Annotated in this window: 55 protein-coding genes and 2 pseudogenes (1 of these 57 only partly in view); 29 read left to right on the top strand and 28 right to left on the bottom strand. The window is 71.2% G+C overall.

What is annotated here, in order from left to right; all coding sequences use genetic code 11:
* The 4 genes and pseudogenes from ABCR83_RS09725 to ABCR83_RS09710 all read left to right on the top strand — a co-directional run.
* Positions 1-344: the 3' portion of a response regulator gene (locus ABCR83_RS09725; protein ID WP_462694475.1), read on the top strand. 307 nt of this gene lie to the left of the window's left edge; 344 of the gene's 651 nt are visible here — the last part of the coding sequence; its start codon lies beyond the left edge, outside the window; it ends in the stop codon at positions 342-344.
* 206 nt (positions 345-550) lie between these two features.
* Positions 551-1,492 carry a TIGR01777 family oxidoreductase gene (locus ABCR83_RS09720; protein WP_462694474.1) on the top strand — a complete coding sequence of 314 codons (942 nt, stop codon included), beginning with the start codon at positions 551-553 and terminating at the stop codon, positions 1,490-1,492.
* Between the two features lie 53 nt (positions 1,493-1,545).
* Positions 1,546-1,632, top strand: a pseudogene (locus tag ABCR83_RS09715) (integrase/recombinase); the annotation flags it as partial.
* 142 nt (positions 1,633-1,774) lie between these two features.
* Complete coding sequence (locus ABCR83_RS09710; protein WP_462694473.1) at positions 1,775-2,209, top strand: VOC family protein; 435 nt, start codon at positions 1,775-1,777, stop codon at positions 2,207-2,209.
* Between the two features lie 179 nt (positions 2,210-2,388).
* On the opposite strand, the gene ABCR83_RS09705 is transcribed toward ABCR83_RS09710, so the two are convergent.
* From ABCR83_RS09705 to ABCR83_RS09695, 3 genes are all read right to left on the bottom strand, one after another.
* The gene (locus tag ABCR83_RS09705; RefSeq protein ID WP_462694472.1) at positions 2,389-2,766 is read right to left on the bottom strand and encodes a hypothetical protein; all 378 of its coding nucleotides are present in this window, start codon (positions 2,764-2,766) and stop codon (positions 2,389-2,391) included.
* Positions 2,767-2,812: 46 nt separating this feature from the next.
* A complete protein-coding gene (locus tag ABCR83_RS09700) occupies positions 2,813-3,376 on the bottom strand; it encodes a hypothetical protein (protein ID WP_462694471.1) in 564 nt (187 codons plus the stop codon).
* Positions 3,377-3,584: 208 nt separating this feature from the next.
* The gene (locus tag ABCR83_RS09695; protein WP_462694470.1) at positions 3,585-3,890 is read right to left on the bottom strand and encodes a DUF192 domain-containing protein; all 306 of its coding nucleotides are present in this window, start codon (positions 3,888-3,890) and stop codon (positions 3,585-3,587) included.
* A gap of 264 nt (positions 3,891-4,154) precedes the next feature.
* Here ABCR83_RS09695 and ABCR83_RS09690 point away from each other — a divergent pair, with 264 nt between their 5' ends.
* Together ABCR83_RS09690 and ABCR83_RS09685 are read left to right on the top strand one after the other, a co-directional pair.
* Positions 4,155-5,672, top strand: coding sequence for an MFS transporter (locus tag ABCR83_RS09690; protein ID WP_462694469.1), 1,518 nt, complete (start codon positions 4,155-4,157; stop codon positions 5,670-5,672).
* An 84-nt stretch (positions 5,673-5,756) separates the two neighbouring features.
* A complete protein-coding gene (locus tag ABCR83_RS09685; protein ID WP_462694468.1) occupies positions 5,757-6,617 on the top strand; it encodes a sulfurtransferase in 861 nt (286 codons plus the stop codon).
* Positions 6,618-6,623: 6 nt separating this feature from the next.
* Here ABCR83_RS09685 and ABCR83_RS09680 read toward each other — a convergent pair whose 3' ends face one another.
* Positions 6,624-7,580, bottom strand: a complete 957-nt coding sequence (locus tag ABCR83_RS09680) for a hypothetical protein (protein ID WP_462694467.1) — start codon at positions 7,578-7,580, stop codon at positions 6,624-6,626.
* 105 nt (positions 7,581-7,685) lie between these two features.
* Entirely contained in the window at positions 7,686-9,125 is a 1,440-nt protein-coding gene (locus ABCR83_RS09675) for an FAD/NAD(P)-binding protein (RefSeq protein ID WP_462694466.1), read from the bottom strand.
* Between the two features lie 169 nt (positions 9,126-9,294).
* Here ABCR83_RS09675 and ABCR83_RS09670 point away from each other — a divergent pair, with 169 nt between their 5' ends.
* On the top strand, positions 9,295-9,693 hold the full coding sequence (locus ABCR83_RS09670) for a cupin domain-containing protein (protein ID WP_462694465.1): 399 nt from the start codon (positions 9,295-9,297) through the stop codon (positions 9,691-9,693).
* A 52-nt stretch (positions 9,694-9,745) separates the two neighbouring features.
* On the opposite strand, the gene ABCR83_RS09665 is transcribed toward ABCR83_RS09670, so the two are convergent.
* From ABCR83_RS09665 to ABCR83_RS09655, 3 genes are all read right to left on the bottom strand, one after another.
* Positions 9,746-10,222: a MarR family winged helix-turn-helix transcriptional regulator gene (locus tag ABCR83_RS09665; protein ID WP_462694464.1), complete on the bottom strand. Its 477-nt coding sequence runs from the start codon at positions 10,220-10,222 to the stop codon at positions 9,746-9,748.
* Between the two features lie 44 nt (positions 10,223-10,266).
* Entirely contained in the window at positions 10,267-11,676 is a 1,410-nt protein-coding gene (locus tag ABCR83_RS09660; protein WP_462694463.1) for an MFS transporter, read from the bottom strand.
* Positions 11,677-11,819: 143 nt separating this feature from the next.
* Positions 11,820-12,917, bottom strand: a complete 1,098-nt coding sequence (locus tag ABCR83_RS09655; RefSeq protein ID WP_462694462.1) for a PP2C family protein-serine/threonine phosphatase — start codon at positions 12,915-12,917, stop codon at positions 11,820-11,822.
* A gap of 130 nt (positions 12,918-13,047) precedes the next feature.
* Between ABCR83_RS09655 and ABCR83_RS09650 the strand changes: the two genes are divergently transcribed.
* Positions 13,048-13,626 (top strand): anthrone oxygenase family protein, encoded by a 579-nt coding sequence (locus ABCR83_RS09650; RefSeq protein WP_462694461.1) that lies wholly within the window; start codon positions 13,048-13,050, stop codon positions 13,624-13,626.
* Complete coding sequence (locus ABCR83_RS09645; protein WP_462694460.1) at positions 13,614-14,567, top strand: AraC family transcriptional regulator; 954 nt, start codon at positions 13,614-13,616, stop codon at positions 14,565-14,567. Before ABCR83_RS09650 ends, ABCR83_RS09645 begins: the two co-directional genes overlap by 13 nt.
* Before the next feature lie 19 nt (positions 14,568-14,586).
* On the opposite strand, the gene ABCR83_RS09640 is transcribed toward ABCR83_RS09645, so the two are convergent.
* Positions 14,587-15,258 carry a helix-turn-helix domain-containing protein gene (locus tag ABCR83_RS09640; RefSeq protein WP_462694459.1) on the bottom strand — a complete coding sequence of 224 codons (672 nt, stop codon included), beginning with the start codon at positions 15,256-15,258 and terminating at the stop codon, positions 14,587-14,589.
* Between the two features lie 149 nt (positions 15,259-15,407).
* Complete coding sequence (locus ABCR83_RS09635) at positions 15,408-15,947, bottom strand: hypothetical protein (RefSeq protein WP_462694458.1); 540 nt, start codon at positions 15,945-15,947, stop codon at positions 15,408-15,410.
* A 210-nt stretch (positions 15,948-16,157) separates the two neighbouring features.
* Between ABCR83_RS09635 and ABCR83_RS09630 the strand changes: the two genes are divergently transcribed.
* The 3 genes from ABCR83_RS09630 (at position 16,158) to tatA (ending at position 17,314) form a co-directional block, all read left to right on the top strand.
* A complete protein-coding gene (locus tag ABCR83_RS09630; RefSeq protein ID WP_462694457.1) occupies positions 16,158-16,433 on the top strand; it encodes a hypothetical protein in 276 nt (91 codons plus the stop codon).
* A gap of 109 nt (positions 16,434-16,542) precedes the next feature.
* Positions 16,543-16,917, top strand: a complete 375-nt coding sequence (locus tag ABCR83_RS09625; RefSeq protein WP_462694456.1) for an RNA-binding S4 domain-containing protein — start codon at positions 16,543-16,545, stop codon at positions 16,915-16,917.
* Positions 16,918-17,029: 112 nt separating this feature from the next.
* Positions 17,030-17,314 (top strand): Sec-independent protein translocase subunit TatA, encoded by a 285-nt coding sequence (gene tatA / locus ABCR83_RS09620; RefSeq protein ID WP_462694455.1) that lies wholly within the window; start codon positions 17,030-17,032, stop codon positions 17,312-17,314.
* A gap of 143 nt (positions 17,315-17,457) precedes the next feature.
* Here tatA and ABCR83_RS09615 read toward each other — a convergent pair whose 3' ends face one another.
* Positions 17,458-17,934 (bottom strand): sec-independent translocase, encoded by a 477-nt coding sequence (locus tag ABCR83_RS09615; protein WP_462694454.1) that lies wholly within the window; start codon positions 17,932-17,934, stop codon positions 17,458-17,460.
* A 321-nt stretch (positions 17,935-18,255) separates the two neighbouring features.
* Here ABCR83_RS09615 and ABCR83_RS09610 point away from each other — a divergent pair, with 321 nt between their 5' ends.
* On the top strand, positions 18,256-18,759 hold the full coding sequence (locus tag ABCR83_RS09610; protein ID WP_462694453.1) for a DUF6542 domain-containing protein: 504 nt from the start codon (positions 18,256-18,258) through the stop codon (positions 18,757-18,759).
* Positions 18,752-20,344 carry an LCP family protein gene (locus ABCR83_RS09605; RefSeq protein WP_462694452.1) on the top strand — a complete coding sequence of 531 codons (1,593 nt, stop codon included), beginning with the start codon at positions 18,752-18,754 and terminating at the stop codon, positions 20,342-20,344. The genes ABCR83_RS09610 and ABCR83_RS09605 overlap by 8 nt, the downstream gene beginning before the upstream one ends.
* A gap of 70 nt (positions 20,345-20,414) precedes the next feature.
* Here ABCR83_RS09605 and ABCR83_RS09600 read toward each other — a convergent pair whose 3' ends face one another.
* The 4 genes from ABCR83_RS09600 to ABCR83_RS09585 form a co-directional block, all read right to left on the bottom strand.
* Positions 20,415-20,945, bottom strand: coding sequence for a DUF4142 domain-containing protein (locus ABCR83_RS09600; RefSeq protein ID WP_462694451.1), 531 nt, complete (start codon positions 20,943-20,945; stop codon positions 20,415-20,417).
* 199 nt (positions 20,946-21,144) lie between these two features.
* Positions 21,145-21,726, bottom strand: a complete 582-nt coding sequence (locus ABCR83_RS09595; protein WP_462694450.1) for a hypothetical protein — start codon at positions 21,724-21,726, stop codon at positions 21,145-21,147.
* A 520-nt stretch (positions 21,727-22,246) separates the two neighbouring features.
* Complete coding sequence (locus ABCR83_RS09590) at positions 22,247-22,900, bottom strand: LuxR C-terminal-related transcriptional regulator (RefSeq protein WP_462694449.1); 654 nt, start codon at positions 22,898-22,900, stop codon at positions 22,247-22,249.
* Positions 22,888-24,171, bottom strand: coding sequence for a sensor histidine kinase (locus ABCR83_RS09585; RefSeq protein WP_462694448.1), 1,284 nt, complete (start codon positions 24,169-24,171; stop codon positions 22,888-22,890). Before ABCR83_RS09585 ends, ABCR83_RS09590 begins: the two co-directional genes overlap by 13 nt.
* 170 nt (positions 24,172-24,341) lie before the next feature.
* Between ABCR83_RS09585 and ABCR83_RS09580 the strand changes: the two genes are divergently transcribed.
* Both ABCR83_RS09580 and ABCR83_RS09575 read left to right on the top strand, forming a co-directional pair.
* On the top strand, positions 24,342-25,094 hold the full coding sequence (locus ABCR83_RS09580) for an ABC transporter ATP-binding protein (protein ID WP_462694447.1): 753 nt from the start codon (positions 24,342-24,344) through the stop codon (positions 25,092-25,094).
* Between the two features lie 3 nt (positions 25,095-25,097).
* Positions 25,098-27,644, top strand: a complete 2,547-nt coding sequence (locus tag ABCR83_RS09575) for an ABC transporter permease (protein WP_462694446.1) — start codon at positions 25,098-25,100, stop codon at positions 27,642-27,644.
* A gap of 80 nt (positions 27,645-27,724) precedes the next feature.
* Here the strand turns inward: ABCR83_RS09575 and ABCR83_RS09570 are convergent, their stop codons facing one another.
* The 5 genes from ABCR83_RS09570 to ABCR83_RS09550 all read right to left on the bottom strand — a co-directional run bounded on the left by ABCR83_RS09570 (position 27,725) and on the right by ABCR83_RS09550 (position 33,041).
* Positions 27,725-28,534 carry a Tellurium resistance gene (locus ABCR83_RS09570; protein WP_462694445.1) on the bottom strand — a complete coding sequence of 270 codons (810 nt, stop codon included), beginning with the start codon at positions 28,532-28,534 and terminating at the stop codon, positions 27,725-27,727.
* Positions 28,535-28,558: 24 nt separating this feature from the next.
* Positions 28,559-30,208: an NRAMP family divalent metal transporter gene (locus ABCR83_RS09565; RefSeq protein ID WP_462694444.1), complete on the bottom strand. Its 1,650-nt coding sequence runs from the start codon at positions 30,206-30,208 to the stop codon at positions 28,559-28,561.
* Positions 30,209-30,587: 379 nt separating this feature from the next.
* Complete coding sequence (locus tag ABCR83_RS09560; protein WP_462694443.1) at positions 30,588-31,250, bottom strand: transglycosylase SLT domain-containing protein; 663 nt, start codon at positions 31,248-31,250, stop codon at positions 30,588-30,590.
* Between the two features lie 74 nt (positions 31,251-31,324).
* A complete protein-coding gene (locus tag ABCR83_RS09555) occupies positions 31,325-32,608 on the bottom strand; it encodes an LCP family protein (protein ID WP_462694442.1) in 1,284 nt (427 codons plus the stop codon).
* A complete protein-coding gene (locus tag ABCR83_RS09550) occupies positions 32,601-33,041 on the bottom strand; it encodes a DUF6542 domain-containing protein (RefSeq protein WP_462694441.1) in 441 nt (146 codons plus the stop codon). Before ABCR83_RS09550 ends, ABCR83_RS09555 begins: the two co-directional genes overlap by 8 nt.
* 220 nt (positions 33,042-33,261) lie before the next feature.
* Between ABCR83_RS09550 and ABCR83_RS09545 the strand changes: the two genes are divergently transcribed.
* A complete protein-coding gene (locus ABCR83_RS09545) occupies positions 33,262-33,468 on the top strand; it encodes a cold-shock protein (RefSeq protein WP_462694440.1) in 207 nt (68 codons plus the stop codon).
* Between the two features lie 74 nt (positions 33,469-33,542).
* Positions 33,543-34,277, top strand: coding sequence for a Mut7-C RNAse domain-containing protein (locus ABCR83_RS09540; protein ID WP_462694439.1), 735 nt, complete (start codon positions 33,543-33,545; stop codon positions 34,275-34,277).
* Between the two features lie 21 nt (positions 34,278-34,298).
* On the opposite strand, the gene map is transcribed toward ABCR83_RS09540, so the two are convergent.
* Positions 34,299-35,066, bottom strand: a complete 768-nt coding sequence (gene map, locus ABCR83_RS09535) for a type I methionyl aminopeptidase (protein WP_462694438.1) — start codon at positions 35,064-35,066, stop codon at positions 34,299-34,301.
* A gap of 52 nt (positions 35,067-35,118) precedes the next feature.
* On the opposite strand from map, the gene ABCR83_RS09530 reads away from it, so the two are divergent.
* On the top strand, positions 35,119-35,394 hold the full coding sequence (locus ABCR83_RS09530; protein WP_462694437.1) for a helix-turn-helix domain-containing protein: 276 nt from the start codon (positions 35,119-35,121) through the stop codon (positions 35,392-35,394).
* A gap of 43 nt (positions 35,395-35,437) precedes the next feature.
* On the opposite strand, the gene ABCR83_RS09525 is transcribed toward ABCR83_RS09530, so the two are convergent.
* The 3 genes from ABCR83_RS09525 to gndA all read right to left on the bottom strand — a co-directional run bounded on the left by ABCR83_RS09525 (position 35,438) and on the right by gndA (position 38,871).
* Positions 35,438-36,064 (bottom strand): 50S ribosomal protein L25/general stress protein Ctc, encoded by a 627-nt coding sequence (locus tag ABCR83_RS09525; protein WP_462694436.1) that lies wholly within the window; start codon positions 36,062-36,064, stop codon positions 35,438-35,440.
* A gap of 122 nt (positions 36,065-36,186) precedes the next feature.
* A complete protein-coding gene (locus ABCR83_RS09520) occupies positions 36,187-37,371 on the bottom strand; it encodes a MalY/PatB family protein (protein ID WP_462694435.1) in 1,185 nt (394 codons plus the stop codon).
* Between the two features lie 39 nt (positions 37,372-37,410).
* On the bottom strand, positions 37,411-38,871 hold the full coding sequence (gndA, locus tag ABCR83_RS09515; RefSeq protein ID WP_462694434.1) for an NADP-dependent phosphogluconate dehydrogenase: 1,461 nt from the start codon (positions 38,869-38,871) through the stop codon (positions 37,411-37,413).
* Between the two features lie 818 nt (positions 38,872-39,689).
* Here gndA and ABCR83_RS09510 point away from each other — a divergent pair.
* Both ABCR83_RS09510 and ABCR83_RS09505 read left to right on the top strand, forming a co-directional pair.
* Entirely contained in the window at positions 39,690-39,881 is a 192-nt protein-coding gene (locus ABCR83_RS09510) for a hypothetical protein (RefSeq protein WP_462694433.1), read from the top strand.
* Positions 39,882-40,373: 492 nt separating this feature from the next.
* Entirely contained in the window at positions 40,374-40,826 is a 453-nt protein-coding gene (locus ABCR83_RS09505) for an SRPBCC family protein (protein WP_462694432.1), read from the top strand.
* Between the two features lie 111 nt (positions 40,827-40,937).
* Here ABCR83_RS09505 and ABCR83_RS09500 read toward each other — a convergent pair whose 3' ends face one another.
* Positions 40,938-41,882 (bottom strand): hypothetical protein, encoded by a 945-nt coding sequence (locus ABCR83_RS09500; RefSeq protein ID WP_462694431.1) that lies wholly within the window; start codon positions 41,880-41,882, stop codon positions 40,938-40,940.
* Positions 41,883-42,107: 225 nt separating this feature from the next.
* On the opposite strand from ABCR83_RS09500, the gene ABCR83_RS09495 reads away from it, so the two are divergent.
* A complete protein-coding gene (locus ABCR83_RS09495) occupies positions 42,108-42,965 on the top strand; it encodes a helix-turn-helix domain-containing protein (RefSeq protein WP_462694430.1) in 858 nt (285 codons plus the stop codon).
* On the top strand, positions 42,952-43,812 hold the full coding sequence (locus tag ABCR83_RS09490; protein ID WP_462694429.1) for an oxidoreductase: 861 nt from the start codon (positions 42,952-42,954) through the stop codon (positions 43,810-43,812). The genes ABCR83_RS09495 and ABCR83_RS09490 overlap by 14 nt, the downstream gene beginning before the upstream one ends.
* A gap of 393 nt (positions 43,813-44,205) precedes the next feature.
* Here ABCR83_RS09490 and ABCR83_RS09485 read toward each other — a convergent pair whose 3' ends face one another.
* Positions 44,206-45,330: a class II histone deacetylase gene (locus ABCR83_RS09485; RefSeq protein WP_462694428.1), complete on the bottom strand. Its 1,125-nt coding sequence runs from the start codon at positions 45,328-45,330 to the stop codon at positions 44,206-44,208.
* Positions 45,331-45,693: 363 nt separating this feature from the next.
* On the opposite strand from ABCR83_RS09485, the gene ABCR83_RS09480 reads away from it, so the two are divergent.
* Together ABCR83_RS09480 and ABCR83_RS09475 are read left to right on the top strand one after the other, a co-directional pair.
* Positions 45,694-45,831, top strand: a complete 138-nt coding sequence (locus tag ABCR83_RS09480; RefSeq protein WP_462694427.1) for a hypothetical protein — start codon at positions 45,694-45,696, stop codon at positions 45,829-45,831.
* Between the two features lie 85 nt (positions 45,832-45,916).
* Positions 45,917-46,627: a cupin domain-containing protein gene (locus ABCR83_RS09475; protein WP_462694426.1), complete on the top strand. Its 711-nt coding sequence runs from the start codon at positions 45,917-45,919 to the stop codon at positions 46,625-46,627.
* Between the two features lie 198 nt (positions 46,628-46,825).
* Here ABCR83_RS09475 and ABCR83_RS09470 read toward each other — a convergent pair.
* Positions 46,826-47,076, bottom strand: a pseudogene (locus ABCR83_RS09470) (NAD(P)-binding domain-containing protein); the annotation flags it as partial.
* Between the two features lie 122 nt (positions 47,077-47,198).
* Here ABCR83_RS09470 and mdlC point away from each other — a divergent pair.
* The gene (gene mdlC / locus ABCR83_RS09465; RefSeq protein ID WP_462694425.1) at positions 47,199-48,875 is read left to right on the top strand and encodes a benzoylformate decarboxylase; all 1,677 of its coding nucleotides are present in this window, start codon (positions 47,199-47,201) and stop codon (positions 48,873-48,875) included.
* 147 nt (positions 48,876-49,022) lie between these two features.
* On the opposite strand, the gene ABCR83_RS09460 is transcribed toward mdlC, so the two are convergent.
* On the bottom strand, positions 49,023-49,661 hold the full coding sequence (locus tag ABCR83_RS09460) for an HD domain-containing protein (RefSeq protein ID WP_462694424.1): 639 nt from the start codon (positions 49,659-49,661) through the stop codon (positions 49,023-49,025).
* Between the two features lie 533 nt (positions 49,662-50,194).
* On the opposite strand from ABCR83_RS09460, the gene argS reads away from it, so the two are divergent.
* From argS to ABCR83_RS09445, 3 genes are all read left to right on the top strand, one after another.
* Positions 50,195-51,856, top strand: a complete 1,662-nt coding sequence (gene argS / locus ABCR83_RS09455) for an arginine--tRNA ligase (protein ID WP_462694423.1) — start codon at positions 50,195-50,197, stop codon at positions 51,854-51,856.
* 89 nt (positions 51,857-51,945) lie between these two features.
* On the top strand, positions 51,946-54,414 hold the full coding sequence (locus ABCR83_RS09450) for a type I polyketide synthase (protein WP_462694422.1): 2,469 nt from the start codon (positions 51,946-51,948) through the stop codon (positions 54,412-54,414).
* A gap of 101 nt (positions 54,415-54,515) precedes the next feature.
* Positions 54,516-54,857, top strand: a complete 342-nt coding sequence (locus ABCR83_RS09445) for an acyl carrier protein (RefSeq protein WP_462694421.1) — start codon at positions 54,516-54,518, stop codon at positions 54,855-54,857.
* The last annotated feature ends 211 nt before the right edge of the window (positions 54,858-55,068 follow it).

Below are 55,068 nucleotides of genomic sequence, written 5' to 3'. Positions count from 1 at the left end.
AAGGGGCCGCGGGCTATCTGGCGAAGGACGCCAGGCGATCCGAAATCGTGAGCGCGGTCATGAAGGTCGCCGCCGGAAAGCAGGTGGTCTCGGAGGACCTCTCCGACGGGCTGGTGGACGAGATCCGCCTGCGGGCCGACCGGGACGCGGCGGTGCTGTCCGAGCGCGAACAGCAGGTGCTGCGCGGCTTCGCCGAGGGCAAGAGCATCCCGCAGCTGGCCGGTGAGCTGTACCTGGGAGCCAGCACGGTCAAGACCCACACCCAGCGGCTGTACGAGAAGCTCGGGGTATCCGACCGTGCGGCCGCCGTCGCGGAGGCGATGCGGCGCGGCCTGCTGGAGTGAGCGGCTCCCGGTAGCTCACCCCGAACTCCCCCTTCGCGGCGGCGGCCGCGCTCAGTTCGGCCCCCGGCCGCGTGGCATTACCGGCCGGGCGCGCTCCGGCCCTGGCCGGTGTCGTCCCGGCAGGGGGTGAACCTCGGGTCGGCCGCTCGGTGAAAGGATCCGGTTCATAGCCGGGTTCGCCGGCAGATCCGGGATGGAGGCAAGGGATGAAGATCGTGATACCGGGCGGGACCGGCCAGGTGGGAAAAATTCTGCGCCGCGCTCTGACCGCCGCCGGTCATGATGTCGTGGTCCTCACCCGGCATCCGGCGCGCGCCGGCGACGTCCGCTGGGACGGCCGGAAACCGGGCCCCTGGACGGAGGAGCTCGACAGCAGTGATGCCGTGATCAACCTGACCGGGCGCAGTGTCAGTTGCCGCTATACGGAGGACAACCTGCGGGAGATGATGGACTCTCGGGTGGAGTCGGCCCGTGTCGTCGGTGAGGCCATCGCGGTGGCCCGCCGACCGCCGCGGGTGTGGCTCCAGATGAGCACCGCCACCATCTACGCCCACCGCTACGAGGCGCCCCACGACGAGCACACCGGCATCATCGGTGGTAACGAATCCGGTGTTCCGGACTACTGGGCCTTCAGCGTCGACATCGCCCGGCGCTGGGAGCAGGCGCAACAGGAGGCCGCGACCCCGGACACCCGGAAGGTCGCCCTGCGCTCCGCCATGGTGATGAGCCCGGACCGCGGCGGCGTCTTCGACGTCCTGCTGTGGCTGGCCAGGCTCGGTTTGGGCGGGCCCGTGGCGGGCGGTGCCCAGTACATCTCCTGGATCCACGACCGGGACTTCGTCCGCGCGGTCGAGTTCCTCATCGAGCGGGAAGACCTCACGGGTGCGGTCAACCTCGCCGCGCCCGGCCCCCTTCCGCAGCGCGCGTTCATGCGTATCCTGCGCAGGGCCTGGGGTATGCCGGTGGGCCTGCCGGCCACGAAGTGGATGGCCGAGATCGGCGCCTTCGCCCTGCGCACCGACACCGAACTCCTCCTCAAGAGCCGCCGCGTCATCCCGGGACGCCTCAGGGAATCCGGCTTCGCCTTCGACCACGACCAGTGGCAGCAGGCCGCCCCTGACCTGGTACGTCGCACACGGCAACGCTGAAGGCCCACCCATCGGGCGTAACACCGCGCTGCCGCCGTCCGTCGCCGGGGGCCGTGCTGTGGGGCAGCTCCATGGTGAACACCTGGAACGCCCGGCGTGCGTCGGTGCTCTCGTGGCCGGGCCGGTGCGGTGAGCACGGGCGGGCTGCCTCCCGCACGCTCCTTCGTCGTACCGGGGCGTGCCTACAACTCAGCTGCGCGCATGCGACGTTCCCGAAGTCCGCCAGGACCTCCTCCAGTACCCCCCTCCACCTCCTCCAGTACCCCCCTCTACGATGGGCCGATGGCGTCAATCAAGCAGATCCAAATCACTTTCGACTGCGCAGAACCTGAGCGCGTGGCTCGTTTCTGGCGCCAGGTGTTGGGCTATGCCGTACCGCCGCCACCGGAGGGGTTTGCCACGTGGGACGATTTCGATCGCTCGCTGCCACCTGAGCATCAGGGTCCAGCGTTCGCATGGATTGATCCCTCGGATGGGAGCCCGCGACTGTTCTTCCAGCGCGTTCCCGAAGGCAAGGTCGTCAAGAATCGGCTGCATCTTGACGTGCGGTTCGGCACCGGGCTCGTGGGTGAAGAGCGCCTGGCCGCACTTGAGGCCGAATGCGCACGACTGGTTGCGCTCGGCGCGGTACGCGTGCGACTACTGCTTGCCGATGGCGACGACGAGTCGTGCCTCGTGATGCAGGACATCGAGGGCAACGAGTTCTGTCTCGACTGAGTGGCCGCGAACGTGGCACCTTCGCGAGTCGACTGGTGCAGCTCGCCACCACGAGGGTCGCCGTCCCGCGGTGCGCCAACGGTCCTGATCCGGAACCACCCTTCGGGTCCTCGGGGTGAGCCGGAACCGGCCGCCCGCCTCGCGGAACGGGGCGGGCGGCCGGTGCGCGGCGGGGGGTTTCAGGCCGCGATGCCGGACAGGCCGGCCAGTACGCCGTAGGCGACGGGCACCAACAGGGCGGTCTGGCCAGTGGACTTGCGTCCCCCGGACTTGTTGCGCAGAACGCCCATGAGACCGGCGGTGACGATGCCGATGCAGGCCGCGTACACAGGGAGGTCCGTCATGCCGATGCCGTCCCAGCCGTGGGCGGCCAGGCCGGTGATCACGGTTGTTCCGCCGAACACCACGGCGGCGGAGATGACGTCCGAGCCGGTGAGGACCGGGGGACGTACGCGGCCGTCGCGCCGTTGCCGCAGGGCCCGGACCACCAGCAGGGCGATGAGGACGATCTGGGCTGCCGCGGCGAGCATGAAGGCCACTTTGAACGCGGTTTCCATCCTGCCTCCTTGCCGTACCGATCGATGTGGGCTCTTGCGGACTTGCTCAGGGCTTGCAGGCGGACACGATCTGGTTCACGCCGGTGAAGTCACCGAAGGCCGCAATCGCGACCTTGAGCCGCTGCTCCCGTGTGCCCTTCTTGCCGAAGACCTTCCTGAGCGCCTTGATTACGCCGCCGGACCTCTTGGCCTTGGTGATCACCAGCCAGTTCCCGGCGATCACTGCGCTCGCGGTCGCCACACACTTGGCCCAATGCCAGCCCTTGCTCCACCAGCTCCTGATCTGGATCGCCTTGGCCTGGGCGGTCTCCGGGTCGTCGGATCCGTTATCGTCCGCCGTCTGCTGGAGGAAGTCGAGCACCTGGCCCTGGGCGGTCTGGTCGCCCGGGTACATCGCGTCGACGACCTGTTCCGTGGTGGCTTCTTCCGGCAGGTCGGCGATCCGGTCGTCGAGGCCCTCCTCGACGACCGGCGGGGGGTCGTAGGGCAGTGTGCCGAAGGGCGCGGCGGTGACGGCGTGGTGGGCTGCCCGGCTGTGGTGGGACTCGGTCGCTTCGGCGAGCGGGGCGGTGACGCCGAGGCAGAGCCCTGCCAGGGCGACGACGGCCACGCGGCGCCAGCCTCTGCCGCGGCGGGAATCGGACGGTTGGGTGGACGGGGACGAAGCCGTTTCGTCCGTGGAGTACATTGAGGACATGAGTGTTTCCCTTTGATCGTCGGAGATCGCGGAACACTTGCCACCGCCTCGGAGCCACTGCCAAGTAAGGCTCCGAGGCGGTTCTTTTTATCGCGGTTGTGATAGTGGTCTCATCTTCCAGTTAACTCAAGGGAGTTGAGCGAAAACTGAGGTCCGGTGCGCAAGGGAGCACCACGACTCGCACTCGCGGTCGCAGGCCCCATCGCGCCATGTTCCCGGCCACCGCTTCCAGCACATGGCGGCTGCGGAGGCGGGTCGCGCCGAGCCGCCCCGGCGGCATGGTGCGTACCCCCAGGACGGTCAAGTCGCGGGACAGGCAGGCGACATCGACGGTGCAGCGCATGCGGAAGGTGTGGATGCTGCTCGCCGGGGTGAGCAGGGGGCGCCGTCGTTGCCTGGCCTGGGTGCGCGGACACTGCGTGGTCATCGGCGTGCCCGGTCACCTGATAGGCGAGCGAGTCGTCACCGGCGTTGGCCGACGGCATTTCCTTGACGGCCGAGTACTTCGAGGGTCCGTCGTCACCGTCATGCGTGGTGAACCCTCCCACACAGCTCTTGATTGCCGCGCGCAGATCGGCCGGCACCCTCGGTGCGTCCTTAGGGGTAAAGGGGCCCTCTCTCGCGGCTCCCGGTTGCGTGCCGGATGCCCCTCCGGTCAACTGGACCAACCGGGACCAGAGGGGTGAAATCCATGGTGTCGACCCGTTCGCCCGCCGCTCCGAGCCGCTGGGCGATGCTCGCCGTGCTCTGCGCCAGCCTGCTGCTGGTGGCCATGGACGCCACCATCCTCAATGTGGCACTGCCCTCGCTGATCAAGGAGTTGAGGCCCGGGCCGCTGGAGCAGCTGTGGATCATCGACATCTACGGTCTGGTGCTCGGCGGCCTGCTGGTCACCAGCGGGGCGCTCAGCGACCGGCTCGGCCGCAAGCTGCTGTTCCTGGGCGGCTTTGTGCTCTTCGGGGTCGCGTCGGTGGTCGCCGCCACCGCCCACAGCTCGGCACAGCTGATCACCGGGCGGGTGCTGCTGGGCATCGGCGGCGCCATGGTGATGCCGTCCACGCTCTCCCTGATCCGCAATATCTTCACCGACGCCAGGGAACGCGCGCTGGCCATCGGCCTCTGGGCCGCCGTCGCGGGCGCCGGAGCCTGTGTGGGCCCACTGGTCGGCGGGGTGCTCGTCGAGCGCTTCGGCTGGGCGGCGGCGTTCTGGGTGAATGTGCCGGTCGTGGTGGTCACCGTGGCGGTCGGCAGTCGGCTGCTGCCCGAATACCGCGCCCCGCAGACCGGCCGCCTCGACTGGCTGGGCGCCGCCGTGTCGATCGTCGGCATCGTCGCCCTGGCCTGGGGCATCAAGCATGTCGCCAAGGGTGGTCCGGCCGCCCTGGACTGGGCCGCCCTGATCCTCGGCGTACTGCTGCTGGCCTTCTTCGCCAAACGCCAATTGGGCCTGGACGACCCGCTGTTGGACGTAAGGCTGTTCAGGAACGGACCGTTCCTGGCGGCCGCGCTGGCCACCCTGCTCGCGATGCTCGGGATCGGCGCCGCCCTGTTCCTGCTCTCGTTGTGGCTGCAGTACGTCCACGGCTACTCGCCCTCGCAGGCCGGTCTGCGCACCCTGCCCTCCGCCCTGGCCATGCTGGCCGGTGCACTGTCCTCGCCCTGGGTGATGCACCGCATCGGGGTACGGGCCGTGCTGGCCCTCGGCCTGGGCGCGCTGGCGGCGGGGTTCGTGCTGCTCGCCGTGGCGCCCCAGCCGACCGGCTACCCCCTGGTCGCGGTCGTCCTCGCCCTGCTCGGCCTCGGCGACGGCCTGGCGATCACCGCCGCCGCCTCGGTGCTGGTCTCCTCGGTGCCGCCGCAACGGGCCGGACAGGCCGGTGCCGTGTCCGAGACCTGCTATGAGCTCGGGGTCGGACTGGGCGTGGCCCTGCTGGGCAGCATCCATGGCGCCGTCTTCACCGACCACATGACCGAACTGCCAGTGCACGGCCCGGACTTGAGCACGGCCCGGGGCTCGGTGGGCGGCGCCGCCGAGGTCGCCGAGCGGGTCGGCGGACCGGTCGGCCGTCAGGTGCTCGACATCGCCCGGCGCGCCTTCGACGACGCCCTCACCACCACCTCGTATGTCTCGGCGGCGATCGTGGTGTCGGTGGCCGTGCTGGCCGTATGGCTGGTGCCGCGCGGATTCCGGGCGACCGGCGGCCACTGAGGGCCATGGTGTGATCGTCGGGGGCGGGGTAGGGTGTCGACGCCTTCGCCGGAAGGGCTGGAAAGGCTGAAAAGGCGGTCTGACGTGCCATATTCCCTGGATTCGCTGGATTCCCTGGATTCCCTGATCACGGTCCCCGAACTGCGGGCACTTCGCTCGACCGGTGCGCCGATGACCCTGATCGACGCCCGCTGGTGCCCCCAGGCCCCGCCCGCTGCGGAGCGATACCTCGCCGGCCACCTGCCGGGCGCGGTCCGCGCGGACCTGGACGCGGACCTCGCCGCACCGGCCGGCGCGGGCGGCAGGCACCCGCTGCCCGGCACGGAGGAATTCCAGGCCACCATGCGCCGGCTGGGCGTCCACCAGAGCCGGCCGGTCATCGTCTACGACCAGCGTGACGCCATGGTCTCGGCCCGGCTCTGGTGGATGCTGCGCTACTTCGGGCACCCGGACGTCCGAGTGCTGGACGGCGGGTACGAGGCCTGGACGCGCGCCGGGCAGCCGGTCACCGAGGGCCCCGCCGAGCCCGTGGCACCGGGCGACTTCACCGCTGTCCCCGGCTCCATGCCCCGGCTGACCGTGGCGGAGATTCCCCCGTTCACCACGGACGGCTTCCTGCTGGACTCCCGGCACGCCGAGCGTTTCCGGGGCGAGGTGGAGCCGCTGGACCCGGTCGCCGGTCACATCCCGGGCGCGGTCTGCGCCCCCACCTTCGACAACAACGACTCCGACGGCCGCTTCCTGCCGCCCGAGCGGCTCCAGGACCGCTATCGGAAACTGGGCATCGCCCCGGGCGCGGCGGTGGCCGCCTACTGCGGCTCCGGAGTGACGGCCGCCAACCAGGTACTGGCGCTGCGGCTGGCCGGGTTCGAGGCCGCCCTGTACGTCGGCTCATGGAGCGAGTGGATCACGGACCCGGCCAGGGGCGTGGCGGTGGGCCCGTAGGGTCCACTACCGCAGATCCTCCCAGGTGATCACCGGGCTCCCGGCCCGCAGGCTGAAGTCCATGGCCGCGTCCCGCACCGGCCACTTCAGCCGCAGCCAGTTGGGGACGGTGGCCGGAATCCCGTCGTCGCCCGCGAGATGCCAGAACGTATTGGAGTCCCGCCGCGCGAAGTACGGGCAGAAGAGAGAGACGACCAGGGTCACCCGACGGCCCTTGGTGACCGGAGTGACCGCGTGGAAGATGCGGCTCCCATGCAGGAACAGCGTCGCTCCGCGGTCACCACAGTCCGCTTCCCGAATGCGCGGATCGTCCTCCGTCACATCCTCGAACTCCCCGGTGCGCCCCTGGAAATAGGTGAAGCGCCCGCCCTCGTACTCGTCGAAGCCGCTGAGCTGGATCGTGAACACATAGTCCATGCCGTCGTGGTGCCAGCGCACGATCTCCGGCCGCCCGCTGCCCTCGAAGTAGTTGATCTGTGCGGTGGGGATGCGCAGGGGATGCGGAATCAGCGGCACGCCCACCAGCCGGGAACAGGCCAGCAGAAAACCGCGGTCACGAATCATGTTGTTGATGAACGGCGACATGAGGTCGGCGCTGCGTACCCGCCGGGTCGCGATGAACCGGCTTTCACCGGCCGCCGGTTCCAGCCGGTCGCACACCTCGGTCAGGCACTCCAGCCCCTCCGCGGTGAGAATCCGCAGCGGGCCGACGAGTGCCGTGTCGTCGACCTTCCCGAAACCACGGTTGAGTTCACGGGACGCATAGCCGAATTCCTGGAGGGTCATCCGCGGCCCGCCGACATCCGGTGCGACATAGTCCCCGCGCCAGCGTGGTTCACCGGGCAGTTCGGGACCACGCGGTGGCTTCCTCGCCCGCAACGCGTGGAAGACCTGGTCGAAACCGGTGGCTGTCCGGGGAAGGTTGAGGACACCCCCGCCGCGTCGGGTCAGGACCATCGTCATCAGCCTCCTGTCGAGGGGAGCCGCTTCCCTGGTGTGGTACCCGCCCGGCCCCCGCCCCCACAAGGACCGGATCCCGCCAGACCCGGCCACTGCCCCGGAACTCGGTCACAACCGGGCGATCTGCTCGGCGACTTGGCGCGCCTGACGCGTCACATTGCGCAGATGGTTGGCGAAGGGGATGCGCACCTGGGTGCCGACCCCCACCATCCAGACGCGCTCCGGCGGCGCCCCGGCCCCGCGGCGCACCCGGAGGTCGGCCTCCAGCCGGTCCACCGGTGTGGCACGGCCGGGCGGGCGGGACAGGTGCAGGGCCGTGCCGTCCTCGTCCCAGTGCAGCTCGGGCGGATGGAAGCCGGTGGCATTGACGACATGGTCGAAGGCGACGGGTGCGGCCCCGGGCCACTCCACCCGCCAGGCGCCCGCGTCGAAGGTGACGGACCGGGGGTAGGGACGGGCCAGGCGCAGAGCACCGGACCGGAAGTGCCCCAGCAGCCGACGGGCGTTGACCACCGTCAGCGCGGTGAGGTAGCGGCCGATGAACCAGTCGAAGCGCTTGAGCAGCGCACGGCGGTGCTGCACGGGCAGGGTGGCGGCGAGGGTGATCAGCGTCTCCAGTACCGGCACGACCACTCCGGGCCATAGACAGGCGCCCTCCTCCACCAGGGCGGTCTCCTCCGCCAGCCGCCGGACGGGATCTTCGGCCCGCGAGGTCTGCCGGCGCAGGGGGAGCCGGCCCAGCAGCCGGATCGCCTCCACCACACACCGGGTGAGTTTCTCCGCCAGCAGGGGGTCGGCGGGATCGAGGCGGGCCATTCGGTCGAGCGGCGGGAAGTCCCGTACGGGCGCGGCGAGCGACACCCGCACCGCCGGCAGCAGCCCGGACGGTGAGGTCATGGTCGTCCGGTGGCCGTCCCGGCACAGCAACAGGGCGGCGTCCACGCCCGATTGCCGGGTGCCGAGCACCAGCACCCGGCGCTCCGGTGCCAGGCCCTCCCTGATCCGGACGGCCGGATAGGGGCTGTCCAGATAGCGCGGGTGGTCCGTGAACTCCGCGAAGCCGTCCGGGGTTCGCGGCCGGTGTACGCCCGTGGCCACCACGACGGCATCGGCCGTGAGCTCCCGGCCGGTGCTCAGTGACACCCGTCGGCCGCCCCCGCTGATCGACAGTGCGGTGGCGCGCACCTGACCCGTTTCGATGCCATGGGCGGCGGCGAGTCCACGGGCCCGGGCGTAGCGGTCGTGGCAGTACTCGGCCATCCGGATCCGGGGGACACAGTCCTGCGGCCGGCCCGTCCAGCCGCGGCCGCGCAGATGGTCGACGAAGTCGCCGGGCCGGTCCGCCGACAGCGAGTTGATCTCGGCGGCGCTGTTGCACAGCAGCAGCGGGTCGTCGTCCCCGAAGGCCAGCCCCCGGCCGACCGGCCGGGGGTCCACCAGCCGGATCGAGCGGACCGCGCGGCCGGTGGCCAGCACGGCTTCCACCAACTGCAGAAAGACGCTGGTCCCGGCGACCCCGGCGCCCACGATCAGCACATCACCCGTCACCGGCCAGGCCTCCCGCCCGTCAACCGCCCCGCTCTCGCACCGTCCCCGCTTTCCGCTCGGAGCATGCGCTTTCCGCCGAGAGCGGCCCGATCCTGGATTGCGAGGATTCTTGCGACATATGCGATTCCTGGCGCTCGTCGATGACGCGCGTCACTGGTGAGATGGCTGTATGAACCAACAGCCCATTGATCTGCAGACCGCGCTGAACAGCTTCGACAGCTACTGGGACCCGCGCATCGTCACGCAGGTGAACGACTACGACGTCCGGATCGCCAAGGTGGTCGGCGAATTCATCTGGCACGTCCATGAGGACACCGACGAGTTCTTCATGGTGCTCGACGGTGAACTGAGCCTCGGCCTGCGGGACGGGGAGCCGGGCACCGAGCGCGCTGTCACGCTGTCCAAGGGGGCGGTCTTCGTGGTGCCCCGCGGTGTGGAGCACCGGCCGTCCTCGGCCGCCGGGGCTGCCATTCTGATGTTCGAGCCGACCGGCACCGTCAACACCGGTGAGCGGACCGGCGAGGTTCCCGACCACATCGTCGCGAGCACCGGGCGCCCGCTCGGCTGACCCGCACCGCAGGCGCGGGGCCGGCCCTGTGTGGGGACAGGGCCGGCCCCGCTCAGGCGTCGTCCGTCAGCCGGCCGAGCAGGTCGATCGCCTCGAGGACCACGGCCCGCTCCCGGTCGTCCAGCCGTTCGCTCAGGGCCTGGACGATCCAGCCCTCCCGGGTGCGGCGGCCCTCGGCGATCTGCCGCCGCCCCTCGGGGGTGAGCGAAATGATCGTCTGGCGGCGGTCGCTCGGGTGGGGCGAGCGTGCCACCAGCCCGGCTTCCTCCAGGGTGCTCAGCGTCGCGCCCATCGACTGGGGCCGCACCCGCTCGGCGCGGGCGAGCTCCACCGTGGTGGCGGGCCCCCGGCGGTCGAGTCGGCTGAGGACGAACGCCTGGGACATCGTCACGCCCTCCCCTCCGGAGGCCGCGCGCAGACGTCGGGTCAACTGACCGGCCAGGGTGCGCAGTTTGGCAGCCGCCTCGGGCAGATCCATCGGCGGCGTCAGGGCGGTCGAGGAGGGGGGGTGCTGCTCAGGGTCGATCACAAAGCAAGGGTACCTTTCAAATCCTGGCCGCCGCCCACGCCCGTTCACCTCATTCCGTCCCTTCCCCGCGACAGGCCGCGGTCCGCGAGCGTGGCGAGGAAGAGCACGGCACCCAGTGCGCTCAGCGCGATCGCGATGGTGTGCAGGCCGCCGGTGCCGGCCCGCTCCCCGTACAGCAGGCCGATCAGGCCGGCCGAGGCGATGGCGCCGATGTACTGCGCGGTGCGGAAGAGCCCGGCGGCGGTGCCCGTCTGCTCGGCGGGAGCCTGGAGGTACATCGCGGTCTGGTTGCCGACGGAGTTGAGCCCGTTGGGCAGCCCGAAGACCGCGCCGATCACGATCAGCAGGATCACCGGACTGCCCGGTCCGGTGAACACCAGCGTCACCGAGCCCGCCACCATGGCGGCGGTGCCGATGAGAAGCGGTGCGCGCACCCGCATGCGCCGTGCCGCGAACCAGGAACACAGCGCCGCCACCGCGCCCATGGGCAGCACCAGCACCCCGGTGACCGACGCGGAGTACCCGCGGGCCGCCTCCAGCCACTGGGTGTAGCCGTTCAGCACACAGTAGATGGCCAGATAGGACGCCCCGCCGCGGCAATAGGTGCGCAGCAGCGGACGGTTGGCGGCGAGCATCCGCACATCGATGAACGGCCGCCGCGCCCTCAGCTCCCAGCCCGCCAGCGCCCCGGCCGCGATTGCGCCGAGGGCGAGCAACGGCCAGTCGGGATGCCGGAGATCCATCAGGAAGAACAGCACGGGCAGCATCGCCGCGGTGAACCACAGCACGCCCAGGGGGTCGAGGGCCGTCCAGGCGCTCTCCCGGTCCGGACTCCGGCGCGTCGGCTCGTCCTTGGGCAGCCAGGCCAGGGTGAGGACGAGCCCGAGCACGGCGAGCGGCACATTGACCAGGAAGATCGCCCGCCAGCCGGCCAGCCCGACCAACAGGCCGCCCAGGGCCGGTCCGAGCGCCGCGCTGGCGAGGGCGGCGACGGTCAGCGCCCCGAGCACATGGCCCGGGGTCTCCTGCCGCAGCCGGACGGACTGGGCACGGATCATGGCCATCGCGGCGGGATAGGCCGCCGAGGTGCCGATGCCTATGAGGACGCGGACCCCGATCAGGGCGCCCAGCGAGTCGGCCCAGAGCCCGGCCAGCCCGGCCAGCCCCACCAGGACCAGACCCGCCGCGTACACCCGCCGGGCACCCAGCCGGTCGGCCACCCGGCCCATGGCCGGCTGCGCCACGGAACTGGCCATATACAGCCCCGCGATCAGCCAGGCGGTGGCCGAGGCGCCGGCCTGGAACGCATGGCCGATGGGGACGAGCGCTGTGGCGATCATCGTGGAGTTGACCGGGTTGAGCATGGAGCCGATCACGACCGGCGCCACAAACCGGGCGCCGAATCCGGCCTCTCTGCCGCCCGCTGCGGCGGCGAGGGTCGCGCTGCTGGTCATCGGGCCTTCCTTCATCCGTCGTGGACTGCCTTCATCCGTCGTGGACTGCGTCGCACGAATGCCATAAAGGAAGGCTATCTTTTAAGCAGGAAAACTTCCAAGCTTTCCTGTCTTTCTGGTCCGGCGGTTGTCCGCGACGGCCGTCAATGCTCCCGGCGGACGGCCAGCAGCGCCGCATCGTCCGACAGTGCCCCACCCGCATGCACCAGCAGATCCGCGACCAGCCGGTCGACCAGCGAGTCCGGAGTGCTCTCCGGCAGCCGGGCCAGCCGCCGCTCCAGCGGGTAGAAGCGACCGGCCTCGTCCCGCGCCTCCGTCACGCCATCCGTGTAGAGCAGCAGCAGATCGCCCTTCCCGAAGACGAACCGCCCGATGTGGTACGGCCCGTCGGCCAGGTTCCGCAGGGCCAGCGGAGGGTCGGCGGCGGGCACCCGCACCCGGACCTCGGTCACCTTTCCGTCCCGCTTGACCAGCGGCGGCAGATGGCCGCAGTTCACCAGCTCACCCGGACCCCCCGACTCCGGTACGCCCAGCAGGACGGCGGTCACAAACTCCTCGCCGACCCCGCGCCGCAGCACCGTCGCGTCGAGCCGCCGCGCCACCGTGCGCAGATCGGCCTCGACCTGCGCCGCCTCGCGGAACGTGCCGAGCACATCGGCCGCGGTCTCGACGGCGGACAGCCCCTTGCCCCGCACATCGCCCATGAGCAGCCGGGTCCCGTACGGGGTCACCAGCACCTCGTACAGATCCCCGCCCACCCGGGCGTCGGTGGCCGCCGCCAGATACCGCACCGCCACCCGCAGCCCGCCGATCCGCTCCGGCACCGGCCGCAGCAGCGCCAGCTGCGCCGCCTCGGCCACGGAGCGCGAGTGCAGCAGCTCGCGCTCGCGCGTCGACACCAGGACGACGTTCGCGGTGCTGATGCAGGTGACGGCCAGCACGGCGAATCCCGAGGTCAGATGGACGGCCAGCGGGACGATGCGGTCGGCCGCGGCCAGCGCGGGAACGATCGCGATGGCGAGCAGGCCGACCGCCAGCGGGACGCGGGCGCGGCGGGTGCCGATACTGGCGAGCACCGGCGCCGTGGTGAGCACGGGGGAGAGGGTCCAGCGGGGGTTGGTCGCCAGATCGGTCAGGATGGCGATGCCGAGCAGCCCATAGGCGGCCATCACGAGCAGCCGCGCGTGGTGCGGGAGGGCCGGTGTCCCGGGCGGTCTGTCGCGGCCTGGGTCTCGCTTCATGACTGCTCCCCACCCTAGGAGCCCCGGACCCGGCCGCAACCGGACCGGACCCGTCCGCCCGGACGCACGCGTATGCGGATGAGCGGGGCAACCATGGCCCGGGCCGCCGGTCGGGACGTTGACTGAAGCCATGACCGACACACACCTTTCCCGCACCGGAGCGGCCGGCCCGGTGCTCATGACGGCCACGATCGGCATGGGGCTGATGGCGGGCCTCTTCTTCGCCTTCGACGTGTCCGTGCTGCCCGGCCTGGAGCGCGGTGACGACCGTACGTTCACCGCGGTGCTGCGTGAGATCAACGCGGCCATCGAGAACGGCCTGTTCGCCCTGGTCTTCTGTGGCGCCTTCGTGGCCACGGTGCTCGCCGCCGTGCTCCAGCACCGACTCGGCCGTCGCGTCGCGGCCCGTTGGGCGGTGGCCGCGGCCGCGCTCTACGGAGCCACCCTGGCCATCACCTTCGGCGTCAACCTCCCCCTCAACGACGAGCTGGCCCGCCTCGGCGAACACGCCACAGCCGGTCAACTCGCCGCGATGCGCGACAAGTTCACCGGAACCTGGCAGACGGCCAATGTGCTGCGGACGCTGACCTGCACAGCGGCGCTCGGCTGTCTGGCCCGGGCCCTGGTGCTGCACGGGCGTGGACGGGCCGGGGCGCTGCCCGGGGCCGCCCGCCGCCCACTGGCTACACTTGCCAAGTGGACACCCTGACCGGCCTGTTGGACGGACCCAAGGCGCGCGGCGCATTTCTGCTCAAATCGGTCTTCAGTCCGCCCTGGGCGCTGCGGATCGAGGACCGGGCACCGCTCTGCCTGGTGACCGTGGTCCGCGGGCACGCCTGGGTGATGCCGGACCGGGGGAGTCCGGTGCGGCTGGAGCCCGGTGATGTCGCGATCGTCCGGGGCCCCGACCCCTACACCGTCGCCGATGACCCGGCGACTGAGGCCCGGATCGTCATCGGCCCGGGGCAGGTCTGCTCGACCGGTGCCGGCCACGATCTGGCCGAGGAGATGGCGCTGGGCGTACGCACCTGGGGCGACGACCCGGACGGCCCCGTGGTCCTGCTCACCGGCACCTACCAGCTGCGCCATGAGATCGGCCGCCGGCTGCTGGACGCGCTGCCGCCGCTCCTGGTCCAGCCGGCACACGCGGGGGACGACGCGCTTGTGCGACTGCTGGCCGCCGAGGTCGGCAGGGCCGAGCCGGGGCAGGAGGCCGTGCTCGACCGGATTCTCGACCTCCTGCTGGTCAGTGTGGTGCGCACCTGGCTCGCCAACGCCGAGGCCGGTGCCCCCGCCTGGGTCCTGGCCCAGCGCGACCCGGTGGTCGGCCCCGCCCTGACCCTGCTGCACGGTCACCCGGCGCGGCCCTGGACGGTGGCGGGGCTGGCCGCCGAAGTGGGGGTCTCCCGCGCCTCGTTGGCGCGCCGGTTCACCGAGCTCGTCGGCGAACCCCCGATGTCCTATCTGACCCACTGGCGGCTGGCGCTCGCCGCGGACCTGCTGCGCGAGGCGGATGCCACGATCGGCGCGGTCGCCCGGCAAGTGGGCTACGGCAGCCCGTTCGCGCTGAGCGCCGCGTTCAAGCGGGTGCGGGGGGTGAGCCCCCAGGAGCACCGGGAGGGTGTGCTCCTGGGCGGTGGCCCGGAATAGTGCGCCCGGCCGGTGCCGGTCAGCGGGCCGGAGCCAGGGCCAGGGTCGAGGAGATCGCCCGTGCGGCCTCCCGCAGCAGCCCCTCGTAGCGCCCCGCCTGCCCGCCCGCCGGGTCCAGGGAGGAGCGCGGCCCGGTCAGGCCCAGGGCGGCGGCGCAGCCGTCCGCGCACGGGCAGGGCACGGCGACGGCCAGCGAGGCGGTCTCCCGGCAGCCGGTGTCGGCCGCATGGACGCACCGCTCGCCGTCCGGGACGGCCAGGGCCCGGGCCAGGGCGCTGGACGCGGGGCGGATGTCACCGGTGGCCAGCCGCTGGGGGGTGTTGTCGGGGCGGAAGACATGGTGGATGACCTGTGCTCCCTCGGCGTGCGGGACGGCCAGGCAGACGCTCATGCCGCTGTCCGCCGCCAGCCGGTCGGCCCAGGTCATGGCCGCGGCACGGACGTCGTTGCAGTCCGGCCGGTCCGGGGCCGCCGCCGGCCGCAGTGGCCCGGCGGGACGGAAGGCGGCCGTGCCCGCGTCGTACTGGACGAGCCCCTCGGCCCGCAGGCTCTCCAGGAGGTCGCGGGCGGTGGGGCCGGGCAGCTTCAGTGCCGTCGTCAGCTGACGGACGGTCGCGCCTCGGTGCGGGTGCCGGGACAGGAGCCGCAGTACGGCGGCGGTGCTGCCGACGGGTGCTTGGGGCTGGGGCATGGTGTGCGGACCTCCTCGCAGAAGTCGTCCCCGTCCGGGACGAGTCATCCGCAAGCCAGGCTAGGACCGGGCAAGGGCCCCGGGCCGTCCACCGGTCGGTGGAACGCCCGGTGGAACCCGGGTCCACCGACCGGGGGACGGCGTTGCCGCTATGCGGCCGTGACCTCGGTGGTCGCGGCGACCGGGGCCGTCCCGGAGATCGTGCAGCTGACCGTCACGCCATAGACATGCACGGCGATGTTGCCGGGGGTGAAGGTCGTGCTGCCTGCGTTGGTGAGCTGTACGGAGGCGGCGCCGCCGCTCACCGACACGGTGGATCCGCTCGGTACGGCGTCCGGGTTGGTGGCCCCGGAGGCGGTCACGCTGCCGGAGCCTGCCCCGCCGAGCTGGAGATCCAGCTCCGCCGACACGGTGTTCGCCGGAAGGTCGATCGGTGCGGTCAGCTGTGTGGTGGCGCTCACCGCGAGGTCCGCGGTGGCGCCCTGCGGGACGCTGGCCGGTGCCGTCACCGTGAGCTGCAGGGTATTGACGCCGCCGGGCGCGCCCGGACCGGTGCAGGTGTAGCCGACGGACACCGTGTCGGCCAGTGCCGACGGGGCGGTCAGTGCGATGCCCGCGCTCGCCATCATGGCGACGGCGGCCGCGCTCGCCGCCGTTCGTGTGCGGTTCGACCTCTTCGTCGTACTCATCACCGCGCTCCTTCCCGGGTGATGTGAACATGTCATCAGTTCTGTCGCATGCGGCGTCGAAGAAGTCAACACCAACTCCCGGGCGGCCCTGGCGAATCGGCTCGGCATGGCCGCCCGTGGCATGGCACTCTGTCGGTAACGGCGTGTATGCATGAGGCAACTGTCATGTGCGCCCCAATGGTGGGTGGTCGCACGGAAGGGAGGGCCGGGATGACGGTCACCGGCACCGGGAAGAATGCGGCCACGGAGGGCACTTGGGCGCTGCCCTTGCTCTTCCTCGCGCCGGCCCTGCTCATCAGGATCATGTCCGACCGGTCCACGCCCTGGCTGGTGGCGGCCTGGGCGGTCTGGGGCCTCGCGACGGCGCTGACGGCCGCGGGCTGGGTGAGCGTGGTACGCGGCGGGATCCGGGAGGCACAGGCGTGGTCGATGTGCCTGCTGCTCCATGTCGTCCTGGTCATCCAGGCGATATCGCTGGCCGAATGACGTCCGGCGCCCTGGGCGGCCATCGCCGGCTTCGGCCGGGAGGCGGTGCGGCGGTTGAGCGACCGGTAACCGCGGGCGCGCGCCGGGGGCACTGGCCTAGAGTCTGGGCATGGTTGCAGACGAGGGGACCGTGCGGATCGACAGCTGGATCTGGTCCGTGCGACTCACAAAGACGCGTTCGCTGGCCGCCACGGCCTGCCGTGCTGGTCACGTCCGCGTCAACGGCGAACGTGTCAAGCCGGCCCAGGCCGTACGGTCCGGGGACGAGGTACGGCTGTTCCATGCCGGGCGCGAGAGAATCGTGGTCGTCTCGCGCCTGGTGCGCAAGCGGGTCGGGGCGCCCGTCGCAGCCGAGTGCTTCATCGACAACAGCCCGCCGCCTGCGCCGCGTGCGGAGATCGCGGCGGCCGGTCTGCGGGACCGTGGCGCCGGGCGGCCGACCAAGCGGGACCGGCGGGAAATGGAGCAGTTGCGCGGCCGGTGACCACGGGCCGCTGCAACCCGCGTTCGATTGCGTAACCGGGCAAGTATAGTGAGCCGTCGGAGACCTTCGCCGGGCAAGGGCCGCGGCGACCGAGGGGAAGAGGTGAGTCGGCATGCTGCGGAACGGCTTGGAGCCCTGGCACCTGCTTGTTGTGGTGATCGTGGCGGTCCTGATCTTTGGCTCGAAGCGCCTCCCGGACACGGCCCGGGCGCTGGGCAAGTCCCTGCGGATCCTCAAGAGCGAGACCAGGGCCATGAAGGAGGAGACGGCGTCCGCGGACTCCGCCACCCCGCAGGGGACGGCGCACACGGAGGCCAAGCCGCACACCATCCAGGCGGCGCCCGGCGATGTCGCATCCGCCCGCCCCGTGCACGAGAACGACACCACTCCTCGCTGACCTCGGAGCCGGTCTCCGGCGTCTTCCGTTCCGGCCGGGACGGTAACGGCCACGCACTTGTCCGGTGCGTGGCCGTCACCGTACCCGGCCGCAGCTCGTTGACCGGGCTGGTGGAACTTCCGTGCGTCACCGCGCCGTCCGCGTCAGGTGGCCTCGGGATCGAACGGCGGGGGCTCGCCCGCCACGAGGGTGTCGGGTTTCCGCGGATGGGCGGGGGTGTCGGGCGGTGCGTCGGAGGAGTCCGTGAAGAGATCGCCGTCGGTCCGCCGGCCCCTTCCGGCCTGCCGGACCGCGTCCTTGATGTCGGTCAGGCCGGCCATCTCCCGCCGGAGATCGAAGCCGCTGCCGATCTCCTTGAGCCCGAATTCCCCGAGCCCGGCCTCATCCCGGAGGTGCTTGCGCACAAATGTCCGGGGATGGAGGTCCTCGAACTCGAAGTCCTGGAACCCGGGCCCCATCTCCGAGCGGATGTCCTCCTTCGCGTGGTCCGAGAACTCGCGGATCCTGCGCAGCAGCCGGGCCGCGTCCTGGATGAGCCGGGGGAGCCGGTCCGGTCCGAAGAGGAGGGTCACCACGACCGCCAGGACCGCCAGCTTGACCGGGCCCACGTCGAAGAACACGGTTCTGCTCCTTGATCCGGTCGGCGGCCGCCCTTGATGCCGAGGTCTGGACGCCGTGCGGCGGTGACGGGTGCGCAGCACAGCGCCCGGCGGCTCGCATCAGAATACTTGCTATATTGCGCAATCGAGCAAGTCAAGCATGGTCCGGACCGCTTGCCTCCGCACGGCCGGGTAAGGCCCGGAGAGCCGCGGGCGAATGCCGAAGAGTCGCGAAGGCCGCCGCGCGAAGCGGCCGCCGACAGAATGGGAGCGCGCATGGGGGGCAGGCCACCCGGTGCCCTGGGAGATCGGATGTGGCAGGAGGGCACTGGGCGAGGCCCTGTGGCCCATGGTTCGGCCCGGCTGCCGAGCCAGACAGCCCGCTCCTGGGAGTCCGCCGGGGCTCGGCAGCCCGGCAGACCGGCACCACGGCGAGGCCCGGAGCCCAAGCCGCCCCTGGAGACCAGGGCGGCCCTGCTGTGGTCGGGGGCGCTGCTGACGGTGGGGGCCGTCGTGGACGAGGCGACCGGTGCCGGGCTCGGCTGGATCTATGTGCTCAGCGCCGCCCTCGCCGCCGCTCTGGTGGCCCTGGCCTGTGCACGCCCGGGCACCTGGTGGGTGCCGACCGTGCCGCCGCCCGCCGTCGCCGCGGTGGCCGTGTGCGCACAACTGCTGGCGGAGGACTCCCATGGGCAGGGCAAGGCCGCCGCGGCGGTGATGACCGAGGTGCTGCGCTGGGCCAATGACACCTTTCCGGCCATGGCGGCGGCCGAGGCCACCGTGCTCACCGTGCTGGTGACGCGCGCCATCCGGTCCGGACGAGGCGGGAGGACCGGCCATGCCTGACCCCCGCCGTGCCGGTGGAATCCGCCGGACCGCCGGCCGCGTTCCCCAGCGCACCCCGAACGGCCAGCGGCCACGGCGCCGGCGCTCCAGTCCGGGAGCGGCCGCCCGGATCGCGGTCTGTCTCTCCTCGGCAGCCATCATGGTGACCAGCGGCACCGGCTGGCTCGCCTATCACTGGCTCAACAATGGGCTGATCACCTCGAGCGCCCTCGACGCGCTGCGCAAGGGGGCGCCGAAGAAGCTCGACGACTCGGTCAACCTCCTGTTGATCGGCCTGGACAGCCGCAAGGACATGAACGGCGACGATCTGCCGAGGGAGTTCGTCCAGCAGGAACTGCACGCCGGATCAAGCGAGATCGGCGGCTACAACACCAACACCCTGATCCTGATGCACATCCCGGCGGACGGCGGGAAGGTGACGGCCTTCTCCATCCCGCGTGACGACTATGTCCCGATCGCCGGCGGCCGTGGCGAGCACAAGATCAAAGAGGCCTATGGCATTGCCAAGGCCGAGGCCCAGGACAAGCTGTCCGCCGACGGCGTCAAGGGCGCGGAACTGGAGCAGCGCAGCCGCGAGGCGGGGCGCGAGGCCACTCTGGCGACGGTGCAGGACTTCCTCGGCGTGCCGATCGACCATTTCGCCGAGGTCAACCTGCTCGGGTTCTATGACATCGCCAAGGTGGTGCAGCCGGTGCCGGTGTGCCTGAAGAATGCGGTGCACGACCGGTATTCCGGTGCGGACTTCCCCGCCGGCCCCCAGGAGTTGAACGCCAAGGAGGCCCTGGCGTTCGTCCGGCAGCGGCACGGCCTGACCAATGGGGACCTCGACCGTACGCACCGTCAGCAGGCGTTTATCTCCTCGGTCACCCACAAGCTGAAGTCCCAGGGCGTGTGGGGCGATCTCGGCAGGCTGCAGGGGCTGTTCGACGTGGTCAAGAAGGATGTCGTCATCGACGACCGGTGGAACATCCTGGACTTCGCCCAGCAGGCCCCCAACCTCACCGGCGGAAACGCCGAGTTCCACACCCTGCCCATCGCCGGCTTCGCCAACCGCAAGGGCGAGGCGGTCAACCTGGTCGACCCGGTGAAGGTCCGGGCCCTCGTCCAGTCGATGATCGGGCACAGCGCCTCGCCGGAGCCCTCGGCCGCCGACGACGGCGCCGGCTCGCCCGCCGTTCCGGCGGACGCGGCCTCGACCACCGTGGATGTCCGCAACGCCTCCGGCACCTCGGGCGCGGCCGCGGGCGAGTCCAAGGCCCTGGCCGCGTTGGGCTACCGGCCGGGCAGGATCGCCAATGCCCCGGCCGCCGGACGGACCACGGTCGTCTATGGTTCCGGAGCCGCGGCGGCCGCCCGTCAGATCGCTGCGGGCGCGGGCGTGAGCGCCGCCGCCGACCCGGCGGTTCCCGCCGGCCATGTGGTCATCACCCTGGGCCCCGGCTTCAAGGTGACCGCACTGAGGCCCGGTGCGTCCCCGCACAAGAGCGAGCCGGAGAAGGCGAAGCCGAGCGCGCCCGCCCCGGCGCCGTCGGACGAATTCCAGGGTCCGTCCGTGAAGATGGGCGGCGTTCCCTGCGTCGACTGAGCGGTGCGCCGGTGCCCCCGGTCCCCGTCACGGACCGGGGGCACCTCAACTCCCTTGCATCAGGTGCACGTTACCTGCGGCGACCGTTGAACCCGAACATGCAGTCGCGCACCATGTCGAGGTGCTTGGAGATGACGGGCCGAGCCCTGCGGGCCACCTCCCTGTCGTCCGCGTCATTCCCCTTGTGCCGCTCGGAGTCCAGCAACTGCAGGGTCACGACGTGCGCGGTGTCCTGGATCCGCAGCCAGGCTTCGTCGAAGCGGATGGTATGGCCCTTCTTCCTGGTGTTCTTGAGCCCCTTCTCCTGCTGGGGGGTGATCGAGCGCGGCAGGCTCACGTGCTGCTTCTCCGCCACGTCCTTGAGCTGCTTGTCCAGCCGGGCGTGGTCGTGTACGAGGACCCGGCCGATGATCTTCACACAGCGGGTGGTGCCGTAGGTCTGGGCGCTGCGGCCCGCGGCGACCTCGGTCAGGTTGCCTTGGTGAAAGTCCGTCAGGAATGCGTTGTCGTGGTCGTCCCCGGTGGCGAGGGCCGGGCCGGCGGAAGCCGCCGTCAGGACGAGGGCCGCCAGCGCTGCCGTGGCCCGGTGTCGCATGCGCATCGTTGGGTGCTCCGTTCTTCGTCGGCCCGTGTGTGCTCGCCACGGACGTGTCCGTGCGGGGTGCGGGCCGGTCCGGTGAGGGGCGCGTCGCGCGCCCCTCGCAGAGCAGATGACTGCCCCCGGACAGGCCACCGCCTGCCCGCCGGACACCTTCAGTCCCCCCTATGGAGCACTGAGCGGTCTCGGGGAAGCAGAGGCGTCAGCGCCCGAGCAGGCCGGTCAGGGTCCCGAGCAGGCCGGACACCAGTCCGGTCACGGTGCCCAGCAGCCCGGTTGCCGTACCGCCCACGGTCTGCAGCAACCCCGGCACCAGGCCGGTGACCGTGCCCAGCAGGCCGGTGACCACGGAGAGCAGCCCTCGTGAACCGTCGTGGGCGAACTCGGCTCTCGTCCGGTTGGAGTCCGTCAGCGCGCCCTCGACCGCTGTCCGGTCAGGCTGGGCCGCGGCCGATTGCTTCGCCAGTTCGGTACGGGCCCGGGTGAGGGTGGCGACCTGGCCTCGGACCGCATCACACTGGCGGGTCTGTTCCGCGGACCGGCCCATGGTCGCATCGCATTCGCGGACGATCTCGGCGGCCCGTTGGGCGATCCGGTCGCCGTCGATGGCCTTGACCGCGTCGCCGGACGTCCGGCGCAGTTGGTCCGGAACGCCGGCGACCGGGGCCTGGCCGGCCGGGCCCGGCCGGACGTCGGTGGCCGCCGCGGGGACGGCCGAGGTGAGGGCGAGGGTGCCGCACATGATGCCAGCGGCGAGGAGGCCGGTTCTGTGGAGGGCTTGCATGGCTGCTCCTTGAGGAGAGGGATCTTGTCGTCACCCTCAGCCCGGCCTCGGTGCCCCGCAATCGGAAGCCGCCCCGCACGGCGGGCCGCTGACGCCGCGTCCGTGCGCCATCCGGCTGCCTGGATCCGACATGACGTCAGCTGTTGTCCCGTCAGATCTGCGGTGACGGCCCTCCGGGCGCACCGGGACATCGTTCACCTCCCCGGATACGTCCGGATGGGTTCCGCAGGCGATCCGACGCACCGTCACACTGTCAGCGAGACATTGATGACGACGCCCACCACGACGATGACCAGCACCACCCATGGCCACAGCGGACGTTCCTTCTCCGGCTTCCAGTCGGTGGACCGCGACATGCTGATCTCCGTTTCATCCAAGGGCCGGTGTTTCATCCAAGGGCCGGTCGTCGGCGGGCCGGGGCTCCCCGCCCGCCGGAAACCGACCCTAGATCCCCGCGCGGGGCCCTGTGACCGGTGCGAGCTGCACCTTCGAGGTGCAGAGAACTGCACCCCGCACAGCGTCAGGAGCGATGGGCGTGGAGATGGGCGAGCACGGCACGCACCCGGCGGTGCCCGCCGTCGGCGGCGGGCAGGCCGAGCTTGGCGAAGATGTTGCCGATGTGCTTGTTCACCGAGGTCTCCGCGATGAACAGCAACTGCCCGATGGCCGCATTGCCATGCCCCTCGGCCATCAGTGCCAGCACCTCCCGCTCCCGCGAACTGAGCGACTCCAGCGGGTCGTTACGAGTCTTGCGCACCATCAGCTGCGAGATCACCTCCGGATCCATCGCCACCCCGCCGCCCGCGACCCGCTCCAGCGCCTGGAGGAACTCCTCCACCCGGCCCACTCGGTCCTTGAGCAGGTAGCCGACCCCGGTGGCGCTCTGGGCCAGCAGCTTGGCGGCATAGGCCTGCTCCACATACTGGGAGAGGATCAGCACCGGCAACCCCGGGATCCGCTCGCGCGCGGCAACCGCGGCGCGCAGCCCCTCGTCCCGGAAGTCCGGCGGCAGTCGCACATCCAGCACCGCGATGTCCGGGCGGTGTTCCAACAGGGCGGGCAGCAGGGCGTCGCCGTCCTGCACCGTCGCACAGATCTCGTGCCCGGCGCTGGTCAGCAGCAGGGACAGCCCCTCCCGCAGCAAGGCGTTGTCCTCGGCCATCACGATCCGCACGGCAGCTCCACTCGAAGAAGGGTCGGCCCCCCGGGCGGACTGGACAGCTCGGTGGTGCCGTCGAACGCCGCGACGCGACGCCTGATGCCACGGAGTCCGCTGCCGGACCCCTCCGACGCGCCACCCCGCCCGTCGTCCCACACGGAGACCAGCACGCTGTGCCCGGTGCCGCGCACCCGGACCCGGGCGACGGTGGCACCGCTGTGCTTGGCAATGTTGGTCAGGGCCTCGGAGAGGACGAAATAGGCCGCGGCCTCCACCGCGGCCGGGGCCCGCTCCCGGCCCGGATCCATCTCGACGTCCAGCTCGGTGGGCACCTGGCACACCGCGACCAGTCCGCGGGCCGCCTCCGCCAGCCCATGGTCGTCCAGCACCGGCGGATAGACGGCGCGCACCGCCTCGCGCAGCGAGGCCAGCGCCTGCTCGGCCAGCAGCTGGGTACCGTCGATCAACTCGGGCAGCTGCCCCGGCCCGTTGGCCAGCGCCCGCTTGATCAGCCCCAGCCGCAGCGAAACGGCCACCAGACCCGCCTGAGCCCCGTCGTGCAGATCCCGCTCGATGCGGCGCAGCTCGGCGGCGTGGGCGTCCAGGGCCTCGGCCCGCGAGGCGGTCAGCTCCTCGACCCGCCGGGCCAGCGTGACCCTCCTGCGCCGCGGCCTGAGCAGGGCCCGGGTCATCCCGGCGTGCGCCCGCGCCAGCACCGGCAGCAGAAGCCCGGCCAGCGCCGCATAGGCGAGGCCGACGAGGACCGCGCCCAGCGCGGCCGGCCAGGAACCGATCCGCCACACGGCGAACTCTGCGGGCTGCGGCACCACCGACCACCACAGCGGCGTCGTCAGCCAGCTCACCGAACCGGCGCACAGCCCCAGCGCCAGGGCGCCGGTCACCGTGCCCAGCAGCGCATGCAGCAACAGCCAGGCGAGGTCGGTGTAGGTGGCCCGGTCGGCCAGCATGGTCTGGGCCCGGGCGAGCACCTTCCCCCCGGCCTCCCGGTAGTCGGAGGGGATGGCGGTGCCCAGCCAGCCGGCGGCCCGCCGGCGATGGGCATCGGCCGCGCGACGCACCCGCCCGAGCGTGGCCGGCAACAGCGGCAGCCCGGGGCCCAGCAGACTGAGCACGCCGACGAACAGCAGGACATACAGGCCCAGCAGGGCGGCCACCGCCGTTGCGCCCACGGCCAGGGTGTAGCGCAGCGCCGCGACGAACCGGGCAACGAACGCACGCCAGGTGAGCGGACCCGGCCGGACCGCCCCCTGGGAAGCCGCATCCATGTCCGCCCCGCCCCCCTCAGTGCAAAACGCTCAAAACATTATCACCCGGTTCGTGTGGGGCTCCGAGGTGCAGTTACCTGCACCCGTCGACGGCAGCGCACACCATGTCCGCGGTGGTCACCGCTTCCTAACGTGAGCCGGGACGCGACACGGCATTGGGGAGAGACCCAATGGTTCACGACGAGACCGACGACCCGTCGGTGGCGGTCCGGCTGCGCGAGGTGGGCAGGACCTACGGGCGCGGCACAGGTGCCGTCACGGCCCTGCGCGACCTGACGATCGACTTCACCGCGGGAACGTTCACCGCGGTCATGGGCCCCTCCGGAGCGGGCAAGAGCACCTTTCTGCACTGCGCGGCCGGACTCGACCGGCCGGACACCGGCTCCATCCGGCTCGGCGGCACGGATCTGTCGCGCCTGACGGAGGCCGAGCTGACAATGCTGCGCCGGGAACGGATCGGCTTTGTCTTCCAGGCCTACAACCTGCTGTCCGCGCTGACGGTCGCCGAGAACATCACCCTGCCCCTGCTGATGGCCGGTCGCCCCGTCGAGCCGGACTGGCTCCGCCATGTCGTGGAGCGGGTGGGCCTCACCGACCGCCTGGGCCACCGGCCTTCACAACTGTCCGGCGGACAGCAGCAGCGGGTGGCCATCGCCCGGGCGCTGATCACCCGGCCAGAGGTGATCTTCGCGGACGAGCCGACCGGGGCCCTGGACTCCCGCACCGGCCGTCAAGTGCTGCACCTGCTGCGCGACATCGTGGACACCATGGGCCACACGGTGGTGATGGTCACCCACGACCCCGTCGCCGCCTCCCATGCCCACCGGGTGGTCTTCCTCGCCGACGGCCGGTTCGCGGAGGCCCTGGAGTCCCCCGGGGCCGAACTGATCGCCGAGCGCATGACCACCCTCGGGGAGTGGTGAGCGATGTTCCGGCTCGTCCGCATGACGCTCAGGGAGCGCAAGGCCGCACTGGTCGCGGCCTTTGTCGCGCTGTTCGGCGCCTCGGCGCTGATCACCGCGTTCGGCATCCTGCTCCAGTCGGGGCTCACCGGCACCGAGCCGGTCCGGCGCTATGCCGGGGCGGCGGTCGTGGTGAGCGGCCGACAGACGTTCTCGGTCCACGAGGGCAAGCGGACCAAGAGCAAGCCACTGGCCGAACCGGCGCCGCTGGACCGCACGTTGCCGACCGAGATCGCCCGGGTCCCGGGCGTGCGGAAGGCCGTGGGCGACGTCGCCTTCCCCGCCCGGGTGGTGGACCCGGCGGGGCGACAGGAGTGGCCGTCCACCGGACACGGCTGGGAGAGCTCCGCCCTGGGGCCCTTCGACCTGGTCGCCGGACGCGCCCCACAACACCCCGGCGAGGTCGTCCTGGACGCCGGTCTGGCCAGGCGGTCCGGGGCGCGCCCCGGACAGGCCGTACGGCTCGCCACGACCGAGGCCGCCGCCGTCTACCGGGTCACCGGCCTGGCCACACCCAGGAACGGACCACCGCGCTCCGCCCCGGTCTTCTTCCAGGACACCGACGCCGCACGGCTGTCCGGCGACCCCGGACGGGTCCGCGCGGTGGGTGTGCTCGCCACACCCGGCACCGACCCGGACGAACTGGCCGGCCGGCTCGAGCACCGCCTGGCCGGCGCCAAAGCCGTGGCCCGGACCGGCGCCGACCGGGGCCGGGCCGAGCATCCCGAAGCGGCCGCCGCCCGTGGCGAACTGCGGGAGCTGGCCGGATCGCTGGGCGCGACGGTCGTCCTGATCACCATGATCGTGGTAGCCGGCACCCTCGCCCTCGGTCTCCACCAGCGCCGCCGCGAACTGGCCCTGTTGCGGGCCGTCGCGGCCACCCCGCGACAACTCCACAAGCTGGTGGCCGCGGAAGCCCTGCTGGTCTCCCTGGCGGCCGCGACACTCGGCTGCCTGCCCGGCATCCTGCTGGCCCGGCTGCTGCGGACGGCGCTGACCGCCGTCGGGCGGCTGCCCGAGGACCTCACGCTCTCCTACGGGCCCATTCCCCCGCTGGTCGCCTTGGCCGCCGTCGTCCTCACCGCGGAGGCGGCCGCGCTCGGGGTGGCCCGGCGCGCCGTGGCCATACGACCGGTCGAGGCACTGGGCGAAGCCGCCGTCGAGCAACCGCGGTTGGGACCGGCGCGCCGCACCCTCGGCATCGTGCTGTTCCTGCTCGGCATCGCCGCGTCCCTGCTGCCGCTGCTCTTCCGCAGCGTCTTCGCCGTCGCGGGAGCGGCCTCCGGCGGTCTGGTGATGGTCCTCGCGGTCCTGCTCCTGGGGCCCCCGATCGTCTCCCTGGCGACCCGCATGGTGGCCCGGCCGCTGCGCCGGAGCACGGGCCCGCACGGCCGGCTGGCGGTCGCCGAGCTACGGGCCAACGCCCGCCGGCTGGCCGCCGGAATCGCCCCGCTGGCGCTGGCCGTCGGCTTCGCCATGGTGCAGCTCGGCATTCCCACCACCACCGCGGCGGCGGCCGGGGAACAGGCCCGGCACGGCATCCTGGCCGACTTCACCCTGACCGGCGGCGCCGGACTGCCCGTGACGGCGGCCCGGGACGCCGCCCGGATCCCGCACGTGGCCGCCGCGACCGGGGTGACCCGGGCCGAACTCTTCGCCTCCCGGAAGCTGCTGGGCTCGCCGGAGATCTTCAAGTACCAGGCCCAGGGCGTCACTTCCGACGGCCTGGACCGGACCCTGGACCTGAAGGTGACCAAGGGCACCCTGGCCCGGCTGCGCGAGGGCACCGTCGCCATCAGCGCCACCGCCGCGGGCACCCTCGGCGCGGGCATCGGCGACCCGGTCCGGCTGCACCTGCCGGACGGCACCGAGAGCAGGCCGGCCGTGGTCGCCGTCTATGAACGCGGCCTCGGCTTCGGCGACATCACCCTGCCGCAGCAGGTCCTCCTCGCACACGGCGGCCGCCACCTGACCGACGCGGTCTTCGTCAAGGCGGCGCCCGGCGCCGACCGGAAGACGCTGCGGCCGGCCCTGGGCGCGCTCGCCGGGCCCTACCCGGGGCTGCGGGTGCTGGACGACGCCGGACTGTCGGCGGCCCAGCAGGAGCAGGCGTTCGCGAGCGTGCTGACCAGCGCACTGCCCCTGGTGCTGGTCTTCGGCTACCTCGCCATCGCGGTGGCGAACACCCTGGTGATGGCGACCCTCGGCCGGGCCCGGGAGTTCGCGCTGCTCCGGCTGATCGGTGCATCCGCCCGGCAGGTGCTGCGGATGCTGCGGGTCGAGGCGGGCATCGTGGTGGCCGTCGCCGTGCTGATCGGCAGCCTGGTGCCGCTGCTGCCCCTGGTCACCGTGAGCCTGGGGCTCACGGGGTCGCCGGTGCCGTACGTCCCGCCGCTGTTGTATCTGGGGATCGTCGCCGCGGCGGCGTTGATCGGGGCGCCGGCGATCCTGCTGCCCGCCCGGTGGGCGCTGCGGCTGCCGGTGACGGGGGCGGCCGGGCTCAGGGAGTGAGGGCGCCGCCCGGGACGCCCGGCTGTCGCCGGCGCGGCCCTGGCCCGGATCGCCCGCCAGGCCGGCTGACTCCCGGGGAATCAAGGGCACTTGTAGCCGCGCGCCCACTGCAGACCCCAGCCGTAGAGCCGGTCGAGGTCCGACTGGAACCCGTAGACGTAGGTGGCCTCGCGGTGCACGGTCAGATGACCCTGGCGGTTCTCGATGAGGGCCACCGCACAGGAGCGTGCCTGGGGAGCGTGCTCGTCGAGTTCTATGGCGAATTGGTGGCCGTCGGGAAGGTAGAAGGTGAGTGTGCTGTCGATGCGGCCGAAGACGGGTGTGCAGTCGTAGTTGTAGACGAAGACCAACAGGCGCCGGAACTCTTCCCGCTTGTCCAGGTTGACGTAGAGGGTCTCACCCGTCGGCCCTCCGAACCGGCTGTCTCCGCTCAGGGAGATATAGGGCGGGTGGTACAGATCGCCGTGGAAGCCGCCCAGCGGTTGCACAACACCCTTGCTGCCATCGGCCAGTTCGTACAGACAGGCGAGGTCGAGGTCGACGGACACCAGCGCCGGGCCATGCGCCTGGACCGGCGATGCAGTGGGGGAGAACGGAGAGAGCGGGGAGAACAGGGTGCGCAGCAGTCCGGAACCGCGTTCGGCGCCCGGTCCGTTGTGCATGCGCCAGGTCAGGTTGACCCGGAGCGTTCCACCGGTGGTGCTGTGGTGGGTCAGCCAGTCTGTGGGGTGGGTCTTGGAGAGCCGTTTGTGGTGCGGGGTCGCCCAGTCGAAGCCGTGCTGTGCCTCCCCGCGCCGGGTTCCGCCCCCGATCAGATAGGACCACAGGCTGCCGTCGTCGACGGGTGCCGCCGGGGCGGTGCGGCGGGGCTCGGGAGCCCAGAGGCGCATTCCGACCTCCTCCTTCCGGTGTGGCTAGGGCCTGAGCGCCAGTTGGGCGGTTTTGACGACGACCAGGACCACGGCGGCCAGCAGATAGGCCCGCAGTCCGATCAACGCGAGACGGCGGCCGGTGGACATGGGCGGCGGCGCCAGACTGTGCAGCGCGGGCGGACGCCAGTCCTCCCGGCCGTCCCGGCGCGGCCCCCGGGTGCGGCCGGCGCGCCGCGGGTTCGGTCCGCGCCCACGGGCCAGCGCGCACCCTCCGGCGGCCAGCAGACCCGTTGCCGCGGTGCAGGCGAGCAGGATCCCCACGTCACCGGCGGAGAGACCGGGGAAGGCCACCGCGCAGGTGAGGACGATGGACAGCCCCACCAGCACCGCGACGGCCACGGCGGTGCAGATGTTCTGCGCCCGGCTGTTGACCCACGGACCGAGCAGCGCCCGGTCGTTGCACAGCAGCAGCAGGAAGACGGAGGCGGATGGGAGCAGCACCCCGGCCAGCGCCTGGACGCCCTCGGCGACCACGCCCAGCGGAACGCCGGGAGTCAGCACCACGGCGGCCGAGGCCAGCGCCAGGATCGTGATCACCGTGTGGAAGGCGCGCGCCTGTCGTACGCCATGGCGCAGCGAGTGCCGCCAGCCGAGCACATCGCCCAGGGTGTAGGCGGTGGACAGGGACACCGCCGATGCGCCGATCACGGAGCCGGCCAGCAGGGCGACGGCGAACAGGACTCCGACCAGGCGGCCCGCGTACTGCTCCAGGCCGACCGCGACCCCGCCCGCGTCCGTATAGGCACCGGCTCCGGGGCGGCCGCTGAAGGCGGCCGCGGCGCAACCCATGATCATCACTCCGCCGACCACGGTGCTGGCGATGCCCGCCCAGAGGTCGGCCTTGCCGTAGTTGAGGAATCGGGGGGTGATGCGCTTGTCGATCACATACGACTGCTGGAAGAACAGCTGCCAGGGTGTGACGGCGGCGCCGATGATGCCGATGGTCAGCAGCAGGACGTCGGACAGGGCGACACCGCCGGGCAGCGAGGGATAGAAGCCGTCGGCCACGCTGGACACGGCGGGGTGGGCGACCAGCCCGACCGGGATGAGCAGCAGCGAGGCCACGCACAGGGCGATCGCGACGCGCTCGAAGCGGTGGAAGCTGCCGGTGGCCGCGGCGGTGATGACCGCGATGGTCGCCACGACGACGCTGGTCGGCCGGTCCAGCCCGAGATAGCCGACGGCCAGTGAGACGCCGATGAACTCGGTCACCACGGTCAGCGCGTTGACCAGCAGCAGGTCGATGACGCAGAAGGCGCACCAGAACCGGCCGAAGCGGTGCAGGATCAGCCGGGCGTGGCCCACACCGGTGACCGCGCCGAGCCGTACGGCCATCTCCTGGTTGACGTACAGCACGGGCACCAGCAGGGCGAGCGTCCACAACAGCCGGGTGCCGTAGTCCTGGCCGGCCTGGGTGTAAGTGCCGAACGCGGCCGCGTCGTTGACCATGGTGATCAGCCCGGGGCCCAGGATGGCGAGCAGGATCCGCAACACCGCCCACCGACGCCGCGGTTGGTGCGCCGCGGTCGATGGAACGCTGCCCAGCGCGCCGCGTATGGGGGCGTCTTCGGGCCCGGGGGAGCCCTGCCCCGGGGCGGATGCTCCAGAGGCGTCGATGGTCCGGTCCGTCACGGCCAACCTCCATGGGGCGCGGGTGAGCCAGGGGATTGGGGCGAAGAAGGCAGGGGAAAGGGAGGGGCCTGTTGCCGACCGTTGCCGGCGGATGGAGGTCCGCGTGAGCCCGGCCACACGGTAGGAGGAGGTTATAAACTTGCGCAAGTATGCAAGTCGATCTCCGGGGTTCTCACGGATTCGAATTTTCATTCACCGCATGGCCGTCTGGGCCGGCTTGCGATGCGCCGGCCGCAGCGAAAGCATCTTCCCCAGGGGTATCGCGGGTCGTAGCAGTGCGGGACGAGGGCGTCAATCGCGCGTGAGGGCGCGTTGCGGCACTGGGAGTGAAATCAGCACTCGAGGATTTCGTGCCCTTCTCCTGGCCCGGTGCCCACCGTCAACCGGCTTGGCCGACAGCCTTCTTGGCCTTGTCCCAGTTCTCGCGCAGGCGGTCCAGATACGACTGGGCCGCACTTCCCGGCCTGGCCCCGCGGGCGAACGCCGCCATATTGCCCGCGCCGGTGTTGTAGCCCAGTGCGAGCAGCTCGTCCCTGGTGTAGGAGTCCGGCCGGTGCGCGGGCAGTTGGGCGGCCAGGTCGTGCAGGTACCAGGACTCCGCCGCGATCGCCAGATCGGGATCGTCGGGCAGCTCCTGCCAGTCGCGGCCGGCGAACTCACGCCCCCGCCTGGTCTCGTCGAAGGCCGCCTTGTGCATATTGGCGATGCCGAACGCGGAATCGGGCTTGAGCTTCTGCCAGGACCGCTCCCACGAGGGGTCATGCGGTTTGTATGACTCGTTGTACAGAATCGCCATCACCAGACGCGGGCTGACCCCGGCCCGGCGCGCATGCTTGACCACCTGCGGGGCGAAGCGCGCGGGGTCCTGGTTCGCGGACGCCCCGGGAGTACTCGTCGGCCCGGCCGTCGCAGCGGGCCTGCCCGCCCGGTCCGGGTGCGAGGAGCCATCACTGCCCCCGCCCCCGCCGCAGCCCGCGGTCCCACCGGCGAGCAGGACGGCCGGCACGGCGAGCCAGGGCCACCGCCTCCGGGGCTTCCTCATGTTTTTCCTCCTGCTCTCGCGGTGACCCGGTGCACCCCCATCCTGCCCTGAACCTCACCGGCCCCGGTCCGGGGTCAGTCCACGCAGGGAACCCCGCCGCTCTTCACCGGCGGGCCCGCGAGCCCGTTGTCGGCCTGGTCCGCACCGGAGGAGGGCGCGGGGGAGGCCCGGCCGTCCGGTGACGGCGGAGCCGAAGGGGTGGCGGAATGCCCCTCGGCGTCCCGCCGGACGGTACCGCTGCCGGCCGAGGGCGAGGCATCCTGGCCGGTCGTCGCCCGGACTGTCGCCTTGATCCGGTCCGGATCGACGAGGTTCACATCCTCCCCGTCGCGGGTGGCGAACCCGGTGATCGGCAGGGTGCGGAACTCGGCATTGCCGCCGGTGAGGCCGGGCGCCTGCCGGACGAAGTCCAGCACGTCCCAGGAGCTGTCGATGACCAGGTCCTTCTTCAGCACGCCGAACAGATCCCGCAGCTTGCCCAGATCGTCGAAAGCGCCCTGCGAGGTGAGCCGGTGCGTCACCGAGGAGATGAACGCCTGCTGGCGGTGGGTGCGGTCCAGGTCACCGTTGTCCAGGCCATGCCGCTGCCGCACGAAGGCCAGTGCCTGCCCGGGGTCGAGCTCCTGCACACCCGCGGGGAAATCGGCACCCGAATAACGGTCGTGCACCGGGTGGTTCAGACAGACCCTGACGGGCTGGAGCACCCTGGCGATGTCATAGAAACCGAGCAGATTGACCTCGGCGAAGTGGTCGACCGGCACGCCCAGGAACTGCTGGACGGTGGCCAGGGTCGCCGCCCGGCCCGCCTCCCGGCTCTGGTGTTCCAGTTCCGCGCCCTTGAAGCCCTGGGCGCTCAGCTTGTCGTGGGCGGCGCTGTAGGCGTAGGAGTACGCCTCCTTTATCTTGTGGTGCCCCTGGACCGAGCCGTCGCCGTGGAACGTCTCGACATAGTCGTCCCGCGGGATGGAAAATGCCGTGGCCTTTCCGCCGCCCGCCGGAATGTGCATGAGGATCAGGGTGTTGGTGTTGTAATAGCCGATCTCGCTCGACCCGGCGTGCAGTTGCTCCTGGACGAATTCCCTGGGCAGGTCGTTCCCGTCCATGTCCTTGCGCGAATCCAGACCGATGAGCAGCAGGTTGACCGAGCTGTCCAGGTGTTCGGGCGCGTGCTTCCGTGCCGTGTCCAGGGCGTTGGAGGTGGTGAGGCCGTCGGTCAGGGTGCGGTACGCGAACCAGGTGACACCGCAGGCGATCAGCACCACGGCGGAGGTCACCCAGAGCAGGGTCCGGGCCACCACCCGCAACGCCGGCGGCCCGGCCCTGCGGTGACGCCGTGCCGTCCGCCCGCGGTCATGCATCGTCGCTCCGGCCCGCGCGCAGGGACCGGATGCCGCGCAGAGTGAGCACGGCGAGCAGCGCGCACTCGGCGGCCACCATCACCGGGAAGCAGTCGACGGCCCAGCGCGCCGCCTCGGTCGGCAACGGCTCGCCGCGCAGCGGCGAGGAGGCGGAGGTGAGGAGCGAGGTGCCGACCGTCACCGCGGCCACCACCAGCGGTGGCATGGGCACCACCCAGCCCAGGCCGCCGCGGGCCGTCGCCCGGGCGGCCGCCCACAGCGACCCGGCCACGGCCCCCAGCGCCAGCGCCCACCCCGGCCGGGAGACGGTCACCGCGTCGACACAGGCGCCCAGCAGGGGCGGGGCCAGCAGGGCCGCGGCCGTCCCGGCGGTGCGCCGGTCCGATGGGAGGGGGGCGACGCCGCGAGGTGCTCCGGCCCGTTGGTCCGCCATGCGCGTGCCCCCGCTCAATCGTCCGTCCCCGCCGGATGGGACGTGCCGCCTCGCACCGTTGGTTGCGTGTTTGCGCAACCTGGCAAAGCGTTCGCGATTGCGGAACCTCCGGGGGGACCGGGGCGTTGTGGCGAGCATGGCGTGCACCCGACCTCACGGGGGAATGACCCGGAACAGCAGGCGTGTTGGGGCGCGGGGAAGAACAGCGGGAGGCGCGGGCATGAGTGACAGAGTCAGTGGTGTGGTCCGTTGGTTCAACCAGGCGAAGGGCTATGGATTCATCAAGGGCGACGACGGCCGTGAGGTCCTGGTGCGCCGCCGGGCCATCGAGGACGGCACTTTTCTCACCGAGGGCCTGCGGGTCACTTATGTGGCCGTGAATGGCACCGACGAACTGCATGCGGAGCATGTGCGCATAGTCGAATAGGCCACCGGGTGGGCCCGTTCCCCAGGGGAGCGGGCCCACCTCGGCCGGTCCGTGGCCCATGGCATGCTGAAGAAGTGAACGGACCCAGGATCGACGTACTCCTCGCCCCCGCGCTGCGGCTCTTCGCCGTCCCCGAGCGGCGCATGGAGCGGCTGACCGTCGTCACCGACGGCTCCTCTTCCCTCGGGCATGTCGTCGAATCGCTGGGTGTCCCGCTCACCGAGGTCGGGCGGCTGCTCGTCAACGGCCGTCAGGTGCCCGCGTCCCATGTGCCGGGCGCGGGCGAGACCGTGGAGGTGTGCGAGGTCGTCAGGCCGCAGCGGGTGCCGGGGGCTCAGCTGCGGTTTCTGCTCGATGTCCATCTGGGAACGCTCGCCCGGCGATTGAGGCTGCTGGGAGTCGACGCGGCCTATCGGAGCGAGGACATCGGCGACCCCGCGCTCGCCGCGCTCTCGGCCGCCGAGCGCAGGGTGCTCCTCTCCCGCGACCGGGGACTGCTGCGGCGGCGGGAGATCTGGGCGGGCGCGTATGTCTACAGCGACCGGCCCGATGAACAGCTGAGGGACGTCCTGGGCCGGTTCGCGCCCGAACTCGCGCCCTGGACACGCTGCACCGCCTGCAACGGGCGCCTCCGGGACGCCGACAAGGACTCGGTCGGGGAACTGCTGGAGCACGGCACCCGGCGCAGCTATGACGTCTTCGCACAGTGCACGGTGTGTCTGCGGGTGTACTGGCGCGGAGCACACCACGCGCGCCTGGAGGTCATTGTCGCGGACGCGGTGCGCGAGTTCGGCGGTGCGGCGGTCTGACCCGGCCGTCCCGCCGGCCGGTCAGGGCAGGGTCAGGATGCGGGGGCCCGCCTCGGTGATGGCGACGGTGTGCTCGATGTGTGCCGCCCGGCTGCCGTCGGTGGTGCGCAGCGTCCAACCGTCGGCGTCCGTCCGGTAGTTGTCCGCGCCGCCCGACATCAGCATCGGCTCGATCGCCAGCACCAGGCCCGGGCGCAGCGGGAAACCCCGGCCGGGGCGGCCTCGGTTGGGCACCGGCGGGTCCTCGTGCATCCGGCGGCCGATGCCATGGCCGCCGAAATCGGCGGGCATTCCACAGCCCGCCGCGTCGGCCACCGCGCCGATGGCGTGCGAGATGTCCCCCATGCGACGGCCGGCAGTGGCGGCGGCGATGCCCGCGTCAAGGGCCCGCTGGGTCGCGGCGATCAGCTTCAGATCGGCCGGGCGGGGAGTGCCGATGGCAAAGCTGGTGGCGGAGTCGCCCGTCCAGCCGTCGAGTTCGGCACCGCAGTCGATGCTGACCAGATCGCCGTCGCGCAGGCGGTAGCCGCCGGGTATGCCGTGCACCACGGCGTCGTTGACCGAGGCGCAGATCACCCCGGGGAAGGGGGAGGGGGCGAAGGAGGGCTGGTAGCCGAGGAAGGGCGAGCGTGCCCCCGCCTCGTCCAGCACCTCGCGCGCCACCTCGTCCAGCTCCCGCAGCCGCACTCCGACGCCCGCCGCCTTCCGGACGGCGGCCAGCGCGCGGGCCACGACGCGTCCGGCCTCGCGCATCGCCTCGAGCGCCGTATCAGTCTTGATCTCCACCATGCCGAACCCCCTGGTCTCACCCAATTCTTATACCGGTATTAGTATCACAGTCATGGTGAGGACCCCTTTGACCCCCTGGGAACGGCAACGCGGCGAGCTCTTCGGGGCCTTGCTCCGGCAGGCCCGGGGCGAGCGCAGCATGGTGGAGGTCGCCGCGGCGGCGGGTGTGTCCGCGGAGACCCTGCGCAAGATCGAGACCGGCCGGGCGCCGACCCCGGCGTTCTTCACCGTGGCGGCACTGGCCGCCGCACTGGAGCTGTCGCTGGACGAACTGGCCGCCGCCTGCGCCCGGGAGGCGGACTCCTTCGAGGAGGCGCTGACCGCGTAGGACGGGCCGGACTCGCCGACCCGTCCCCGGGACCGGATGCCGGTCAGCCCTCCGCGGCGGGCGCCTCGCCCTCGGCCTTGGCCTCGGCGGGCGCCTCCTCCTCGGCTTCCTCTTCCTCCGGCTCCGGCTCGGTCTGGGCCGCGACGATCTGCAGCACGGCCGCGTCGGGCTCGACGGCCAGCGAGGTGCCGCGCGGCAGCGGGATGTCCTGGGCGTGGATGGTGTGCCCGGCCTCCAGGCCCTCGACGGACACCGTGACCCCTTCCGGAATGTGGGTGGCCTCCGCCTCCACCGGGAGGGCGTTGAGAATGTGCTCGAGCAGGTTGCCGCCCGGCGCCAGCTCGCCCTCGGTGTGGATGGGCACCTCCACGGTCACCCGCTCGCCCTTCTTCACCGCCAGGAGGTCCGCGTGGACCAGGTGGCCCTTCAACGGATCGCGCTGCACCTCCTTGGGGATGACCAGCTCGCCCTTGCCCGCGATGTCCAGATTGATCAGCACGTTCGGTGTCTTGAGGGCCATCATCAGCGCATGGCCGTCGAGGGTCACATGCTTGGGCTCGGCGCCGTGACCGTAGATGACCGCGGGCACCTTGTGCTCCTGGCGGATGCGGCGGGAGGGACCCTTGCCGAATGCCGTACGCGGTTCGGCGGTCAGCTTGACCTCGGCCATGACTGCGCTCCTCGTCCTGGGACGTCCGGTGGCCGTCACCCGGGCCACGACAGACCTGTACGAAGCACGTGTATCCCGCCGGGCACCTTCCGCGACCCGCGGTTGCTCCGGACGGCGCAACGTCAGCCGGCGGTCGGCGGCAGGGCCGCCGCCATCCGCCGTACCCCCTCGGCGAGCAGCTCCGGCGAGGTCGCCAGGTTCAGCCGGACATGCCCCGCGCCGCCGGTGCCAAAGCCCGTGCCGCCGGTGAGCGCGACCCGGCCGTGCTCCAGGAACGCGGCCGCCGGATCGTCTCCCAGACCGGTGGACCGGCAGTCCAGCCAGGCCAGATAGGTGCCCTCCGGCCGCCGGTGACGCACCTGCGGCAGATGCCGCGCCAGCAGCCCGGCGAGCAGCCGCCGGTTCTCGTCCAGCCCGGCCAGCAGGGCGTCGAGCCACTCACCGCCGTGCCGCAGGGCCGCGCTGTGCGCGACGACACCCAAGTGGCTCGGTCCTTGGGACACTTCGTCCGGCAGCCGGGCCAGGTCGGCGGCCGCGGCGGGGCCCGCGACGGCCAGGGCCGCCTTGAGCCCCGCCAGGTGCCAAGCCTTGGAGGCCGACAGCAGGGAGAACGCGTTCTCGCCGCCGGGCACCGAGAGGTACGGCACGTGTTCCGCGCCCGGCAGCACCAGCGGGGCGTGGATCTCGTCCACCACGACCCGTACGCCGTACTCGCCGGCCAGCCCCGCCACCGCGGCCAGCTCCTCCCTGGTGTGCACCGTACCGGTGGGATTGTGCGGGCTGCACAGCAACAGGGCGGCCCGCCGCCCGCCCGCCACGGCCTGCCGGAACGCGGCCTCCAGGGCGACCGGGTCGATCCGGTGCCCCTCGCCCAGCGGCGCCTCGACGACCCGCCGGCCCATGTGCTCCACAAACGCGTAAAACGGCGGATAGACCGGGGAGTTCACCACGACCGGGTCCCCCGGGCCGGTTATGAGCCGGAGGACCTCGACAATGCCCAGCATCACATCCGGCACGATGGCCGTCCGCTCCGCCACGACCCCGTCCCAGCCCCACCGCTCGCGCGCGAACACATCCAGCGCCGCCGCGTATTCGGTGCCGGTCGCGTATCCGGTGTCGCCCAGCTCGATCGCCTCGGTCAGCGCCCGCACCACCGGCCTGGCGAGCGGCACATCCATTTCCGCCACCCACAACGGCAGGACGTCCGACGGGAATTCACGCCACTTCGCGCTGGTGCGGCGACGCAGTTCGGGGAGAGACAGCCGACGCAGCGGATTCGCTTCGGCGGAGGATGCGTCATAGGTCATGAGCGTCATTATGCGCCGCGCCGGCCGTCCATGATCGGTTCAGCCGGTGCGCTCCTCGCCGCGGTCCCCGCTCCACCGGGTGTGGAACGAGCCATCGCCGTCCACTCGCCGGTAGGTGTGGGCGCCGAAGAAGTCGCGCTGCCCCTGGGTCAGCGCGGCGGGCAGCCGCTCCGCGCGCAGCGAGTCGTAGTAGGCGAGGGCGGCGGAGAACCCCGGGGTGGGCACCCCGTGCCGGACGGCCGTGGCGACCACCGTGCGCCAGGCGTCCTGGGCCCGGCCGACCTCATCGGCGAACCCCTTGTCGGCCAGCAGCGTCGGCAGCGCGGGGTCGGCCGCGAAAGCGGTGCGGATGCGGTCCAGGAAGGCGGCCCGGATGATGCAGCCGCCGCGCCAGATCGCCGCCACCGCGCCCAGATCGATGTCCCAGCCGTACTCGGCGCTCGCCGTGCTGATCATGTTCCAGCCCTGCGCATAGGAGACGACCTTCGACGCGTACAGCGCCTCCTCGACCTGGGCCGCGAACTCCTCGGCCGCGGCGGGGGAGAGCGCCTCGCCTCGCGGGCCGGGCAGGGCCCGGGCGGCCCGCCGCAGATCGGTGTGGCCGGAGACCGACCGGGCGAACACGGCCTCGGCGATGCCGGAGACCGGTACCCCGAGATCCAGCGCGGTTTGCACGGTCCACCGTCCGGTGCCCTTCTGCTCGGCCTCGTCGGCCACCACATCCACGAACGGACGTCCGGTGGCGGCGTCGGTGTGGGCCAGCACCTCGGCGGTGATCTCAATGAGGTAGGAGTCCAGACGGCCGGTGTTCCAGGTGCGGAAGATCTCGGCGATCCGGGCCGGCTCATCACCGGTGACCGTGCGCAGCAGGTTGTACGCCTCGGCGATCAGCTGCATGTCCGCGTACTCGATGCCGTTGTGCACCATCTTGACGAAGTGGCCGGCGGCGTCGGGGCCGATGTGGGTGCAACAGGGGCTGCCGTCGGGGGCCTTGGCAGCGATGGACTCGAGGAGGGGGCCGAGGGCTTTGTAGGATTCGGCCGATCCGCCGGGCATGATGGACGGGCCGTTGAGGGCGCCTTCCTCGCCGCCGGAGATCCCGGTCCCGACGAAGTGGATGCCGCGCTCGCGGAGCGACTTCTCCCGTCGTCGTGTGTCGAGGAAGTGGGCGTTGCCACCGTCGATGATCATGTCGCCCTCGTCGAGGAGAGGTGCGAACTCGTCGATGACGGCGTCGGTGGGGTCGCCGGCCTTGACCATGATGATCAGGCGGCGGGGCTTCTGGAGGGCGGCGACGAACTCTTCTGCGGTTTCGGCGGGGACGAAATTCCCTTCGTGGCCATGCTCGTCAATCAGCCTTCTGGTCTTGGACGTTGTGCGGTTGTACACGGCGACGGTGTGGCCGTGGCGGGCGAAGTTGCGGGCGAGGTTGCTGCCCATGACGGCGAGTCCGGTGACGCCGATCTGTGCGGTGGGCTGGGTGGCCGGGGTGCTGGGCATTGCGGTGTTCCACTCCTGTCACGTGCGTCGAAGGCTTGTGCGAGGCGTCAACAGTGGAGGGGCTGAAGATCTTCCCCTCGGGCAGCCGGGCGCCGCCCGGCCATCGTTGCACGGGCCATTCGACGGTGACCGGGCATGTGCTGGGTATGGCCTTGGGCCTGTCACTTTCTTCGCTACGGAAACGTCTGTCTCTGTGGTCCGTTTGTGTGACCCGGACAATGCATGGACTGGGGGTGAGCCCTGTATCTAGGGGTCTCGGTGCCAGGCAATGCGCCCGGGGCCGTGCTAGGTGATCACGTGATCTTGGCGGTTACGGGTGGTCCGTGGCGGGTTCTGGCGGGTCCGATGCTGACCTATTGCCGACTTTGCTGACGGCTCGTTAGATCGCTGCTGTCGCCCGTAGAGGGTGCCGCGGCGCCCAAGGGGAGACGATGGTGACGCCGCGGATGGTAGTAACGGAGTGCGACAGACGGGTGCTGTGGATTCGGTTGGAAAGCCTCAGCTGGGGGTGAGCGGTGGTGCGTGTAGGGGTGCGGCAGCACGGGCGGCGGAGACGAAGGCTTCGCGGGCGGATTCGGAGCGTTCGATCAGGGGATCTCGGACCCAGCCACCAACCATCTGGGACCAGGCTGCGGGGCAGCGGTCGGCGAGGGCGAGGGCCCGGTCCACGCAGTACTACGACCTCGGCCACGGATGGTGCACCTACTCCTTTTCCGAACAGTGCCAGCACCGGATGGCCCGCGCCCGCTGCGACTTCTACACCCCCCAAGAACTCCAGCAGAGCCCAACTCCTCGAAGCCAAGGAGAACTTGCAGCACATGCTCGCCTCCATCCCGCTGACGGAGGACGAACGCGCTGCGGTCGACGACGGCCAAACCGCCATCGACGCGCTCCTCACTCGGCTCACCGACATCCCCACGCCCGCAGGCCCCACGCCACGGGAACTCGGCCTCCCCGCCACCGTCACCATGCTGCCCATCGTGGAGGTCCGCCAAGGCAAACAGGAGTGAGGCCCGGCAGACGATATGCCGCAATCCTGATTCGGATTCGAGTGGAATCGGAACAGAGAACCGGCATAGCCGTCAAAACTTTTGATGGCCGGCGCTCGGTGCACTCGCGAGAATTCCCACCTGTTGGGAGAGCTTGCCGCGATGGTGGGCACGCGGCGGGGCAGGCGGCGTAGGTTGCTGCCCGCCTTGTGGAAGTGGATGTGGTCGCGGTCGACATCGGCTCACAGTAGGGTGTCAATCTGACGATCAGGGTTCTGGTCGGCGGTCGAGACCCGCCGCGCCCTGCATCTGGACGCCCACGCCTCGGCCCACCTGTTCCGGCTCGCCCACCCGGCCCCGCAGAGCGTGCCACGCATCTCGTCGAAGTCGGTTGGCCTCCAACTCCCGTCTTTCGTGAACCACTTCACCGACGCACCTGCCGCCCAAGACTCGATCGACGGTTGAGCAATCCTGCGCATTCCCCCGGCTGCCGGCCTGTCCTAGCCTCGGACAATGGCCTATGCCTATGTAGTGAGTTCGTATGCGTCCGCGGCCCCCGGGACCGTGTTTTCGGCGCTCGTCCGGGCAGCCACCTGGCAGCTGTGGTCACCGATTGACGCGGTGGAGATCGAGGGCGCCGGAAGCCCCGAAGATCGGCAGCAGGTGGGCGACACCCGGATCTTCCGTACGGGTCGGCACGTCTCGCGGGAGCGGATCGTCGAGCTGGTCCCCGACCGGCGATTCGGCTACGAGAACGTGAGCGGCACGTTTCGGTCCTACCGAGGCACCGTTGAACTCGTACCGGCATCCCGAGGCGGCACAGAGATCGCGTGGTCCGGTGTCTTCGAGCCGAAGTGGTGGTTCTCCGGCCGGTTCTGGCAGTGGTATCTGACCCGCTACATGCGGCGGATGGCTGACGGGCTGGCGGCGTACGCGAGCGAGAAGGAGCTGTCCGGAGAAGGGTGACCGGAGGCACCCGTGTGCCGGCGGTCAGGAGGCGGCGGATGTCGAGCAGGTCCGGGATCCGTTGCTCGGTCAGGGAACGGGCATGCCTGGCCAGTGCCGGGTTGCTGCTGATCAGCCACCGTTGATCAGCGCGACGGCTTTGTCCATCGCATCCCAGGCCTGCTCAGGATCGGGGCGTCGGCCCAGGCCACAGGCGGCCGCCACGTCCACCTCGCGCCGGGCGAACCGTTCGATCATGTCCAGCAGGCTGCGATGGTCCTCGATGGTGAGGTTCTCATGGATGAAACCCGCCACGAAACGCACCTCCGGAGGCAGCGCGAGCGCTTCGAGCGGCCGGTACCAGCTTTCCTCGGAGGATCCCGGCTTGTTCGCCGCCGCGAACGGCGCGTGGATGTAGTCGAGGTGCCGTCCTTCCGGGAAGCCGGTGACCATGGCGTTGGCCAGCAGCACCAGCGGCAGTGCGTCGGGCAGCTCGGCGAGAGCTTTGTGCTGGAGATCGCCGAGGCAGAGATGGACGCCGAAATGAGTGCCCTCACGAGTGCCTGCCACGATGCCGTGCAGGTCATGTGCCAGCTGCCTGGCCACCCCCTCCTTGGCCTCGTCGGGTGCTCCGTTCACCGCCAGCAGGCTGGCGGGCGTTTCGAGTTGGAACACCACGGGCTCGTCCGCTTCGTCGATAATGCGGTTGGCCTGGTCGATGGTCGCCTGGGCCCAAGCCTGCGGGATCACCCGGTCGGACATGGCGACGTCCATGCCGAAAGCCAGCATGGTGAGGTCGAGAGGGGCAGGCAGGCCGACCTGGAATCTGATGTCGGGATGGCCGGCCTGATCACGGAGGTAGGCGAAGGCCGGGAAGCTCTCGACGAACGTGTGGAAGTAGTTGAGGTGGAGATTCCTCGGGTCCAGTGTTCGGCCTTCACGCACACGGAACAGCGGGCCCGCCCCGTAGCGGGTGTAGACGCCGTCGTGTATCAGCTCGGCATCGGGGTTCACGCGGAGCCATTCGATGGTGCGCGAGCCCCAGACCGATCGGTCTCCGGTCTCGCCGTCCGTCATACGAAGTAGGTGCGCGCCAACACGCCGGAGGGCCGTGGTCATGGCATCCGGCGCGGACAGGCCCGGCCAAGTGCCTACAAGGTGAGTCTTTCGCATAGGACGCATTGCCTTCCTGGGTGAGTGCGGTTCGGTCGAGGGAAGATCGTGATCGACTGCCCATCAGGCCGTCCGGGTGGGTGTGGCAGGGCCACCCCCTTCGTAAAGCCTGCCGCTACGTTGGTGGGCATGCACACGAAGCGGCTGAGCGAGTTCCTGCGGGCCCGGCGCGCACTGGTGCGCCCCGAGGGCCACGGGATGCCTTCCGGGGCGCGGCGTACTCCCGGTCTGCGACGGGAGGAGATCGCGGTCCTCGCCGGGGTGAGCACTGACTACTACGTGCGGTTGGAGCAGGGACGTGAACGTAATCCCTCGACCCAGGTCCTGCGGGCCCTGGCGGCCGCCCTGCTGCTGGGGGACGAGGAGGCCGCCTACCTGCGCGCGCTGGTCGATCCGCCGCGGCCCGAGCGCCCCACGCCGGCACGGGAGTACGCAGGCCCGCAGCTGGTGTCCTTGCTGGACACCTGGGCGGACACACCGGCCTTGGTCTACGGTCGGCATCTCGACCTGCTGGCCGTCAACTCCCTGGGCGAGGCGCTGTTCTCCTGGCTCGGCGACGAGACCAGCCTGATCACAGCGATGTCCCTCAACCCGAACGCCCGGGACTTCTACCGGGACTGGGCCGTCGTGGCGCAGGGGTGCGTGGCCGCGCTGCGGGCCGCCGGCCCCGACCCGGACGATCAGCGGCTGCGGGAGCTGGTGGGCGAACTGTCGGTCCGCAGCCCCGACTTCGCACGGATGTGGGCGCGCCACGAGGTACGGGCCAAGACGGCCTCGGTGAAACGCTTCCGCCACCCGGTGGTCGGCGATCTCACCCTGAGCTTCGAGACCTTCTCCGTCAACAGTGCCCCCGGCCAGCACCTCGTCGTCTACCGGGCCGAGCCTGGCAGCGCTGCCGAACAGTTGCTGGTCCTGCTCTGCAGCTCCACTCTCACCGACTTCGACGACATTCCAAGTGAAGGACGCATACCGCATGACCTCCCCTGACGCGCCTGTCTGGTTCATCACCGGCTGCTCCTCCGGCTTGGGCCGGGCACTGGCCGCCGCCGTGCTGGAGCGCGGTTGGAAAGCGGCGGTCACCGCCCGGGATCCCCGCAAGGTCACCGACGTGGTCTCGGGGCACGAGGGATGTGCCCTCGCTCTGGCGCTGGACGTCACCGACTCCGGGCAGATCGCGACGGCGGTCACCCAGGCGCAGGCCGCCTTCGGGCGGATCGATGTGCTGGTCAACAACGCCGGCTACGGCTACCTCGCCGCCGTCGAGGAGGGCGAGGACGACGAGGTCCGCGCCCTGTTCGACACCAACGTCTTCGGCCTGGCCGACACCACCAAGGCCGTTCTGCCGGGCATGCGCGCCCGTCGCGCCGGCCACATCGTGAACATCTCCTCCCTCGGCGGCCTGATCGGCTTCGGCGCCACCGGTTACTACCACGCCACCAAGTTCGCCGTGGAAGGCCTTTCCGAGTCACTCGCCGCCGAGGCCGCGCCCCTGGGCATCAAGGTGACGATCGTCGAACCCGCCGCATTCCGCACGAACTGGTCCGGTCCCTCCATGCGCCAGTCCGCCACCACCATCGACGACTACGCCCCCACCGCGGGCACACGACGCGCCGGCACCTTGGCCACCTACGGCCACCAGCCCGGAGACCCGGCACGCGCCGCCCAGGCCATCATCGACGCCATCACGGCCGAACAGTCGCCGCCGCGGCTGCTGTTGGGCAAAGCCGCATACGACATCGCCACCGCCAAACTCGACTCCCTCAAAATCACCTTCGACGACTGGCGGGAGGTCACTCTCGGTGCCGACTTCCCCCCGGAGCAGACCGCGAGCTGACGGCGTGGAGTCGTCAACGGACGGTGAAGGCCAGGGCGGGGAGGGCGGCATGGCTGTGCCGGCAGCACAAGGTGCGGCCCGGCTGGTAGAGGACCTCGCCCACGGGGGAGCTGTCGCCGACGACGAAGGTGCGGATCGACGCCGGATATGCGTTGCGGCCGACCCGGCCGTCGGCGTCGGCGAGGTCGAAGAGCGCGCCGAGCGCGAACCTGCAGACGCTGTGAACTTGTCAGCGCCGCCCACGCGTTGTACTCGGCGAAGGCCGGCTTCCCGTCGCCGCATCGGAGCGTCGGCCGCATGATCCCTGTCCAACCTTCAGGGACAGGGTCACTCTGAGACCGAGGGCACAGTCACGCTCCCGCTGTGGCAGCGGGGCGACACCGGTGGCGCCGTTCAACGATGCGGTCGGGTGGGGGTCGGTACCTCGGCGGCGAGGTGCGCGGCTTGTTCGACGGCGGCCCGTTGGTGCGGTTGCAGCTGCTGGCCTCCGAAGCCGTCGACGAGTTCGAGGTAGGGGTCTTCGAGCAGGTGCCGGCCGGTCATCTCCTCGATCACTGCGTGCCCGCAGAACGGGACGTAGACCTCGCTGTACCCGCCTTCGTGGATCATGCTGACCCGTCCGGAGCACAGCCGGTCCGCGGCATCGAGGACGTGGCGCGCCATGGCGCGGTAGCCACTGGAGCTGACCAGTTGGCGCGCGAGTGGATCCATGGCCCCGGCGTCGAAGCCGGACGCGACGATGATCAGTTCCGGATGGAAGCGGTCCAGTGCCGGCACGACCACCTCGGTGAAGGCGAAGTCGTATCCGCCGTTGCCGGTTCCCGGGGGCAGCGGCACGTTGACGGCGCTGCCGTATCCCGGTCCGACACCTCGCTCGGATATGTCACCGCTGCCCGGCGGGAAGCAGTTCTCCTGGTGCAGCGAGATGGTGAGTACACCGGGGTCCTGCTCGAAGGCGTGCTGGGTGCCGTTGCCGTGGTGGGCATCCCAGTCGACGATCGCCATGCGCCCGATCCCGAGTGCCTTCGCGTGGTGTGCGGCGATCGCGACGTTTCCCAGGTAGGCCATTCCCATGCCGCGATCGGGCAACGCATGGTGGCCGGACGGCCTCACCAAGGCGTAACTGTTGCGTACCGTGGCGTCGACCACCGCTTCCACCGCGCTGATCGCTCCGCCCGCAGCACGTCGCAGGATGTCCAACCCGCCGGCGCCGAACGGCGAGATGCCGTCCCCGGCGTCACCGCCGGCCCCGTCGCTCTGTGCCGAGAGCCGTTGCAGGTAGTCCTCGGTGTGCACGGTGAGCAGTTGCTCGTCGGATGCCGTGGCAGGCTGTAACCGCACCAGATGGTCGAGCAGGCCGGACACGGCGAGCAACTCGTGCAGCCGGCGTTTCGTGCCGGGTGTGTCGAGGTGGTGCAACGGCTGAAGTCCGCGGCGCGGATCGGACGGCAGCAGGCCCGTGACCGAGCCGGAATCATGCCAGGAGTAGATCTCGTGGTAGACGTACCCGCTGCTCATCAAACTCCTTACTGTGCTGATGTGATGGGTGCTCCGCCGGGGTCGGCCGGGGGACGGGCCGGAACCTTGCCCCGATCCCGGCCGGGGTTCTCGACGAGACCGTACAGACGCCTGGAGTGTGTCGTACAGAAGATTGAGAAGGACGGGTGGAGTGTCTGCCAGTGCGGCGAGGACCACGGCCAGGCCCGGCTCCGCCTCCGAGGTGCCCGTCACCATGCCGATGGTGCCCCCTGGTGATTGCGAGCCGGGTTTGTGTCAGATGAGGGGCTGTCCGTCGCGGAAGAGCCCTCCGATGGGGCCGTCGGTGCCCAGGGCGGCGGCCCAGACGACGCCGCGTGCGCTTTCCGCAACAACGGAACCGGCATGTACGCCGGCATCCTGGGTGATTCGAGGGATGACGGCGCAGGCGTCGTCCAGGACTTCTACCGCTCCAACCACTGGCCCTACCCCACCGACAGCGAAGCCTTCTACCTCCACCCCACCCCCACCACCATCCACTGACCCGCGCCACCCGACGGACCGTGTCTGCCCGGCGAGCACCAGCCGGGCAGGCACCACCACGAAAGCGTCACGGCGGAGGAGAGCGATGCCCAGCCACATCTCAACCTTCAGCCCCGTCAAGTGGGTTGCGGCGACCCTGGCCAACGGCGAGCGGATGCCGGGGGTCTGGACGAAGGAGCTGTTGAAGTCCGCTCAGGGCGACTCGTTCTCGCTGCTGCGGCTCGCGGCGGGCGGCCGGTTCGTCCGTGCAGGGTCCGGGGACGAACGGGTTCTCGTCCTGGAGGGACGGCTCTCGATCGCGGCCGGCACCACCGGACCCGCCGCGGAGCACTGGACCGGGGCGTATGCTGCGCTGCCCGGGGACGGAGAGGCGGGCGCAGTAGTGTCCAGCTCTGGCGGTGCCCTGGCCCTCGTCCTGGCCGGGGAGCGGCTGGGAGCTCCGGCCGATGACGTGTTCGGCCCGGAGGGGTGGCGGGAGTCGGGACCGGGGCAGTGGTTCCGGCTGCTCCTCGACATCACCTTCGACGAGACCTTCGACGAACGGGTCGTAGGGCTGTCCCACTTCGAGCCGGGCTCCTTCTCGCCCCGGCACCCGCACCGCACGGCGCACCGCTTCCTGTTCCTCGACGGCGAGGCCGACGACGAGCTGGTGTTCCCCGACGGGACACGGCGCACGGCTCACCGGGCCAAGGGCGACTTCGTCGACTACCCGCACCCCATCGAGCATCAGACGTTCAGCAGAACGGGCTGCACGATCCTCTTCCTGCACGAGCCGCTCTCGGCGACGGCAGAATGAGCCGAGATCCGGTGCCCATGCGGAACGAACCGACGTCCTGCTTCTCCGCACCAACCGGGCATCCGCGCTCGGAATCGCCATGGGTGACGGATGCGAGCCGACCACCGTGTTCGCCACCCGGCGCCGGTCACAGGTGCCGGTACTCAAGGCGGGCGGAGGCGAGAGACGGCGGGTTCAGGCAGTCGGCAGGTGGTGGGCGATGACCATGTCGCCCTCGTCGAGGAGGGTGCGAACTCGCCGATGACGGCGTCGGTGGGGTTGCCGGCCTTGACCATGATGATCAGGCGGCGGGGCTTCTGGAGCGAGGCGACGAACTCCTCGGCGGTCTCGGCGGGGACGAAGTTCCCCTCGTGGCCGTGCTCGTCGATGAGCGCCTTGGCCTTGGCCGCTGTGCGGTTCCGGAGGACTCGAAGATCTTCCCCTCGGGCGGCCGGACGTCGCCCGGTCATCGTCGCGCGGGCCACTCGAAGGTGACTGGATGTGCGCTGGGGATGACCCTGGGTCTGTCACTTTCTTCGCCGGCCGGCGGGCGGTATTGCGCGAGCATTGGCCCCGGGACAGAGTGGCAGCCGTGACTTCCGTCCGAGACGCGGCTCTCGATCTGCTCCGGTCGCATGGGCTGACCACCTGGTTCGGCAACCCGGGCTCTTCGGAGCTGAGTTTGCTGCAGGACTTCCCGGCCGACTTCCGTTACCTGCTCGGGTTGCAGGAGATGGTCCCGGTCGGCATGGCCGATGCCTTCGCCCAGATCACTGGTCGGCCCGCGCTCGTCAACCTGCACACCGCGCCGGGCATGGGCAACGCCCAAGGGGCCCTCTACAACGCCTTCGTCAACAAGACCCCGTTGATCGTGACGGCCGGCAACCAGCGGAGGTCCATGCAGAATCAGTACTGCCTGCTCACCAACGTGGATGCCACCCTCGTGCCGAAGCCGTTCGTGAAGTGGTCCGCGGAGCCGGCCGTCGCGAGTGAGGTCCCGGCGGTGCTCGCGCATGCGATCCACCTCGCCCAAGCCCCGCCGACCGGACCGGTGTTCGTGTCGCTCCCCATGGACGACATGGACGTCGAACTGGACGGCAAACAGGTCGCCGACATCCGTGTCCTCCGCGACCGGGCAGTCATTCACGCCGGGGCCTTCCCCGGCCGGCTAGCCGCCGACATCGCCGCCCAGTTGGACGGCGCCGCGTCACCGGCACTGGTCGTCGGGGGCGATGTCGACCGGTACGGCGCCTGGGGCGCGGTGGTCGCGCTCGCGGAGCGTATGAACTGCGCGGTCTGGACCGCGCCGCTGACCGGGCTGTCGGGCTTCCCGGAGGACCATGCCCTCTATCGGGGCATGCTGCCGCCCGGCGCCGGCTGGATCTCCCGGGAGTTGGCCGGCCACGACCTGGTGCTCGTTCTCGGTGCGCCGGTGTTCCGCTACTACCCTTTGATTCCCGGGCCGTACCTGCCGGAGGGCACCCGGCTGATCCACATCACCAACGATCCGGACGAGGCCGCCCGAGCCCCCGTCGGTGACGCGATCATCGCAGACCCGCGCGCGGCGGCCGAGGCGTTGCTGGCACGAGTGGGCGCGGCCGGCCGTCCCGCCCCGGCCTCCAGGGCCCCCGTCCCCGCCGTGGAGCCGGCGGCCGCACCGCTCACGCCCGAGGCGCTGTGGGCGACCGTGGGCGGCAACGCGCCGGCCGACACCCTGTGGGTGACCGAGGCGGGCAGCAACGAAGGCACGATCTTCAACTGCATCCGGCCGAGCGGCCGGTTCTCGCACCTCACGGCCGCGGGCGGCGGCCTGGGCTTCGGACTGCCCGCCGCGGCCGGTGCCCAACTCGCAGCACCCGACCGCCCCGTCGTGGCGCTGATGGGTGACGGTTCCATGCACTACGCGATCACCGCGCTGTGGACCGCGGTCCGCCACTGCATCCCTCTCACCGTCGTCGTCGCGTCCAACGCCGAGTACGGCATCCTCAAGCAGTTCGGCGTCCTCGAACACACCCCCGGCGTGCCCGGCCTGGACCTGCCGGGCCTGGACGTCGTCGCCACCGCCGCCGGCTACGGGGTGGACGCGCACACCGCCCACGACACCGATGAGCTGGCGAGCCTGCTCCGTTCCGGCACCGCCGACCGTGAGCGCCCCACGCTCATCAACGTCCGCACCACCAAGGTCGGCGTCCAGCCAGTGCGACAGCTCACGGGCGGTCCAGGTCACCCCGCCGCGGCCGAGGCGTCCAGAACGTACCCAGCGCCTTGAGGTCCTTGCAGGTGACCCGGGCCCGCGCGCACCGCATCTCGGTGCGTCACCTGCACCGGCTCTTCGAGGGCGAAGAGGTTCACCATGGGCCGGCTCATCCAGCAGCGCCGACCGGTGTCGCCTGACGCGCCTGGGACGGTGAGGGCGCTACTCGGGCCAGTTGGAGGTCTTGATGACCTCGACGAAGTCGCCGCGGCGGAAGCCGGGGACGAAGTGGGCGAGGACGTCGGCCTTGACGTTGCCGAATGTTGTCTCCGGGCGGTCCTTGATGCCCTCGGTGAACGCGGCGAGGATCCGGTTCTTGAAGTCGGGCCGGGGGTGGGCCGCGACGACGGCCGCGCGCTGCTCGTCGGAGACCGCGTGGTAGCCGATGCCCAGGACGTCCAGTTCCACGCCGCGGGTGACCAGGGCGACCTCGGGTGCCATATGCAGGGGGATCTCCGGGGTGGTGTGCAAGGCGATCGCCGTCCAGACCCGTTCGGCCGGCTCGCTGGTGATGCCGTGGGCCTTCAGGAAGCGGCGGGCCTCGTCGGCGCCGTCGATCTCGAAGCGCCGGCCGGTGCGGCGGAAGCGTTCCGTCAGCCCGAGGTCGTGGAACATCGCTCCCACGTACAGCAGTTCCGGGTCGAATTCCAGTCCCTGCTCCCGGCCACGCAGCGATCCGAACAGGAACACCCGCCGCGAGTGGTCGAACAGCAGTGGCGGGCAAGCGTCGCGCACCAGCTCGGTCGCCTCCCGCGCCAAGGTGCTGTCCGGGATCCGTACGCCCGCGATCGATTCACTCATCACAACTTCCTCTCCTGGCACCCGATCGGTGGATTCCTCCAGAATCACCTGTGCCATAGGCCGGCGCCATGTCCATACCGCCATGCGCACCACAGATTCGGACATGACGCATCGGGTCGCCTTCCTGGTGTTTGACGGCGTGACCCTGCTCGACGTCAGCGGTCCCCTGGAGGTGCTGCACCAGGCAGGCCGGCTCGGCCACCCACTGGCGCCACGCGCGAACCCTGGCCGGTCGCCACCCCCATGGGCCCGGCGGCGAAGGGCCGAGCGGCGCCCCGTCGCCGCCGTCACGCTACGAAGCGAACTGTCGCGAGTCCAACGACAGTTCGGCACAGGTTCCATGCGAAAACGTCATCCAGCGCAGAGCGGCGAACGACATCGCTGCGGCAATGAATCCTTACTCAATGCGTCTTCTGCCGGTTGTCGGATCAGATCTGCCGACTCACTTGCCGCGGGCGCGAAACAGGTATTCCGGCCGCGGCGATTTCCGTCCGCCGCGCGGCCTGAATTGCCGTCGCCGTTACCCTGGCTGCATGAACCCAGCCGATCTTGCCGTTCTGGTCACCGAAAGCGTGCATGCTGCGATCTCCGACGAGCGCATCCCCGCCGGTCCGCCCGTCGCCGTCCGGGTCGAGCGCCCCCGGCATCGCAGCCATGGAGACTACGCAAGCAATATCGCGCTGCAGCTCGCCAAGTCCGCCGGACGACCCGCACGCGAGATAGCCGAGGCACTGGTGCCCTACCTCGGCGCCGCGTCGGCGGTGCACTCCGTGCGGGTCGCGGGGCCCGGCTTTCTCAACATCACCCTCACGCCGGCCGCCAAGGGCGTCCTGGCCCGGGAAATCGTCCAGGCCGACGGCGCGTACGGCCGTACGGACCGGCTCGTCGGCCTTCGGCTCAACCTCGAGTTCGTCTCCGCCAACCCCACCGGCCCGGTCCACATCGGCGGCGCTCGGTGGGCGGCGGTGGGCGATGCGCTGGCCCGGCTGCTCGAAGCCGCGGGTGCGCAGGTGACCCGGGAGTACTACTTCAACGACGCCGGAGCACAGATCGACCGGTTCGCCCGCTCGCTGTTCGCCACCGCCCAGGCCCTCCCCGTGCCCGAGGACGGCTATGGCGGCGCATACATCCGGCAGATCGCGGACGAGGTGCTCAAGCAGCGGCCGAACGCCCTTGAACTGCCCCCCGCCGAGGCCCTGGGGGTCTTCAGGGACGTGGGCACGGGCTTGATGTTCCAGGAGATCAAGGCCTCCCTGGCCGGTTTCGGCACCCGCTTCGACGTCTACTTCAACGAGAAGGACCTGCACGACGCGGGTGAACTCGACACGGCCGTGGCCCGGCTGCGCGAAGGCGGCAACGTCTATGAGGCGCAGGGCGCGGTGTGGTTGCGCACCACCGACTTCGGAGACGACAAGGACCGGGTGCTGGTCAAGAACGACGGCGACTGGACGTACTTCACCGCCGACTGCGCGTACTACCTGAACAAGCGGCAACGGGGATTCGACCGGGTCGTGATCATGCTCGGTGCCGACCACGTCGGCTACGTGGGCCGAATGCGCGCCATGGCGGCCTGCTTTGGCGACGACCCGGACACCCATCTCGAGATTCTCATCGGCCAGTTGGTCAATCTTGTCCAGGACGGCCGGCCGGTGCGGATGAGCAAGCGGGCCGGCACGGTGCTCACCCTGGACGACCTGGTGGACGCGGTCGGCGTGGACGCCGCCCGGTACGCGCTCGCCCGCGCCAGCGTGGATGCGGCGATCGACCTCGACCTCGATCTGCTGACCCGGAAGTCGAGCGACAACCCGGTCTATTACCTGCAGTACGCACACGCCCGCCTGTGCGCCATACAGCGCAAGGCCGCGGCGATCGGAGCCGACCGGGGCGAGGCCGGGGAATTCGACCCCGCACTTCTCACCCACGAGCGGGAGGACGATCTGCTGCGCAGGCTGGGCGAGTTCCCCGGCGTGGTGGCCACCGCCGCCGAGTTGCGCGAGCCGCACCGGGTGGCGCACTACCTGGAGCAACTGGCGGGTACGTACCACCGGTTCTACGACAGCTGCCGGGTGCTGCCCCGCGACGGTGAGCAGCCCACCTCGCTGACCCGGGCCCGGCTGTGGCTGACCGACGCCGGCCGGGTGGTGCTGCGCAATGGGCTGTACCTGCTCGGCGTCACCGCACCCGAACGGATGTGAGGCTGCGTTAGGCCGCCTTAAGCGCCGACGGCGACCCTCCCAGTGGCACCGGTTGCCTCACGGCGTGACCAGGAAGGCTGATGTGCCCCGTGACGAACGAAGACAAGCTGGTCGAGTACCTCAAGTGGACCACGGCCGAGCTGCACCAGGCCCAGGGGCGGCTGCGCGAGGCCGAGGCGCGGAGGCACGAGCCCATCGCGATCGTGGGCATGGCCTGCCGTTTCCCGGGGGACGTACGCACGCCCGAGGAGCTGTGGGAGCTGGCCGCCGGGGGCCGGGATGCCGTCACCGGCTTCCCGGCCGACCGGGCCTGGGACGAAGTCCCCGGTGAGGGCGCCCCGTTCGTCCGGCTCGGCGGCTTTATCGCGGACGCCACCGAGTTCGACGCGGAGTTCTTCGGCATCGGCCCGCGCGAAGCCCTGGCGGTCGAGCCGTTGCAGCGGCTGACGCTCCACCTGGCCTGGGAGGCCGTGGAGCGCGCGGGCATCGATCCGAGAGCGCTGCGCGGCAGCACCACGGGCGTGTATGTGGGCGCCACCGCCCACGACTACGCCACCCAACTGGACCGGGTGCCCGAGGACTTGGTGCGATACCTGGGCGGCGGCAGCTCGGGCGGCCTGGTCTCCGGACGGGTGGCGTACGCCCTCGGGCTGGAGGGTCCGGCGGTGACGGTGGACACGGCGTGTTCCTCGTCCATGGTGGCGATGCACCTGGCGTGCCAGGCGCTGCGGCAGGGCGAGTGCGCACTGGCCCTGGCCGGAGGCGGCACCGTGATGTCCACCCCCCATGTCTTCCACGCCTTCGCCCAGCAGGCCGGCCTGGCGCCGGACGGGCGGTGCAAGCCGTTCGCCGCCGCGGCCGACGGCATGGGGCTCGCCGAGGGCGTCGGCCTCGTCCTGCTCGAACGCCTCTCCGAGGCGCGGCGCGGCGGTCACCCGGTGCTGGCGCTGGTACGCGGCTCCGCGGTCAACCAGGACGGTGCCACCTACGGGCTGAGCGCGCCGAACGGGCCCTCGCAACAGGAGGTCATCCGGCAGGCCCTGGCCAATGCCCGGCTTGCGCCGGACGAGGTCGACACGGTCGAGGGACACGGCACCGGCACCGCCATCGGTGACGCCATCGAGGCCCAGGCGCTGCTGGCCGCCTATGGGCGGGACCGGCCCCGGGACCGGCCGCTGTGGCTCGGTTCACTCAAGGCCAACACCGGGCACACCCAGGGCGCTTCCGGCGTCGCCGGGGTGATCAAGACGGTGCTGGCGATGCGGAACGGAACGCTGCCGCCCACCCCGAACATCGACCGGCCCACCCCGCTGGCGGACTGGCGTTCCGGCACCGTGCGCCTGCTCACCGAGTCCATGCCGTGGCCCCGGGACGGCCGTCCGCGCCGGGCGGGCGTGTCCTCGTTCGGCATCTCGGGCACCAATGCGCACCTGATTCTGGAGGAGGCCCCCGAGGAGGCGTCCGGGCGCGATGCTCCCGCACCCACGGTCGTGCCCTGGGTGGTGTCGGCGCGCGGCGAGAGAGCGCTGCGGGCGCAGGCCGCGGCCCTGGCCGGTCACCTCGCCGCGGATCCCGGTCTCTCGCCCGTGAACGTGGGCTGGTCACTGGTCACCACCCGCTCGGCGTTCGAGCACCGGGCGGTGATCGTGGGCGAGGGACGCAAGACCCTGCTCGCGGGGGTCCGGGCGCTCGCGGCCGGCGAGGACCACCCGGCGGTGATCCGCCCCGGCGCGGTGCCCGAGGGCGGGACGGCCTGGCTGTTCGGCGGGCGGGCGGCGGGGGAGCGGACCGGGCTGTACGAGCGGTTCCCGGCCTATGCCGCCGCATTCGACGAGCTGCACGGGGCGTTGGACGCGCGGGTCCCGGAACAGGCGGCGCGGCTGTTCGCCGCCCAGGTCGCCCTGGCCCGGCTGCTCGGGTCCGCGGGCGCCCGGCCGGACGCGGTGCTCGGTCACGGCGCCGGCCGGATCGCGGCCGCGCATGTGGCGGGCACGCTCGAACTGGCCGACGCCTGCCGGGCGTTGGCCGCCCGGGCCGCCCGGGACGACGCCGGGCGGATCCCCGGCGACAGCACCGGAGAGCCGGTGGACGCGGCCGCACCCGGCCACTGGGCCGAGTACGCCCGCGGGACGGACGAGACGCCCGTCCTTCCCGAGGGGACCGGCCTGGTGCTGGAGCTGGGCCCGGCCGCGGCCCCGGTGGAGGCGCTCGCCGTCGACGCCTGGTCCGGGCCCGGGGCGGTGATCCGCGCCCTTGCCGTGGTGCACTCGGCGGGCGGCACGGTCGACTGGACGGCCGTGTTCGACGGGGTCCCGTCCCCGCGCACCGTCCCGCTGCCCACCTATGCGTTCCAGACCCGGCGGTACTGGCTGCCGTCCGAGGCGGCCGCCGCCTCCCCCCTGACATACCCGCCCGACGAGGCCTCGTTCTGGGACGCCGTCGAGAGCGAGGACCCGGCGGCCCTGGCCAAGGTGCTCGACACCACCGAGGATCTGCGGCCGACGCTGAGCGCCGTACTGCCTGCCCTGGTGGCCTGGCGGCGAAGCCGGCGGCGCTGAACGGCCGCTCCCCGAACGGCTTTCCCCGGGCGCGGCACCCCTGCCTCATCCGCCCTCGAACCGAACCCGACCCTGATGCCCGTCATCGGACTGGAGAGATCATGGAAGGCACCGACAACAACCCCACGCCGGTCTCGACCGCCGCCACCCCGGGCGACGACGGCGAACTCCAGCGGCTCCTGGCGGCCGCCGACGCCGGGGAGCGCGAGCGGCTGCTGCGGGAGACGATCCGCACCGAGGCCACCCGGGTCCTCAGCACCTCGCTCGGCGACGACAGCAACTTCCTCCAGAACGGCCTGAACTCCCTGACCGCCCTGGAGCTGACCAAGACGCTGATGACCCTCACGGGCATCGAGATCCCCATGGTCGCGATCGTCGAGAACCCCAGCCCCTCCGAGCTGGCGCGCCACCTCTCCGAGGAGTTCGAGCAGGCATCCGCCTGAGCCCCCTGTCCGGAGACGAGGGCGGCCTCGGGACCAGCAGAGGGGCGGGGGGGGGGGGGGGCGGGGGGGCCGCCCCGCCGGGGGGCGGGGCGCCGGCCCCGGGGCGCGGGCGGAGGGGGGGGGGGGGGGGGGGGGGGGGAGGGCGGCCCCCCCCCCCCGCCCCCCGGCCCCCGCCCCCGCCCCCCCCGCCCCGCGCCCCCCCCCCCGCCCC

Source organism: Streptomyces xingningensis (genome assembly GCF_054957865.1).
The sequence above is the reverse complement of the archived record's forward strand: the minus strand, read 5'-3'. Positions and strand labels throughout refer to the sequence as shown.

Excerpts from the sequence above, each read along its gene's own strand:
- ABCR83_RS09555 (WP_462694442.1), bottom strand. The coding sequence starts at position 32,608 with ATGCATGACCGCGGGCGGACGGCACGGCGTCACCGCAGGGCCGGGCCG.
- ABCR83_RS09585 (WP_462694448.1), bottom strand. The coding sequence starts at position 24,171 with ATGGATGCGGCTTCCCAGGGGGCGGTCCGGCCGGGTCCGCTCACCTGG.
- ABCR83_RS09650 (WP_462694461.1), top strand. The coding sequence starts at position 13,048 with ATGACCGACACACACCTTTCCCGCACCGGAGCGGCCGGCCCGGTGCTC.
- ABCR83_RS09575 (WP_462694446.1), top strand. The coding sequence starts at position 25,098 with ATGTTCCGGCTCGTCCGCATGACGCTCAGGGAGCGCAAGGCCGCACTG.
- ABCR83_RS09670 (WP_462694465.1), top strand. The coding sequence starts at position 9,295 with ATGAACCAACAGCCCATTGATCTGCAGACCGCGCTGAACAGCTTCGAC.
- ABCR83_RS09530 (WP_462694437.1), top strand. The coding sequence starts at position 35,119 with ATGGTGAGGACCCCTTTGACCCCCTGGGAACGGCAACGCGGCGAGCTC.
- ABCR83_RS09520 (WP_462694435.1), bottom strand. The coding sequence starts at position 37,371 with ATGACCTATGACGCATCCTCCGCCGAAGCGAATCCGCTGCGTCGGCTG.
- ABCR83_RS09485 (WP_462694428.1), bottom strand. The coding sequence starts at position 45,330 with ATGAGCAGCGGGTACGTCTACCACGAGATCTACTCCTGGCATGATTCC.
- ABCR83_RS09545 (WP_462694440.1), top strand. The coding sequence starts at position 33,262 with ATGAGTGACAGAGTCAGTGGTGTGGTCCGTTGGTTCAACCAGGCGAAG.
- ABCR83_RS09560 (WP_462694443.1), bottom strand. The coding sequence starts at position 31,250 with ATGAGGAAGCCCCGGAGGCGGTGGCCCTGGCTCGCCGTGCCGGCCGTC.
- map (WP_462694438.1), bottom strand. The coding sequence starts at position 35,066 with ATGGTGGAGATCAAGACTGATACGGCGCTCGAGGCGATGCGCGAGGCC.
- ABCR83_RS09445 (WP_462694421.1), top strand. The coding sequence starts at position 54,516 with ATGGAAGGCACCGACAACAACCCCACGCCGGTCTCGACCGCCGCCACC.
- ABCR83_RS09550 (WP_462694441.1), bottom strand. The coding sequence starts at position 33,041 with ATGGCGGACCAACGGGCCGGAGCACCTCGCGGCGTCGCCCCCCTCCCA.
- ABCR83_RS09495 (WP_462694430.1), top strand. The coding sequence starts at position 42,108 with ATGCACACGAAGCGGCTGAGCGAGTTCCTGCGGGCCCGGCGCGCACTG.
- ABCR83_RS09705 (WP_462694472.1), bottom strand. The coding sequence starts at position 2,766 with ATGGAAACCGCGTTCAAAGTGGCCTTCATGCTCGCCGCGGCAGCCCAG.
- ABCR83_RS09630 (WP_462694457.1), top strand. The coding sequence starts at position 16,158 with ATGACGGTCACCGGCACCGGGAAGAATGCGGCCACGGAGGGCACTTGG.
- ABCR83_RS09695 (WP_462694470.1), bottom strand. The coding sequence starts at position 3,890 with ATGACCACGCAGTGTCCGCGCACCCAGGCCAGGCAACGACGGCGCCCC.
- ABCR83_RS09625 (WP_462694456.1), top strand. The coding sequence starts at position 16,543 with ATGGTTGCAGACGAGGGGACCGTGCGGATCGACAGCTGGATCTGGTCC.
- ABCR83_RS09635 (WP_462694458.1), bottom strand. The coding sequence starts at position 15,947 with ATGAGTACGACGAAGAGGTCGAACCGCACACGAACGGCGGCGAGCGCG.
- ABCR83_RS09710 (WP_462694473.1), top strand. The coding sequence starts at position 1,775 with ATGGCGTCAATCAAGCAGATCCAAATCACTTTCGACTGCGCAGAACCT.
- ABCR83_RS09640 (WP_462694459.1), bottom strand. The coding sequence starts at position 15,258 with ATGCCCCAGCCCCAAGCACCCGTCGGCAGCACCGCCGCCGTACTGCGG.
- ABCR83_RS09660 (WP_462694463.1), bottom strand. The coding sequence starts at position 11,676 with ATGACCAGCAGCGCGACCCTCGCCGCCGCAGCGGGCGGCAGAGAGGCC.
- gndA (WP_462694434.1), bottom strand. The coding sequence starts at position 38,871 with ATGCCCAGCACCCCGGCCACCCAGCCCACCGCACAGATCGGCGTCACC.
- ABCR83_RS09680 (WP_462694467.1), bottom strand. The coding sequence starts at position 7,580 with ATGACGATGGTCCTGACCCGACGCGGCGGGGGTGTCCTCAACCTTCCC.
- ABCR83_RS09570 (WP_462694445.1), bottom strand. The coding sequence starts at position 28,534 with ATGCGCCTCTGGGCTCCCGAGCCCCGCCGCACCGCCCCGGCGGCACCC.
- argS (WP_462694423.1), top strand. The coding sequence starts at position 50,195 with ATGAACCCAGCCGATCTTGCCGTTCTGGTCACCGAAAGCGTGCATGCT.
- ABCR83_RS09655 (WP_462694462.1), bottom strand. The coding sequence starts at position 12,917 with ATGAAGCGAGACCCAGGCCGCGACAGACCGCCCGGGACACCGGCCCTC.
- ABCR83_RS09690 (WP_462694469.1), top strand. The coding sequence starts at position 4,155 with ATGGTGTCGACCCGTTCGCCCGCCGCTCCGAGCCGCTGGGCGATGCTC.
- ABCR83_RS09490 (WP_462694429.1), top strand. The coding sequence starts at position 42,952 with ATGACCTCCCCTGACGCGCCTGTCTGGTTCATCACCGGCTGCTCCTCC.
- ABCR83_RS09510 (WP_462694433.1), top strand. The coding sequence starts at position 39,690 with ATGCTCGCCTCCATCCCGCTGACGGAGGACGAACGCGCTGCGGTCGAC.
- ABCR83_RS09525 (WP_462694436.1), bottom strand. The coding sequence starts at position 36,064 with ATGGCCGAGGTCAAGCTGACCGCCGAACCGCGTACGGCATTCGGCAAG.
- ABCR83_RS09595 (WP_462694450.1), bottom strand. The coding sequence starts at position 21,726 with ATGCAAGCCCTCCACAGAACCGGCCTCCTCGCCGCTGGCATCATGTGC.
- ABCR83_RS09505 (WP_462694432.1), top strand. The coding sequence starts at position 40,374 with ATGGCCTATGCCTATGTAGTGAGTTCGTATGCGTCCGCGGCCCCCGGG.
- tatA (WP_462694455.1), top strand. The coding sequence starts at position 17,030 with ATGCTGCGGAACGGCTTGGAGCCCTGGCACCTGCTTGTTGTGGTGATC.
- ABCR83_RS09605 (WP_462694452.1), top strand. The coding sequence starts at position 18,752 with ATGCCTGACCCCCGCCGTGCCGGTGGAATCCGCCGGACCGCCGGCCGC.
- ABCR83_RS09480 (WP_462694427.1), top strand. The coding sequence starts at position 45,694 with ATGTACGCCGGCATCCTGGGTGATTCGAGGGATGACGGCGCAGGCGTC.
- ABCR83_RS09600 (WP_462694451.1), bottom strand. The coding sequence starts at position 20,945 with ATGCGCATGCGACACCGGGCCACGGCAGCGCTGGCGGCCCTCGTCCTG.
- ABCR83_RS09720 (WP_462694474.1), top strand. The coding sequence starts at position 551 with ATGAAGATCGTGATACCGGGCGGGACCGGCCAGGTGGGAAAAATTCTG.
- ABCR83_RS09460 (WP_462694424.1), bottom strand. The coding sequence starts at position 49,661 with ATGAGTGAATCGATCGCGGGCGTACGGATCCCGGACAGCACCTTGGCG.
- ABCR83_RS09475 (WP_462694426.1), top strand. The coding sequence starts at position 45,917 with ATGCCCAGCCACATCTCAACCTTCAGCCCCGTCAAGTGGGTTGCGGCG.
- ABCR83_RS09500 (WP_462694431.1), bottom strand. The coding sequence starts at position 41,882 with ATGACGGACGGCGAGACCGGAGACCGATCGGTCTGGGGCTCGCGCACC.
- ABCR83_RS09580 (WP_462694447.1), top strand. The coding sequence starts at position 24,342 with ATGGTTCACGACGAGACCGACGACCCGTCGGTGGCGGTCCGGCTGCGC.